The sequence below is a fragment of the Cryptosporangium phraense genome (genome assembly GCF_006912135.1).
In the GTDB taxonomy this organism is placed as follows: domain Bacteria; phylum Actinomycetota; class Actinomycetes; order Mycobacteriales; family Cryptosporangiaceae; genus Cryptosporangium; species Cryptosporangium phraense.
The window spans coordinates 1-57,671 of record NZ_VIRS01000024.1 but is presented as its reverse complement, the minus strand read 5'-3'; the positions used below and the strand labels follow the sequence as shown (position 1 = coordinate 57,671).

The 57,671-nt window shown below is 72.2% G+C and carries 49 protein-coding genes; 6 read left to right on the top strand and 43 right to left on the bottom strand.

Annotated features, from left to right (window positions below; translation table 11 throughout):
• Positions 1-18: 18 nt before the first annotated feature.
• The 10 genes from gmk to pyrR form a co-directional block, all read right to left on the bottom strand.
• On the bottom strand, positions 19-615 hold the full coding sequence (gmk, locus tag FL583_RS28650; protein WP_142707958.1) for a guanylate kinase: 597 nt from the start codon (positions 613-615) through the stop codon (positions 19-21).
• Positions 605-934 carry an integration host factor, actinobacterial type gene (gene mihF, locus FL583_RS28645; protein WP_073261690.1) on the bottom strand — a complete coding sequence of 110 codons (330 nt, stop codon included), beginning with the start codon at positions 932-934 and terminating at the stop codon, positions 605-607. Before mihF ends, gmk begins: the two co-directional genes overlap by 11 nt.
• Positions 935-1,243: 309 nt before the next feature.
• Positions 1,244-2,107: an orotidine-5'-phosphate decarboxylase gene (pyrF, locus tag FL583_RS28640; RefSeq protein ID WP_142707957.1), complete on the bottom strand. Its 864-nt coding sequence runs from the start codon at positions 2,105-2,107 to the stop codon at positions 1,244-1,246.
• Positions 2,097-3,320, bottom strand: a complete 1,224-nt coding sequence (locus tag FL583_RS28635) for a quinone-dependent dihydroorotate dehydrogenase (RefSeq protein WP_142707956.1) — start codon at positions 3,318-3,320, stop codon at positions 2,097-2,099. Before FL583_RS28635 ends, pyrF begins: the two co-directional genes overlap by 11 nt.
• The gene (gene carB / locus FL583_RS28630) at positions 3,317-6,637 is read right to left on the bottom strand and encodes a carbamoyl-phosphate synthase large subunit (RefSeq protein WP_142707955.1); all 3,321 of its coding nucleotides are present in this window, start codon (positions 6,635-6,637) and stop codon (positions 3,317-3,319) included. Before carB ends, FL583_RS28635 begins: the two co-directional genes overlap by 4 nt.
• Entirely contained in the window at positions 6,637-7,746 is a 1,110-nt protein-coding gene (gene carA / locus FL583_RS28625; RefSeq protein ID WP_142707954.1) for a glutamine-hydrolyzing carbamoyl-phosphate synthase small subunit, read from the bottom strand. Before carA ends, carB begins: the two co-directional genes overlap by 1 nt.
• A complete protein-coding gene (locus tag FL583_RS28620) occupies positions 7,743-8,273 on the bottom strand; it encodes a PH-like domain-containing protein (protein WP_142707953.1) in 531 nt (176 codons plus the stop codon). Before FL583_RS28620 ends, carA begins: the two co-directional genes overlap by 4 nt.
• On the bottom strand, positions 8,270-9,583 hold the full coding sequence (locus tag FL583_RS28615; protein ID WP_142707952.1) for a dihydroorotase: 1,314 nt from the start codon (positions 9,581-9,583) through the stop codon (positions 8,270-8,272). Before FL583_RS28615 ends, FL583_RS28620 begins: the two co-directional genes overlap by 4 nt.
• Positions 9,580-10,494 (bottom strand): aspartate carbamoyltransferase catalytic subunit, encoded by a 915-nt coding sequence (locus tag FL583_RS28610; protein WP_142707951.1) that lies wholly within the window; start codon positions 10,492-10,494, stop codon positions 9,580-9,582. The genes FL583_RS28615 and FL583_RS28610 overlap by 4 nt, the downstream gene beginning before the upstream one ends.
• Entirely contained in the window at positions 10,491-11,039 is a 549-nt protein-coding gene (pyrR, locus tag FL583_RS28605) for a bifunctional pyr operon transcriptional regulator/uracil phosphoribosyltransferase PyrR (RefSeq protein ID WP_142707950.1), read from the bottom strand. The genes FL583_RS28610 and pyrR overlap by 4 nt, the downstream gene beginning before the upstream one ends.
• A 502-nt stretch (positions 11,040-11,541) precedes the next feature.
• Here pyrR and bldD point away from each other — a divergent pair.
• The gene (gene bldD, locus FL583_RS28600; RefSeq protein ID WP_035850614.1) at positions 11,542-12,018 is read left to right on the top strand and encodes a transcriptional regulator BldD; all 477 of its coding nucleotides are present in this window, start codon (positions 11,542-11,544) and stop codon (positions 12,016-12,018) included.
• Between the two features lie 2,040 nt (positions 12,019-14,058).
• Here bldD and nusB read toward each other — a convergent pair.
• Entirely contained in the window at positions 14,059-14,496 is a 438-nt protein-coding gene (gene nusB / locus FL583_RS28590) for a transcription antitermination factor NusB (protein ID WP_142707948.1), read from the bottom strand.
• Complete coding sequence (gene efp / locus FL583_RS28585; protein WP_142707997.1) at positions 14,493-15,056, bottom strand: elongation factor P; 564 nt, start codon at positions 15,054-15,056, stop codon at positions 14,493-14,495. The genes nusB and efp overlap by 4 nt, the downstream gene beginning before the upstream one ends.
• 207 nt (positions 15,057-15,263) lie before the next feature.
• On the opposite strand from efp, the gene FL583_RS28580 reads away from it, so the two are divergent.
• Complete coding sequence (locus FL583_RS28580; protein ID WP_170323913.1) at positions 15,264-17,231, top strand: glycoside hydrolase family 9 protein; 1,968 nt, start codon at positions 15,264-15,266, stop codon at positions 17,229-17,231.
• 123 nt (positions 17,232-17,354) lie between these two features.
• Here FL583_RS28580 and aroQ read toward each other — a convergent pair whose 3' ends face one another.
• The 12 genes from aroQ to FL583_RS41955 all read right to left on the bottom strand — a co-directional run bounded on the left by aroQ (position 17,355) and on the right by FL583_RS41955 (position 29,372).
• Complete coding sequence (gene aroQ, locus FL583_RS28575; RefSeq protein ID WP_142707996.1) at positions 17,355-17,774, bottom strand: type II 3-dehydroquinate dehydratase; 420 nt, start codon at positions 17,772-17,774, stop codon at positions 17,355-17,357.
• Entirely contained in the window at positions 17,774-18,907 is a 1,134-nt protein-coding gene (gene aroB, locus FL583_RS28570; protein WP_142707946.1) for a 3-dehydroquinate synthase, read from the bottom strand. Before aroB ends, aroQ begins: the two co-directional genes overlap by 1 nt.
• A complete protein-coding gene (locus tag FL583_RS28565) occupies positions 18,904-19,419 on the bottom strand; it encodes a shikimate kinase (protein ID WP_142707945.1) in 516 nt (171 codons plus the stop codon). Before FL583_RS28565 ends, aroB begins: the two co-directional genes overlap by 4 nt.
• Positions 19,416-20,597, bottom strand: coding sequence for a chorismate synthase (aroC, locus tag FL583_RS28560; RefSeq protein WP_142707944.1), 1,182 nt, complete (start codon positions 20,595-20,597; stop codon positions 19,416-19,418). Before aroC ends, FL583_RS28565 begins: the two co-directional genes overlap by 4 nt.
• 25 nt (positions 20,598-20,622) lie before the next feature.
• Positions 20,623-21,396 carry a prepilin peptidase gene (locus FL583_RS42555; protein WP_142707943.1) on the bottom strand — a complete coding sequence of 258 codons (774 nt, stop codon included), beginning with the start codon at positions 21,394-21,396 and terminating at the stop codon, positions 20,623-20,625.
• 4 nt (positions 21,397-21,400) lie between these two features.
• Positions 21,401-22,258, bottom strand: a complete 858-nt coding sequence (locus FL583_RS28550; protein ID WP_240746834.1) for a shikimate dehydrogenase — start codon at positions 22,256-22,258, stop codon at positions 21,401-21,403.
• A 52-nt stretch (positions 22,259-22,310) separates the two neighbouring features.
• Positions 22,311-23,378 (bottom strand): endolytic transglycosylase MltG, encoded by a 1,068-nt coding sequence (gene mltG, locus FL583_RS28545; protein ID WP_170323912.1) that lies wholly within the window; start codon positions 23,376-23,378, stop codon positions 22,311-22,313.
• 107 nt (positions 23,379-23,485) lie between these two features.
• Entirely contained in the window at positions 23,486-23,956 is a 471-nt protein-coding gene (gene ruvX / locus FL583_RS28540) for a Holliday junction resolvase RuvX (RefSeq protein WP_205752536.1), read from the bottom strand.
• A gap of 69 nt (positions 23,957-24,025) precedes the next feature.
• Complete coding sequence (gene alaS, locus FL583_RS28535; protein WP_142707941.1) at positions 24,026-26,719, bottom strand: alanine--tRNA ligase; 2,694 nt, start codon at positions 26,717-26,719, stop codon at positions 24,026-24,028.
• Positions 26,720-27,029: 310 nt separating this feature from the next.
• Positions 27,030-27,290: a hypothetical protein gene (locus tag FL583_RS28530; protein WP_142707940.1), complete on the bottom strand. Its 261-nt coding sequence runs from the start codon at positions 27,288-27,290 to the stop codon at positions 27,030-27,032.
• Positions 27,290-27,715: a DUF948 domain-containing protein gene (locus FL583_RS28525; protein WP_142707939.1), complete on the bottom strand. Its 426-nt coding sequence runs from the start codon at positions 27,713-27,715 to the stop codon at positions 27,290-27,292. The genes FL583_RS28530 and FL583_RS28525 overlap by 1 nt, the downstream gene beginning before the upstream one ends.
• Before the next feature lie 64 nt (positions 27,716-27,779).
• Positions 27,780-29,372 carry a replication-associated recombination protein A gene (locus tag FL583_RS41955; RefSeq protein WP_420843213.1) on the bottom strand — a complete coding sequence of 531 codons (1,593 nt, stop codon included), beginning with the start codon at positions 29,370-29,372 and terminating at the stop codon, positions 27,780-27,782.
• A 122-nt stretch (positions 29,373-29,494) separates the two neighbouring features.
• Between FL583_RS41955 and FL583_RS28515 the strand changes: the two genes are divergently transcribed.
• The gene (locus tag FL583_RS28515) at positions 29,495-31,675 is read left to right on the top strand and encodes an MMPL family transporter (RefSeq protein ID WP_142707938.1); all 2,181 of its coding nucleotides are present in this window, start codon (positions 29,495-29,497) and stop codon (positions 31,673-31,675) included.
• On the opposite strand, the gene aspS is transcribed toward FL583_RS28515, so the two are convergent.
• The 3 genes from aspS to FL583_RS28500 are packed head-to-tail and all read right to left on the bottom strand — an operon-like array spanning position 31,633 to position 35,338.
• Positions 31,633-33,402, bottom strand: a complete 1,770-nt coding sequence (gene aspS / locus FL583_RS28510) for an aspartate--tRNA ligase (protein WP_142707937.1) — start codon at positions 33,400-33,402, stop codon at positions 31,633-31,635. The genes FL583_RS28515 and aspS overlap by 43 nt on opposite strands.
• Entirely contained in the window at positions 33,399-34,658 is a 1,260-nt protein-coding gene (gene hisS, locus FL583_RS28505) for a histidine--tRNA ligase (RefSeq protein ID WP_142707936.1), read from the bottom strand. Before hisS ends, aspS begins: the two co-directional genes overlap by 4 nt.
• Positions 34,655-35,338 carry an MBL fold metallo-hydrolase gene (locus FL583_RS28500; RefSeq protein WP_142707935.1) on the bottom strand — a complete coding sequence of 228 codons (684 nt, stop codon included), beginning with the start codon at positions 35,336-35,338 and terminating at the stop codon, positions 34,655-34,657. Before FL583_RS28500 ends, hisS begins: the two co-directional genes overlap by 4 nt.
• 278 nt (positions 35,339-35,616) lie before the next feature.
• Between FL583_RS28500 and FL583_RS28495 the strand changes: the two genes are divergently transcribed.
• The gene (locus FL583_RS28495; protein ID WP_142707992.1) at positions 35,617-36,381 is read left to right on the top strand and encodes a peptidylprolyl isomerase; all 765 of its coding nucleotides are present in this window, start codon (positions 35,617-35,619) and stop codon (positions 36,379-36,381) included.
• A gap of 2,285 nt (positions 36,382-38,666) precedes the next feature.
• Here FL583_RS28495 and FL583_RS40385 read toward each other — a convergent pair.
• The 16 genes from FL583_RS40385 to pgsA form a co-directional block, all read right to left on the bottom strand.
• Entirely contained in the window at positions 38,667-38,831 is a 165-nt protein-coding gene (locus FL583_RS40385; RefSeq protein WP_170323911.1) for a hypothetical protein, read from the bottom strand.
• Between the two features lie 15 nt (positions 38,832-38,846).
• On the bottom strand, positions 38,847-41,159 hold the full coding sequence (locus FL583_RS28485) for a RelA/SpoT family protein (RefSeq protein WP_420843212.1): 2,313 nt from the start codon (positions 41,157-41,159) through the stop codon (positions 38,847-38,849).
• Between the two features lie 233 nt (positions 41,160-41,392).
• Positions 41,393-41,962 carry an adenine phosphoribosyltransferase gene (locus tag FL583_RS28480; RefSeq protein WP_142707932.1) on the bottom strand — a complete coding sequence of 190 codons (570 nt, stop codon included), beginning with the start codon at positions 41,960-41,962 and terminating at the stop codon, positions 41,393-41,395.
• Positions 41,959-43,146: a protein translocase subunit SecF gene (secF, locus tag FL583_RS28475; RefSeq protein ID WP_142707931.1), complete on the bottom strand. Its 1,188-nt coding sequence runs from the start codon at positions 43,144-43,146 to the stop codon at positions 41,959-41,961. The genes FL583_RS28480 and secF overlap by 4 nt, the downstream gene beginning before the upstream one ends.
• 1 nt (position 43,147) lies before the next feature.
• The gene (gene secD, locus FL583_RS28470) at positions 43,148-45,115 is read right to left on the bottom strand and encodes a protein translocase subunit SecD (RefSeq protein WP_142707930.1); all 1,968 of its coding nucleotides are present in this window, start codon (positions 45,113-45,115) and stop codon (positions 43,148-43,150) included.
• Between the two features lie 214 nt (positions 45,116-45,329).
• Positions 45,330-45,854 (bottom strand): preprotein translocase subunit YajC, encoded by a 525-nt coding sequence (gene yajC, locus FL583_RS28465; protein WP_205752534.1) that lies wholly within the window; start codon positions 45,852-45,854, stop codon positions 45,330-45,332.
• A 126-nt stretch (positions 45,855-45,980) separates the two neighbouring features.
• Positions 45,981-47,033, bottom strand: coding sequence for a Holliday junction branch migration DNA helicase RuvB (gene ruvB / locus FL583_RS28460; RefSeq protein ID WP_142707928.1), 1,053 nt, complete (start codon positions 47,031-47,033; stop codon positions 45,981-45,983).
• Positions 47,030-47,635 carry a Holliday junction branch migration protein RuvA gene (gene ruvA / locus FL583_RS28455; protein ID WP_142707927.1) on the bottom strand — a complete coding sequence of 202 codons (606 nt, stop codon included), beginning with the start codon at positions 47,633-47,635 and terminating at the stop codon, positions 47,030-47,032. Before ruvA ends, ruvB begins: the two co-directional genes overlap by 4 nt.
• Positions 47,632-48,189, bottom strand: a complete 558-nt coding sequence (gene ruvC / locus FL583_RS28450; RefSeq protein ID WP_142707926.1) for a crossover junction endodeoxyribonuclease RuvC — start codon at positions 48,187-48,189, stop codon at positions 47,632-47,634. The genes ruvA and ruvC overlap by 4 nt, the downstream gene beginning before the upstream one ends.
• A gap of 53 nt (positions 48,190-48,242) precedes the next feature.
• Positions 48,243-48,992, bottom strand: a complete 750-nt coding sequence (locus tag FL583_RS28445) for a YebC/PmpR family DNA-binding transcriptional regulator (RefSeq protein ID WP_142707925.1) — start codon at positions 48,990-48,992, stop codon at positions 48,243-48,245.
• A complete protein-coding gene (gene pdxT / locus FL583_RS28440; RefSeq protein WP_142707924.1) occupies positions 48,989-49,597 on the bottom strand; it encodes a pyridoxal 5'-phosphate synthase glutaminase subunit PdxT in 609 nt (202 codons plus the stop codon). The genes FL583_RS28445 and pdxT overlap by 4 nt, the downstream gene beginning before the upstream one ends.
• Positions 49,591-50,493 (bottom strand): pyridoxal 5'-phosphate synthase lyase subunit PdxS, encoded by a 903-nt coding sequence (gene pdxS, locus FL583_RS28435; RefSeq protein WP_142707923.1) that lies wholly within the window; start codon positions 50,491-50,493, stop codon positions 49,591-49,593. Before pdxS ends, pdxT begins: the two co-directional genes overlap by 7 nt.
• Before the next feature lie 79 nt (positions 50,494-50,572).
• Positions 50,573-51,097, bottom strand: coding sequence for a hypothetical protein (locus tag FL583_RS28430; protein WP_142707922.1), 525 nt, complete (start codon positions 51,095-51,097; stop codon positions 50,573-50,575).
• Between the two features lie 71 nt (positions 51,098-51,168).
• Entirely contained in the window at positions 51,169-52,362 is a 1,194-nt protein-coding gene (locus FL583_RS28425; RefSeq protein ID WP_142707921.1) for a glycosyltransferase family 4 protein, read from the bottom strand.
• Positions 52,363-52,382: 20 nt separating this feature from the next.
• Positions 52,383-53,312 carry a phosphatidylinositol mannoside acyltransferase gene (locus FL583_RS28420; RefSeq protein WP_142707920.1) on the bottom strand — a complete coding sequence of 310 codons (930 nt, stop codon included), beginning with the start codon at positions 53,310-53,312 and terminating at the stop codon, positions 52,383-52,385.
• A complete protein-coding gene (gene pgsA, locus FL583_RS28415) occupies positions 53,309-53,977 on the bottom strand; it encodes a phosphatidylinositol phosphate synthase (RefSeq protein WP_142707919.1) in 669 nt (222 codons plus the stop codon). Before pgsA ends, FL583_RS28420 begins: the two co-directional genes overlap by 4 nt.
• A 260-nt stretch (positions 53,978-54,237) precedes the next feature.
• Between pgsA and FL583_RS28410 the strand changes: the two genes are divergently transcribed.
• Entirely contained in the window at positions 54,238-56,457 is a 2,220-nt protein-coding gene (locus FL583_RS28410) for an elongation factor G-like protein EF-G2 (RefSeq protein WP_142707918.1), read from the top strand.
• A 10-nt stretch (positions 56,458-56,467) separates the two neighbouring features.
• Complete coding sequence (locus FL583_RS28405) at positions 56,468-57,028, top strand: HIT family protein (protein WP_142707917.1); 561 nt, start codon at positions 56,468-56,470, stop codon at positions 57,026-57,028.
• Positions 57,029-57,671 lie beyond the last annotated feature (643 nt).

Genomic DNA, 57,671 nt, shown 5'->3' with positions numbered 1-57,671 from the left:
TCAGCACCCGACCGTCCCTCAGCGGACAGGCACGGTCAGCAACTCTACCAACTCGGTGGCAGCCTGGCTGACATTGTCGTTGACGATCGTGACGTCGAATTCCTTCTCGGCCGCGAGCTCGACGACCGCGGCCTCGAGCCGGCGCCGGATCGTCACCTCGTCCTCGGTGCCCCGCCCGACGAGCCGGCGGACCAGCTCGTCCCACGACGGGGGCGCCAAGAAGACGAATTGCGCGGTCGGCATCGCCTCCCGCACCTGCCGGGCACCCTGCAGCTCGATCTCGAGCAGGGCCGGGCGCCCCGAAGCCAGGCGCTCCTCGACCGCACGGCGAGGAGTGCCGTAGCCGTTGCCGGCGAACTCCGCATGTTCCAGGAGATCGCCGGCGGCCACCATCTGGTCGTACTCGTCCCGGCTGACGAAGTAGTACTGCTTGCCGTGCTCTTCGCCGGGCCGGGGCGGGCGGGTCGTCACCGACACCGACAGCCACACCGAGGGGTGGTGACGCCGGATCTCGGCCACGACGCTGCCCTTGCCTACTCCGGAGGGACCGGAGAGCACCGTCAGCCGCGCCGCATCAGCGGCGCGGGACGGGAGGCCGGGAATTTCAGCGTCCACCGGAGGTGGAGCCGAACTCCTGGAGCAGCGCGCGCTTCTGGTTGTCACCCAGGCCACGCACCCGCCGACTCTCGGCGATCTTGAACTTCTCCATGATCTGGACGGCACGGACCTTGCCGATGCCGGGGAGCGCCTCGAGGACGGCCGAGACCTTCATCTTGCCGATGACGTCGTCCTGTTCGGCCGAGTCGAGGACCTCCGACAGGGACAGGCCACCGTGCTTGAGCTTGTCCTTGACCGCGGCACGCTGCTTGCGCGCCTCGGCAGCCTTCTGCAGAGCAGCGGCACGCTGCTCGGGGCTCAACGACGGAAGAGCCACAGGTCACCTCGGGTGTTCGTTGGGGAAGCGGACGATTCCAGCGCGTGAACCTAGCGAGGAAGTGCGACAGGAAGCAATGCGGCCCGGTGTTGGCCCCCGCCCAATCGTGGCATGAAACCGCAGAAAGCTGCGATTTGCAGTCTTATGCCCGAATTTGCCGGACGCCACCGGAACATCACAGTGATCGATGACACACTCCACACTGACAGCAACGAGGGTTCGCCGCGAGGGGTTCATGCAGGTCGGAGAGTACCCATCGTGGCGTAGGCAACACCTACGCCAGTTTCGGCTACCGCAACCGGCCCTTCCTTAGGCAAGCACAGCCGCAAAATCGTCCGCCGCCCGGGCCGCCACTGAGCGCAACGACGCGCGATCCGGACCCGCCCGCAACACCTCCCGGGAGACCGACGGGAGCACCGCCCGGCGGGCGTCCCCGAACACCGCCCGGAGGTCGTCCGCGGTCGCCCCCTGCGCGCCCAGACCCGGCGCGAGGAACGGTCCGTTCACCCGGCTCAGGTCGTGCCCGGTCTCCCCCACGGTCGCCCCGACGACGACACCGACCGGTCCGTAGGGGAGGTAGCCCGCGTCCGCGGACGCGACCGCGTCCAGTACGGTCTGCGCGACGGTCCGTCCGTCGGCGGCGACCGCGTGCTGCACCTGAGGTCCTTCGGGGTTGGACGTCAGGCCGAGCACGAAGACGCCGTTGCCGTGGGCGATCGCGGCGGAGAGCAGCGGCGCCAGCGACCCGAACCCGAGATACGGGCTCGCGGTCATCGCGTCACCGCACAACGGGGACGCCGGGTCCAGGTACGCGGCGGCGTAGGCGTCCATCGTGCTGCCGATGTCGCCCCGCTTGACGTCGTTGAGCACCAGCGCGCCGGCCGCCCGGGCGTCGAGGATCACCCGCTCGAGCACGGCGATCCCGCGCGACCCGTACCGCTCGAAGAACGCCGACTGCGGCTTGAGCACCGCGACCTGCCCGGCCAACGCGTCCACGACCGTGCGCGCGAACCGCTCGACCCCGGCAACGTCCCTGGTCAGCCCCCAGGCGTCGAGCAGTCCGGGGTGCGGATCGATGCCCACGCAGAGTGGTCCCCGCTCGGCGACGGCCTTGGCCAGGCGGGCCCCGAAGTGATCGCGGTCGGCCGCGACCTGCGACGTGTTAACGCTCACTCGGACCCTCCCCTGCTACAGGCCCGCTGAGCGTCGCCGGACCGCCTGTGGTGACTCGACCCTCCAACGCCCCCTGCGGAGCGCTCTGCGGGGCTCTCAGAGGGTCGGAAATGGCCTCGGCGGAGCTGAGGCGCCCGACGCCACGCTGAGTGACGGATTTGTTGATCGCCCGGACCAGCCCGGGCCCGCGGTAGACGAGCCCGGTGTAGAGCTGGATCAGCGCCGCCCCGCGGTCGAACATCGCGGTCGCGTCGGCGGGCGTCAGGATGCCGCCGACGCCGATCACCGGCAGCCGCCCGGCGGTCTCCTGCACCACGAACCGGACCAGGTCCCGGGCCCGCGCGGCCAGCGGAGCGCCGGAGAGCCCGCCCGCCTCCGTCGTGGTGACCCCGGCGCGGCCGAGCGTCGTGTTGGACACGATGACGCCGGCGACGCCGTGCGCCGCACAGACCTCGAGCACCTCGCCGACGGCCGCGTCGGTCAGGTCCGGCGCGATCTTGACGACGAGCGGCACCGCGCGCCCGGCCGGACGACGCGGCCCAGGGGTGTCCCGGAGCGCGGCGGCTTCCGCGGCCAGTGCGCCCACCAGCGAATCGAGCGCCGACCGGTCCTGCAGCGCCCGCAGGCCCGGCGTGTTCGGCGAGCTCACGTTCACCGCCACGTAGTCGGCGTAGCGGTGGACGGCGCGCAGCGACCGCAGGTAGTCCTCGACGGCCGCGTCCAGCGGGGTGACCTTGGACTTGCCCAGGCTCACCCCGACCGGGACCGGCAGCGGCGGGCGGCCACCCACCGACAGGTCGGCCAGCCGGGCGGCCAGCGCGGCCGCGCCCCGGTTGTTGAACCCCATCCGGTTGACGATCGCCTCGCTCTCGGGCAACCGGAACAGCCGGGGCCGCGGGTTGCCCGGCTGCCCGTGCGCGGTCACGGTGCCGACCTCGACGAACCCGAACCCGAGCCCGGCCCAGGCCGGCAGCGCGACCCCGTTCTTGTCCATGCCCGCGGCCAGCCCGACCGGCCCCGGGAACGGCACCCCGAACAGCGTCCGGGCCAGGCCCGGCGCGTCGCCCAGGGCCCAGCGGCGGGAAGCGGCCACGGCCATCGGGAAACGGCCGAACCGCGCCAGCGCGTCCAGTGTCCGCTCGTGCGCCGTCTCGGCGTCGCCACCGCCGAGACGGAAGAGCGCCCGGTCTCGCAGGACCCCGTAGGCGCTCACGGACGCAGCGCCTTGTGCAGCTCCTGCAGCGGGCGGACGAACAGCTCGCCACGCAGCTGCGCCTCGATGCCGAGCACCGCCGCCGCGGCCGCCTGCACGGTCGTGATGCACGGGACGTCGGCGCTCACCGCGGCCGACCGGATCTCGTACCCGTCGACGCGCGGCCCGGAGTTCCCGTACGGCGTGTTGACGACGAGTTGAACCTCGCCGGCCCGAATCAACGTGACCACGTCGTGATCGTCGTCGCCGCCGGCCGGCTCGAAGTGCTTGCGCACCACGCGAGCCGGGATGCCGTGCCGCCACAGCACCTCGGCGGTGCCGTGCGTGGCGATCACCTCGAAGCCCAGGTCGGTCAGGCGCTTGACCGGGAAGACGATCGAGCGCTTGTCCTTGTTCGCGACCGAGACGAACACCCGGCCCTCGGTCGGCAGCGACCCGTAGGCCCCGGCCTGGCTCTTCGCGAACGCGGCGCCGAACGCGGTGTCGATGCCCATGACCTCGCCGGTCGACTTCATCTCCGGGCCGAGCAGGCTGTCGATGCCGGCCCCGGTGGTCGTCCGGAACCGCTTGAACGGCAGCACGGCCTCCTTGACCGCGATCGGCGTCTGCTCCAGGGCCAGCGACCCGCCGTCGCCGGTCGCCGGCAGCAGCCCCTCCTCGCGCAGATCGGCGATCGTCGCGCCGAGCATGATCCGGGCCGCGGCCTTGGCCAGCGGCACCGCCGTCGCCTTGGAGACGAACGGGACCGTCCGCGACGCCCGCGGGTTGGCCTCGAGGACGTAGAGCGTGTCGTCCTTGAGCGCGTACTGCACGTTGAGCAGCCCGCGAACGCCCACCCCGGCGGCGATGGCCGCCGTCGACCGGCGCACGTTCGCGATGTCCGACGACCCGAGCGTGATCGGCGGCAGCGCGCAGGCCGAGTCGCCGGAGTGGATCCCGGCCTCCTCGATGTGCTCCATCACGCCACCGAGGTAGATCTCCCCCGTGCCGTCGGCGAGCGCGTCCACGTCGATCTCGATCGCGTCGTCGAGGAAGCTGTCGACCAGCACCGGATGCTCGGGGCTGACCTCGGTCGCCCGGGCGATGTAGGACTCCAGCGTGGCGTCGTCGTAGACGATCTCCATGCCCCGTCCGCCGAGGACGTAGGACGGCCGGACCAGCACCGGGTAGCCGAGCGTCTCGGCGATCGCGTGCGCCTCGGGGTAGGACGTGGCCAGGCCGTGCTTGGGCGACGGCAGCTTCGCTGCCTCCAGCACCCGGCCGAACGCGCCCCGCTCCTCGGCCAGGTGGATGCTCTCCGGCGGCGTCCCGACGATCGGGACGCCGGCCGCGGCCAGCCGCCGGGCCAGCCCGAGCGGCGTCTGCCCGCCGAGCTGCACGATGACGCCGACGACGCCGGGCCCGCCGGCCGCCTTGCCCGACGAGTCCTCGGCGTGCCAGACCTCGAGCACGTCCTCGAACGTGAGCGGCTCGAAGTAGAGCCGGTCGGACGTGTCGTAGTCGGTGGACACCGTCTCCGGGTTGCAGTTGACCATCACGGTCTCGTAGCCGGCGTCCCGCAGGGACATCGCGGCGTGGACGCAGGAGTAGTCGAACTCGATGCCCTGGCCGATCCGGTTCGGGCCGGAGCCCAGGATCATCACCTTGGCCCCGGTGCTCGGCGCGACCTCGGTCTCGGCCTCCGGGTCGGTCTCGTAGGCGCTGTAGTGGTACGGCGTGCTCGCGGCGAACTCGGCCGCGCAGGTGTCGACGGTCTTGTAGACCGGACGCACCCCCAGCCGCTGCCGCAGGGTCCGGACGCCGTCCTCGCCGGCGAACTCCGGCCGCAGCGACGCGACCTGGCGGTCGGAGAGCCCGGCCCGCTTGGCCCGGCGCAGCAGTTCGACGTCGAGGACCGGCGCGTCGACGAGCTCGGCCCGCAGCTCGACCAGCGACGCGATCTGGTCGACGAACCAGGGGTCGTAGCCGGAGACCGCGGCGACCTCCTCGACGGAGTGCCCGAGCCGGAGTGCCCGCTCGGCGTCGTACAGCCGGCCGTCGTGCGGGATCTTCAGCGCGTCCAGCGGGTCGTTCTCCGGATCCGGCGTCGTCCAGAAGCCGGCCGCGCCGGTCTCGGCCGAGCGCAGCGCCTTGTTCAGCGCCTCCGGGAACGACCGGCCCAGCGCCATCGCCTCGCCGACCGACTTCATCGTCGTGGTCAGCTCCGGGTCGGCGCCGGGGAACTTCTCGAACGCGAACCGCGGCACCTTCACGACGACGTAGTCCAGGCTCGGCTCGAAGCTGGCCGGCGTCTGCTCGGTGATGTCGTTGCGGATCTCGTCGAGCGTGTAGCCGACCGCGAGCTTGGCCGCGATCTTGGCGATCGGGAAGCCGGTCGCCTTGGAGGCCAGCGCCGACGAGCGGGACACCCGCGGGTTCATCTCGATGACGACCAGCCGGCCGGTCTCCGGGTTGATCGCGAACTGGATGTTGCACCCGCCGGTGTCGACGCCGACCGCGCGCAGCACGTCGATGCCGACGTCACGCAGCCGCTGGTACTCGCGGTCGGTGAGCGTCATGGCCGGGGCGACGGTCACCGAGTCGCCGGTGTGCACGCCCATCGCGTCGACGTTCTCGATCGAGCAGACGACCACGACGTTGTCGTTGCGGTCGCGCATGAGCTCGAGCTCGTACTCCTTCCAGCCGAGCACGCTCTCCTCGATCAGCACCTCGTGGACCGGGCTCGCGGCCAGTCCGCCGCCCGCGATGCGCTCCAGGTCGGCGTCCGTATGGGCCATACCGGAGCCCAGGCCGCCCATCGTGAACGACGGACGGATCACCACCGGGAGGCCGAGTTCGGCGACGGTGGACCGGACCTCCTCCATCGAGTGACACACCGCGGAGCGGGGGGTCTCGGCGCCGACCGAGGCGCAGATGTCCTTGAAGCGCTGCCGGTCCTCGCCGCGCTGGATCGCGTCGATGTCGGCGCCGATCAGCTCGACGTTGTACTTCTCCAGGATCCCCTTCTCGTGCAGCGCGACCGCGGTGTTGAGCGCGGTCTGGCCGCCGAGGGTGGCCAGCAGGGCGTCGGGGCGCTCGCGGGCGATGATCTGCTCGACGTACTCCACGGTGATCGGCTCGATGTAGGTCGAGTCGGCGAACTCCGGGTCGGTCATGATCGTCGCCGGGTTGGAGTTGACCAGGCTGACCCGCAGGCCCTCCTCGCGGAGCACGCGGCAGGCCTGGGTGCCGGAGTAGTCGAACTCGGCGGCCTGCCCGATCAGGATCGGCCCGGAGCCGATCACCAGCACGTGCCGGATGTCGTCGCGCTTCGGCATCAGTTCTTGCCCTTCATGAGGTCGACGAAGCGGTCGAACAGGTAGTCCGCGTCGTGCGGGCCGGCCGCGGCTTCCGGGTGGTACTGGACGCTGAACGCCGGGGTGTCGAGGCAGGTCAGGCCCTCCACCACGTCGTCGTTGAGGCAGACGTGGCTGACCTCGGCGCGGCCGAATTCGGTGTCGGCGGCTTTCCCTCGGGGCGCGTCGACCGCGAAGCCGTGGTTGTGGGCGGTGATCTCGACCTTGCCGGTGTTTTTGTCGATGACCGGCTGGTTGATTCCGCGGTGACCGTAGACCAGCTTGTAGGTGCCGAAGCCGAGCGCACGGCCGAGGACCTGGTTGCCGAAGCAGATGCCGAACGTGGGCAGCTGGGCCCCCAGCGCGGCCCGGGCCAGGGCCACCGGGCCGTCGGCGGTGGCCGGGTCGCCCGGGCCGTTGGAGAAGAAGACCCCGTCGAGCTGCCGTTTCAGCAGCTCCTCGGGTGGCGTCGTGGCCGGGAGGACGTGCACCTCGATGCCCCGGGCGGCCATCCGGCGCGGGGTGTTGCGCTTGATGCCGAGGTCGACCGCGGCGATCTTGAACCGGGTCGGGCCCTCGGCGTTCACCACGTACGGCTCGGGGGTGGTGACGTCGCCGACGAGGTCGGCTCCGGTCATGCTCGGGCTGGTTCGTACTTTGGCCAGCACGTCCGCGGCGTCTTCCCCGGTGCTGGAGACCGCGGCGCGCATCGCGCCCCGCTCGCGCAGGTGCCGGGTGAGGGCCCGGGTGTCGACGCCGGCGATCCCGACGACGCCTTCGGCCTTCAGCCGGTCGTCGAGCGAGCCGGTCGCGCGCCAGTTGGACGAGATCCGGGCCGGGTCGCGGACGACGTAGCCGGCGACCCAGATTTTCGCCGACTCGTCGTCCTCGCCGTTCACGCCGGTGTTGCCGATGTGCGGCGCGGTCATCGTGACGATCTGCCGGTGGTACGAGGGGTCGGTGAGAGTCTCCTGGTAGCCGGTCATGCCGGTGGTGAAGACGGCTTCGCCGAACGTCTCGCCGATCGCGCCGAAGGCCTCGCCCCGGAACGTGCGGCCGTCTTCCAGAACCAGTAGGGCAGGGGTCTTCATGAGGCGTTCTCCAGGAGGACTTTCTCGATCTCACGCAGGTGGGTGGCGTTGTCGAGGCGGTGGTCGGCGCGGAAGCCGGTGTCGAGCGCGTAGCCGTTCTGCTCCCAGGTGACGACCAGCAGACCGGCGCCGCCGACGACCTTGTTGGCCAGGCCGGCGTCGAGGCGGGCTCCGGTGATCGATTCGGCCGGGATGAAGATCGGTTCGGCGCCGTCGCGTTCGATCAGCACGCCTTCGGGGCCGGTGTGCAGGGTGGCGGCGGCGCGGTTGGCCAGGTCACCGGCGTAGACGCGGGCCTGCCACTCGCCGGCCTGGGTGGTGCCGACGTAGAGACCGCTGCTTTCTGGGATGCCATCGGTGACCGTGCCGGTCGGGAGCGGCAGCAGGTCGGCGTGGGCCGCGACCCGTCGCTTCCAGGCCCGGCGGGCGGCCAGCACGATCAGGCCGAAGACCACCAGCACGGCCGCGGTGAACAGGATCCGGGCGGTCCAGTGGTCGGGCCCGCGCTCGTAGGCGGCCGCGATCATGCCTGGGCCTTGCCGTCGAGGACCGTCGGACGCCCGCGCAGGAACGTGGCCACGATCGTGCCCGGCAGTTCGAGCCCGGCGTACGGGGTGTTGCGGCTGATGCTGGCCAGGCCGTCCGGGGTGACCGTCCAGCGCGCGGACGGGTCGACGAGCGTCAGGTTGGCCGGCTCGCCGACGGCGAGCGGGCGGCCGTGGGCGCCGGCCCCGCTCGTTGCCCGGCCGTTGCCGGTGAGGCCGGTGAGGCCGGCGATGCGGGCCGGGGCGTGGCTCATCCGGTCGGCGACGCCCTGCCAATCGAGCAGCCCGGTCTCGACCATCGTCCGGATCACGATCGGGAGCGCGGTCTCCAGCCCGAGCATGCCGGGCCGGGCCGCCGCCCACTCGCATTCCTTGTCTTCGCGGGCGTGCGGGGCGTGGTCGGTGGCGACCGCGTCGATCGTGCCGTCGGCCAGGGCCTCGCGCAGCGCGGTGACGTCCTCGGCCGTGCGCAGCGGCGGGTTGACCTTGTAGACCGGGTCGTAGGTCGCGGCCAGCTCGTCGGTGAGCAGCAGGTGGTGCGGGGTGACCTCGGCGGTCACCCGGATCCCGCGGCCCTTGGCCCAGCGCAGCACCTCGACCGAGCCCGCGGTCGAGACGTGGCAGACGTGCAGCCGCGACCCGACGTGGGCGGCGAGCAGCGCGTCCCGGGCGATGATCGCCTCCTCGGCGACCGCGGGCCAACCGGCCAGCCCGAGCTGGGCGGACTGCTCGCCCTCGTTCATCTGCGCGCCGACCGTGAGCTTGGGATCCTCGGCGTGCTGGGCGATGACCCCGTCGAACGCCTTGACGTACTCCAGCGCCCGGCGCATCACCGCGGCGTCGTGCACGCAGTGGCCGTCGTCGGAGAACACCCGGACCCGGGCGGCCGACTCGGCCATCGCGCCCAGCTCGGCCAGCCGCTCGCCGTTCAGGCCCAGGGTGACGGCGCCGATCGGCTGGACGTCGACCAGGCCGACCTCGCGGCCCAGCCGCCAGACCTGCTCGACGATCCCGGCCGCGTCGGCGACCGGGTCGGTGTTGGCCATCGCGCAGACCGCGGTGTAGCCGCCGAGCGCGGCCGCGCGGCTGCCGGTCTCGATCGTCTCGGCGTCCTCCCGGCCGGGCTGACGCAGGTGGGTGTGCAGGTCGACGAGGCCGGGGAGGAGTCGCAGGCCTTCAGCGTCGATGACCTCTGCGTTTTCGGTTTTCTCGACGATCAGGCCGTTCTCGACCGCCAGGTCCTTTGCGGTGCCGTCGGGGAACGTCGCGCCGCGGATCAGGTAATTGCTCATGAGGCCCCTCCGAGGAGCAGGTAGAGGACGGCCATCCGGACGTGCACGCCGTTGGTGACCTGTTCGACGATCGTGGAGCGGCTGCTGTCGGCCACTTCGGGCGTGATCTCCATGCCTCGGTTCATCGGGCCCGGGTGCATCACGATCGCCTGCTCGGGCAGCGCGGCCAGGCGTTTCAGGTCGAGCCCGTAGCGGCGGGCGTACTCGCGCTCGGTCGGGAAGTAGGACGTGTTCATGCGCTCCCGCTGCACGCGGAGCGCCATCACGACGTCGAGCTTCGGCAGGACGGCGTCCAGGTCGTAGGAGACGTCGGCCGGCCAGGACCCGACGCCGACCGGCACCAGCGTCGGCGGGGCGACCAGCGTGACCTCGGCGCCGAGCGTCGCCAGCAGCAGCACGTTCGACCGGGCGACCCGGCTGTGCAGCACGTCGCCGACGATCCCGACCCGCAGCCCTTCGAGCCGGCCGAGCCGGCTGCGCATCGTGTACGCGTCGAGCAGCGCCTGGGTGGGGTGCTCGTGGGTGCCGTCGCCCGCGTTGACCACGGCCCCGTCGACCCACTTGGCCAGCGTGTTCGGGGCGCCGCTGGCCGGGTGGCGGATCACGACGGCGTCCGCGCCCATGGCCTGCAGCGTCAGCGCGGTGTCCTTGAGCGATTCGCCCTTGCTGACGCTGGAGCCCTTGGCCGAGAAGTTGATGACGTCGGCCGAGAGGCGCTTGGCCGCGGCCTCGAACGAGATCCGGGTGCGGGTCGAGTCCTCGTAGAAGAGGTTCACGACCGTGCGGCCGCGCAGCGTCGGGAACTTCTTGACGCTCCGGCCCGAGGCGGCCGCGAGCTCCTGCGCCGTATCGAGGATGAGGGTGGCGGTCTCGGCGTCCAGATCACCGGCGGAGAGGAGGTGCGTGATCATCCGGCGATCACCACCGCGTCCCGACCGTCGGTCTCCTGCAGGTGGACCCGCACGTTCTCGCTGCGCGAGGTAGGCAGGTTCTTGCCGACGTAGTCGGCCCGGATCGGTAGTTCCCGGTGCCCCCGGTCGACGAGAACGGCCAGTTGGACGCTTCGCGGGCGGCCGAGGTCGGACAGGGCGTCGAGCGCGGCGCGGATCGTGCGGCCGCTGAACAGGACGTCGTCGACCAGGATCACCCGGCGGCCGTCGATGCCCTCGCTGGGGAGGTCGGTGCGTTCGAGGGCCCGCGGGCCGCGGAGTTTCAGGTCGTCGCGGTAGAGGGTGACGTCGAGGGCGCCGACCGGGAGGGTCACGCCGGTGAACGTCTCGATGCGGCCGGCCAGCCGCCGGGCGAGCGGGGCGCCGCGGGTCGGGATCCCCATCAATACCGTGTCGGCTCCGCCGTCGGTCTTCTCGAGGATCTGGTGGGCGATCCGGTCGATCGTGCGGCCCACCGCGGTTTCGTCGAGGATCTCGCGGTCTTGCTGGTCGGGCAGTCTCTCCATGGCAGGCGTCACCGCCGGCCACCTCCTTCCCCGCCTCACCGGACGGGTCGTTAAAGGATTGGCACTGTCGTGGTAACGCTATCAGCGCTCTGACGGTCTGCGACGGCTCACCGTTCTCGTCTCGTGAATCACAGGCGACGCAGGTCACAACAGCTGTTACGAGACTGAGCGGGTTGTGCGGGAGCGAGAATCTGTGCCGTTTCGTACCGACCAGGGCCCGACTTCCGGTACCGATGTGAACCGTGTGACGACAGGATGATGAACTGTGACGGTCACACCCTGCAGCGACATCGGGCAAAGGTGCTTACCGCGTGGAATCGACCGAGGCGTTCAACGTCACAACGCCGGGCGGCTACGGTTTCGTCATTCCTCTTGACCGGATTGCCCTTTCGGCTCTACGGTCACTCTCCGTAGCGACCGGGCGCGGAGACGTGGCTCGGCTGTCGCTGCCCGTCCGCCCGCATGCTTTCCCCGGGCATGCGCAATACCCCTCGGAGAACGAATGTCCGATTACGCCAAGGCCCTCGGTGCCCGGCTGCGAGCCATCCGGCAGCAGCAGGGTCTCTCGCTACAGGGGGTGGAGGAGAAGTCCGGTGGCCGCTGGAAGGCGGTCGTGGTCGGTTCGTACGAGCGCGGCGACCGGGCCGTCACCGTCGCCCGCCTGAACGAGCTCGCCGAGTTCTACCGGGTCCCGATCGCGGAGCTCCTCCCCGGCGACGGCCCCGGCCGTCACGAGGGCGCGAGCAAGGTCGTCATCGACCTCGAGCGTCTCGAGCAGCTGCCCGGTGACGAGCTCGGTGCCGTGCAGCGGTTCGCCCGGAGCATCCAGCAGCAGCGCGGCGACTACAACGGCCGGGTGCTCTCGATCCGCGCCGACGACCTGCGCACGCTCGCGATCGTGTTCGACCTGTCCCCGGCCGGCCTGATCGAGAAGCTCACCGAGTGGAACGTGCTGGTCGCGACGCCGATTCGCCCGTAGTGCCCCGGGTTCCAGCCGGGGGTGTCGGCTGGAACGTGATGAAGCCCCTCGCGCACGTCACGCGGGGGGCTTCGTCGTTTCCCGGGCCGCGGGGGATGTCTGTCCGCGCGGGCGCGCGGGAGCGCGGGCACGCGGGCACGCGGGCACGCGGGCACGCGGGCACGCGGGCACGCGGGCACGCGGGCACGCGGACGCGCAGGCACGCGGGCACGCGGGCTCGCAGGCACGCAGGCTCGCAGGCACGCGGGCACGCGGGCGCGCAGATTGACGAGTTTCCGGGCCTTCCGGAGGCCGGAGAACCCCGATACGTCGTGAATCTGCGTGTGTGAGCAGAGGGGGGCGCGCCGGTGCCGGCCGGAGTGGCGGGAATGAGCCGGGCTGAGTGCGTGATGCGTGAGCCCTCGCTGGGCAGGGCCGAACCGCTGACGACGCACATAGATCGCCGAGACCACTCGCATCGATGGTCACTACGGCCATGGACCACCACATCGCGAGCCGCCACCACGCGTACCGCTCGCCGTTCGCCGCACCGCAGGCCGCCGCACCGCAGGCCGCCGCACCGCCGCACCGCGGGCCGCCGAACCGCCGCACCGCGGGCCGCTGCACCTCTGATCGCCGCACCGCCGCACCGCGGGCCGCCGCACCTCTGATCGCCACCTCTGATCGCCGCACCGCCGCACCGCGGGCCGCCGTATCGCCGGCCGCCGTATCGTGGGTGACCTGCCGCTAAGCGCCTCGCGGTTGGTCAGTGGCCGCCGACCGTTGACCCCTCGGTCTCCACTCTCTGGGCTTGTTATTGCAGTTGGCGGGCGCCGTGAGACTTCGGATCAGTGGCTCCGCCCTGAGCCGGCGCGCACTCTCCAGGTCGACCGGAGCGCGCTGCGGCGCGGACGGCAGCGCTCGTCATCGCGACCGATGTCGGTGGCCTGTACCGGCAGCAGGTCGGACTCCTCACCCGCGCTGGGCGCTTCGGCGTGGGCGACGTACTCGTGACGACGCCCGACTCGAGCGGCAGACGCCCGCGGAACTGGCTGCGGGTTCGTTGTTCCGGGCGGACCGCGGTACGGCCCTGGCTGCACGATCTGCCGGGCGGGCGGGCGAGCCGACGTGATCCGGAGCGGGCCTGCGGAGGTGCGTCGGTCAACGCATGGCTGGTCCGCGCGGGGGCCTCTCGTTCGTTCCTGGTTGCTGCCGCATGAGGGCAGGAGGTGGGTGGGTGACCGCGCGCAGCGAGGCGGAGGACCTATCGCGGCAGCGCACTCGACCCCAGCGCGACCCGACCCGACCCGACCCGGCGCGGCCCGGCGCGAAGCGGCCCGGCGCGAAGCGGCCCGGCGCGAAGCGGCCCGGCGCGAAGCGGCCCGACCCGGCGCGGAGCGACCCGACCCGACCCGACCCGGCGCGACCCGGCGCGAAGCGGCCCGACCCGGCGCGGAGCGACCCGACCCGACCCGGCCCGGCCCGGCGCGGAGCGGCGCTACGCGACCCGGCGCGACGCGACCCAGCGCGGAGCGGCGATACGCGACCCGGCGCGAAGCGACGCGACCCGACGCGACCCGACGCGGCGCGGCGCGGCGCGGCGCGACCGACGCGACTCGACCCGACACGGCCCGACCCGGCCCGATCCGGCGCGGCGCTGCGCGGCGACCCGGCGCGGAGAGGCGCGACCCTGCGCGCGAAACGACCCGATCCGACGCGCGAAACGACCTGGCCCGATGCGCGAAACGACCCCGGCCCGACGCGACCCGGCCCGACACGGCGCGACGCGATCCGACGCGGCGCGGCGCGATCCGACGCGGCGCGGCGCGATCCGACCCAGCGTGGCGCTACCCGACCCGACCCGACCCAGCGCGACCCGGCTCGACGCGGTGCGTATCGGCGCGATCGGGCGCGTGAACCCCTGAGCCATGCACACCCCCAGCAACCGGAGGGTGGGTCAGCGACCACGCACGAACCGGCGGGACGTCACCCCCGCAACAGCAACGCGCGCCAGTCGCGGAAGCGACCGGCGCGCGCCCGGCAGGCGTAAACCACAAACCCCTAGAGCTCAGCCTTCACCAACTGCAGACGCCCCAGCAGACCGTTCACGAACCGCGGCGACTCATCCGTAGAGAGCTCCCGAGCCAGATCCACCGCCTCGTCGATCGCGACCGCATCCGGAATGTCATCCCGGAACAGCAGCTCGTACACCCCCAACCGGAGCAGGTTCCGGTCGACCGCGGGCATGCGGTCCAGGGTCCAACCCTCGGCATACGTCGAGATCAGCTCGTCCAGGCGCGGACGCTTCTCGGTGACGCCCTCGACCAGCGTGATCGCGTAGTCGGGCACCGGGGGGTCGGACTGCGCGAGGCGGTCGCGGGCGGTCGCCAGCGGCTCGGTGCCGCGGACGTCGGCCTCGAACAGGATGTCGAGGGCGCGTTTCCGCGCCTTGCGGCGCGCCGAACGGCGATCGGGATCGTTGGGACGGGGACTGCTCACCCCGTGACCCGGCCGATGTACCGCCCGTCGCGGGTGTCGACCTTCAGCTTGTCGCCGGTGTTGACGAACAGCGGGACCTGGATCGTCGCGCCGGTCTCGAGCTCGGCCGGCTTGGTGCCGCCGGTGGAGCGGTCGCCCTGGAGGCCCGGGTCGGTGTGCTGGACGACGAGCTCGACCGAGGCGGGCAGCTCGACGTAGAGCGGCGTGCCGTCGTGGAGCGCGATCGTGACCTCGGCGTTCTCGAGCAGGTAGTCGGCGTTGCCGGCCACCGTCGCGGCCGGGACCGTGATCTGGTCGTAGGTCTCCGAGTCCATGAACACGAAGTCGCCCGCGTCCTTGTACAGGTACGACATCGCCCGCTTGTCGACGTTGGCGGTCTCGACCTTCACGCCGGCGTTGAACGTCTTGTCGACGACCTTGCCGGTCAGGACGTTCTTCAGCGTCGTCCGCACGAACGCGCCGCCCTTGCCGGGCTTGACGTGCTGGAACTCGACGACGTTCCAGAGCTGACCGTCCAGGTTCAGCGTGATGCCGTTCTTCAGGTCGTTCGTGGTGGCCATGCGGAAGCTCTTCGTCTCCTGGTCGGCCGGCCCGGTGCGCGTGGTGCACGTGAGGCCGGTGCGCAAGTCGTAGGGATCTCCTGAGAGGCTGGGCGGCGGGATACCACCCGCTTGGCAGGTCCCCCGATACTACCCGTAGGGCTAGCCGGCCCACTCGTCCACATGTCCGTCGCACCGTGGTCGGCGGAAACAACAGGAAGGGATCTCGTGCGCTACCGCCGCCCCGCGGCCCTCCCCCGGCTCCTGACCACGGTCATCGCAACGATCACCGCGCTGGCACTCCTCGCGGGCTGTACCGGTGACAAGGGCGACGACAAGTCCGAGCGGAACGCCCCCTCGGGAACCTGGACGCCCGTCGGGCCGACCGACGCGGTCGTCCGCGTCGACCAGGTCGGCTACGGCACCGGCGAGACGAAGGTCGCGGTCCTGCTCTCTCCGCGCAAGGCCGACCGGGCCGCGTTCACGGTCGAGCGGCAGGACGGCTCGATCGCGCTGAAGGGCTCCGTCGGGGCCGACCGCGGAAGTTGGAGCGACCGCTACCCGGCCAGCTACCCGATCGACATCTCGGGATTACGGACCGCGGGGGCCTACCGGATCCGGGTGACCGGCGGCGCGACCGCCGTCTCGCCGGTGTTCCTGGTGGGCGCGAGCAAGGAGCTGTTCGGCGAGGTCGCGGCCGACACGGTCAAGTTCTTCGGGCTCCAGCGCGACGGGTCCGACGTGATCTCCGAACCGATCCCGCGGGAGCCGTCGCACCTCAACGACGCGCACGCGACCGTCTACGCCGCTCCCGACTTCTCCGACGGCGACGACCTCGCGTCCGGATTGACCGAATCCTCCGACGGTCCGTCGGACCTCGACGTCTCCGGTGGGTGGTTCGACGCCGGGGACTACCTCAAGTTCACCCACACGACCGCGTACGCGGTCAGCCTGATGCTGCTCGCGCAGCGCGGTGGTGACGCGAGCATCGGCAACGGAAAGGCCATCGAGGGCCTGTCCGACGAGGCCGAGCACGGCGTCGCCTGGCTCGACAAGATGTGGGACGAGACCACACAGTCGCTGTACCTGCAGGTCGGGCTGGGGAGCGGGGGCGTCGACAACATCGTCGGCGACCACGACACCTGGCGCCTGCCGCAGGAGGACGACACCGCGACCGGCGACTCCAAGCGCTACCTGCGCGACCGGCCGGTGTTCCGGGCCAACTCGCCGGGCGGCGAGCTCAGCCCGAACCTGGCCGGTCGGGTGGCGGCCGCGTTCGCGCTGGCCGCGCAGGTCGAGGCGGGCGACCAGCCGACCAAGGCCCGCGCGCACCTGGACGCCGCCGCGACGATCCTCGACCTCGCGAACACCGACGACTACGGCACGCTGATGACGACCTATCCGCGCGGCTACTACGCGGAGAGCTCGTGGAGCGACGACATGGCGCTCGGCGCGACCGAGCTGGCCCGGGCAGGGTGGGTCCTCGGCGACACCCGCTCGACCGCGTGGCTGAGCCAAGCGGCGCACTGGGCGTCGCTGTCGGTCGCCACCGGCAACCGCCAGCCGCTCAACCTCTACGACGTCGGGCCGCTGGCCGACGGCGAGCTGTGGGGCCTGCTGGACGAGACCGGGAAGACCGGGCTCGAGGTCGAGAAGGCCGCGCTGGTCGCCGACCTGAAGGCCCGGCTCGACGCCGGGGTCTCGGCCGCGTCGCAGAGCCCGATCGGCGCGGCGGTGCCGCTCACCCAGGCCGACTTCACGTCGAAGACGTTCGGCTGGAGCGCGGTCGCGGCGCTGTACCACCGGGCGGCCGGCGACGACACCTACGACGCGTTCGGCACCGCCCAGCGGAACGTCGCTCTGGGCACCAACGGGTGGGGGTTGTCGCTGGTCGTGGGCGTCGGGAGCACCTACCCGAAGTGCATCCACCACCAGATCGCCAACCTGGCCGGATCGCTGGACGGGAAGGGCAGGATCGCGCTCGGGGCGGTCGTCAACGGGCCGAACGCCAGGCAGGCGTTCACGTCGCTGACCCCGTCGACGAGCGCCGTGCAGTGCTCCGGCGTCGACGTCAGCCGGTTCGACCGGACCGACGCCCGGTTCGTCGATCAGCCCCAGGCCTACTCGAGCGTGGAGCCCGCGATCGACTTCACCGCGACCGCGCTTCTCGCCGTTACCCTGCAGGCCCGTCTTTAGATCTACGCCTGCCTGGCGAGGGCCGGTCGCTTCCGCGACCGGCCTTCGTGGTTGCGGCCGTGACGTCCCGCTCGTTCTCGGGTGGTTGCTCGCCCACCCTCGCTCGCTGGGGGTGTGCCGGGTTCACGAGGTGGCGAGGTGGCGAAGGGCGAGCGCGTAGCCGTTGAGGCCGAGGCCGATGATCGCGCCGGTGGCGACCGCCGAGATCACACTGGTGTGCCGGAATTGCTCGCGCTTGTGCACATTAGTGATGTGCACCTCGATCAGCGGGGCGGTGAGCATCGCGCAGGCGTCGCGGACCGCGATGTTGTAGTGCGTCCAGGCGCCGGGGTTGAGGACGACCGGGGCGCGCTCGTCGGCCGCCCGGTGCAACCAGCCGAGCATCTCGTGCTCGGCGTCGGTCTGGCGGACCTCGACGTCGACTCCGAGCTCCTTGCCGGTCGTTTCGCAGAGCCGGACCAGGTCGGCGTACGAGTCCGAGCCGTAGATCTCCGGTTCCCGGGTACCGAGGCGGCCGATGTTCGGGCCGTTGAGCACGTAGATCACAGCTGCACCGCCTTGGCCGGGGAGCTCTCGGTGCCCACCGCCGAGTAGGCGGCGACCAGCAGGCCCGGGTCGGGGTCCTCCAGGATCGTCGGCTTCCCGAGACCGTCGAGGACGATGAACCGCAGGCGGTTGCCCCGGCTCTTCTTGTCGACGCGCATCGAGTCGAGGAGCTTGGGCCAGGCCGCGGCCTGGTAGGTGAGCGGGAGCCCGAGCAGCTTCAGCACGTCGGCGTGGCGGTCAGCGGTGGCGTCGTCGAGGCGCCCGGCCAGGCGGCCGAGCTCGGCCGCGAACACCAGGCCGACGCTGACCGCCGCACCGTGCCGCCAGCGGTAGCGCTCGTTCTTCTCGATCGCGTGGCCGAGCGTGTGGCCGTAGTTGAGGATCTCGCGGAGCCCGGATTCTTTGAGGTCCTGCGAGACCACGTCGGCCTTCACCCGGATCGATCGTTCGACGAGCTCCTGGAGGGCCGGGCTCGTGGGATCGGTTGCTCGCTCCGGGTCGGCCTCGATGAGCTCCAGGATGCGCGGGTCGGCGATGAAGCCGGTCTTGACGACCTCGGCCATGCCGGCCACCAGCTCGTGCTTCGGGAGCGTCTCCAGCGTCGCCAGATCGACGAGGACGCCGGCCGGCGGGTGGAACGCGCCGACCAGGTTCTTCCCGGCCGCGGTGTTGATGCCGGTCTTGCCGCCGACCGCGGCGTCGACCATGCCGAGCAGCGTCGTCGGGACCTGCACCACGCGGACGCCACGCAGCCAGCACGCGGCGACGAACCCGGCGAGGTCGGTGACCGCGCCGCCGCCGAGGCCGACGATCGCGTCGGTGCGGGTGAAGCCGGCCTGGCCGAGGACGTCCCAGCAGAAGCCGGCGACCTCGAGGGTCTTGCCGTCCTCGGCGTCCGGGATCTCCAGCGAGTGGGCCTCGAAACCCTGGGCGCGCAGGTCGTCGCGGACGGCCTCGCCGGTGGTGCGGAGGGCGCCCGGGTGGATGATCGCGACCCGCTGGGCCCCGCCCAGCAACGGTGGAAGCTCCCCGAGCAGGCCGCGGCCGACGAGCACGTCGTAGGACGAGTCCCCGGTCACCGCGATCCGAGTGACCCCGTCGGCCGGGCCGGCCGGGTCGGTGGAGCTCATGCCGGGACCTCGTCGAGCTGGGCGACGACCTCAGCGAGGATGTCGTCGGGGGTGCGGCCGTCGGTGGTGACGGTGACCGTGGCGACCTCGGCGTAGATCGGGGCGCGTTCGGCCAGCATGGTGCGCAGGGCCGCGCGCGGGTTGAGCGCCAGCAGCGGGCGGGCGGTGTTGAGGCCGACGCGGTCGGCGGCGTCGGACAGGCCGACGTCGAGGAAGACGACGCGGTGGCCGGTGAGGGCCTTCCGGGTGGCCTCGGCGAGGACGGCGCCGCCGCCCAGCGCCAGTACCCCGTCGTGGGTCTCCAACGCGGTCCGCACGGCCGCCACTTCCAGGGCGCGGAACGCCGGTTCGCCGTCGTCGACGAAGATGTCGCTGATCGGCTTGCCCGCCGCGGCCTCGATGTCGTGGTCGACGTCGCGGAAGTTCGTGCCCAGGCGCTCGGCGAGAAGCTGACCGATCGTGGTCTTCCCGGCCCCCGGAGGGCCGACCAGCACCGCTACCGGGCGCGTCACTCGATCACCAGGTTCGCCGTGTAGCCGGCGAGGTTGCGCCGGACCTCGTCCACCGAGTCGCCGCCGAACTTCTCCAGCGCCGCGGTCGCCAGCGTCAGCGCGACCATCGCCTCGGCCACGATCGCCGCCGCCGGCACCGCGCAGACGTCGCTGCGCTGGGCGATCGCCTTGGCGGCCTCGCCGGTCGTCACGTCGACGGTCTGCAGCGCGCGGGAGATCGTCGCGATCGGCTTCATCGCACCCCGGATGCGCAGGACCTCACCGGTGGTCATGCCGCCCTCGATGCCACCGGCGTGGCCGGAGAGCCGCCGGACGCCGTCGGGGGTGTTGACGATCTCGTCGTGCGCCTTCGAGCCGCGGGACCGGGCCTGGGTGAACGCGTCCCCGATCTCGACGCCCTTGAACGCCTGAATGCTGATCAGCGCGGCGGCCAGCCGGGAGTCGAGCTTGCGGTCCCACTGGACGTGGCTTCCGAGGCCGGGCGGCAGCCCGTAGGCCAGCACCTCGACGATGCCACCGAGCGTGTCGGCGTCGGCCTTGGCCGCGTCCACCTCGGCGACCATCCGGGCCGAGGCGTCGGCGTCGGCGCAGCGCAGCGGGTCGGCGTCGATGCGCTCGCGGTCCGCCGGCGTCGGGAGGTCGGCGCCGTCCTTGACCGCGACCGACCCGAGCTCGACGACGTGCGACACGATCTCGACGCCGAGCGCCTGGCGCAGCAGCGACTGGGCGACGGTGCCGAGCGCGACGCGGGCCGCGGTCTCCCGGGCGCTGGCCCGCTCGAGGATCGGGCGGGCGTCGGAGAAGCCGTACTTCTGCATGCCGGCGAGGTCGGCGTGGCCGGGGCGCGGCCGGGTGAGCGGGGCGTTGCGGGCCAGCGTGGCCAGGACCTCGGGATCGACCGGGTCCGCGGACATGACCTCTTCCCACTTCGGCCACTCGGTGTTGCCGACCCGGATCGCGACCGGGCTGCCGAGCGTCAGGCCGTGGCGGACGCCGCCGAGGATCTCCACCTCGTCCTGCTCGAACTTCATCCGGGCGCCCCGGCCGTAGCCCAGGCGGCGGCGGGCGAGCTGTTCGGAGATCTCGGACGTGGTCACCGCGATACCGGCGGGAAGTCCTTCCAGCATCGCGACGAGGGCGGGCCCGTGGGACTCACCGGCGGTCATCCAGCGCAACATGCTCTCCAGTCTTTCATGGCCCGGGCTAGCGAAAGACGACCGCGGTGAGCGCTCCGGCGAGGAGGAACGGGCCGAAAGCCAGGCGATCGGTGCGAGACAGGCGGCGAGTGACGAGAAGTGCGGCCGCGCCGAGACCGCCGTAGGCGAATCCGTAGACCAGGCCGGCCAGGACCTCGGGCCAGCCGAACCAGCCCAGGGCGGCGCCGAGGAGGCCGGTGAGCTTGACGTCGCCGTAGCCGAAGCCGGCCGGGGCGGCGATCGCCAGCACGTAGAGGACCGCGAACGCGACCGCGCCGCCCTCGATCGCCCGGACCCAGTGGGTGGGGCCGCCGAGGCTCAGCAGGAGCGCCAGGATCGGGTAGGCGGGGAGCACGATCGCGTCGGGTAACCGGTGGGAGCGCACGTCGACCGGGGCCAGCACGAACCCGGCCCCGGCGAGGAACACCAGCCCGAGGAGCGCCGCCCCACCCCCCGACGCCCACCCCACGACCCCACCGACGGCCGCCGCCGCCAAACCGACCGCTGCCGGTGCGAGCCGCACCGCCCAAGCGCGCCCGACCGCGGCCGGTGCGAGCCGCCCCGCCGAGGCGCTCCCGACCACGGACCTCGCCGCCCCGGGCCTCGGGGCCGGGGGCGCATCGGGCCGGACCATCGACGCGGCCGCCGCGCGGGCCAGGGCGGGCTCCCCCGCCACCGGGCCGGTGGCCACGAGCGCCACCCGCTCGACGTACTCGGCCAGCCACCCCCGCCCCGCGAACCCCGCCAACCCGACGATCAGACCCGCGACCAGCGCCTCCACGCGCTCACCGGGCCAGTGCCAGCGCGGCTCGCATCGCGTCGATCGGGGGCTCCTGGCCGGTCATCAGCCGCACCTGGTGCCCGGCCTGGTGCAGCAGCAGATCGAGCCCCGACACCACCCGGCACCCGGCCGCCACCGCCGCGGTCGCCAGCGCGGTGGGCCATGGGTCGTACACCACGTCGAACACCACCGCCGACGGACGCAGCGCCGCGTGCGCCAGCGGGTCGGCCGCGCCCTTCGGCAGCGTCGAGATCACCAGGTCGGCGTCGGCCAGCCGGGCCGGAGCCTCGTCCAGCGACCGCACGTCGAGCGTCACCCCCAACCGCTCCGCGGTCGTCCGCAGTTCCCCGGCCCGCGCCGGGTTCCGCACGAGAGCCGTCACCGGCCCGCCCACGGCCGGCCTCGTCAGCCCGGCCGGCCCAGCCGGCCCGGCGAGCGCGGCCAGTGCGGCTTGCGCCGTTCCCCCGGCCCCCAGGATCAACGGCGCTGCCGGCGCCACCAGACCGGCTTCGCGCAACGCATCCGCCATCCCCGGAGCGTCGGTGTTCTCGGCCCGGCGCCCCTCCGGCCCCAGCACCAGCGTGTTCGCCGCCCCGATGGCCGCCGCCGCCGGGCTCACCGACGTCGCCACCGACAGCGCCACCCGCTTCAACGGCATCGTCAGCGACAGCCCGGCCCACTCCGGCCCCAGCCCGTCGACGAACCCGGCCAGCCCGTCCTCGACGCACTCGACCCGCGAGTACGTCCACCCGGCCAGCCCCAGCGACGCGTAGGCCGCCGAATGCAACACCGGCGACAACGAATGTGCGATCGGCGAACCCAGCACCGCCGCCCGCCTCACGGCGACATCGACAACAGACACGCCGCTCACCCTAAGCGAGCGGACCCCGCCCCCGCCGGAGCCGTCCACAGGCTCAGCAGCGGCCGACCGCCCGGCACTTGATGATGTTCTGCTGGTGCACGTTGTAGTCGTCGGTGAAGGCCGAGTGCCGGTCTTCGGTCACGACCACGAAGTACGTCCAGTTGCCCGGCGTCGGGTTCGCGGCCGCCTTCAGCGCCGCGTCGCCCGGGTTGCCGATCGGCGTCGGCGGCAGGCCCTGATGCCGGTCGACGTCGGTGCTGTAGTTGTTGTCGGGGTCCTTCAGCTCGGCGTCGGTGACGATGTTCTTCCGGCCCTTGCCGGTCTGGATCAGCCAGTACTGCGTCGTCGAGTCGAACTGCAGGTACGAGAGCGCGCCGGTCGAGTTGAGCCGGTTGTAGATGACCCGGGAGATCTTCCCGAAGTCGTCGTTGATGCCCTCCTGCTCGATCAGCGACGCGATGATCATCAGATCCCACTCGCTGACGCCCAGCTCCTGCGCCTTCCCGGCCAGGTCGTCCTTGGTCGCGGCCTGGACCGACAGCGCGACCATCTGCTTGAGCACGCCCTCCGCGGTCGACTTGTCGTCGAACTCGTACCTCGACGGGTAGAGGAAGCCCTCGAGCACGCGCTTGCTCGGGCTCGGCCCGCCCCACTCCGGGACGCCGAGCGCGGCCGGGTCCTTCGCGGCCGCCTGGAAGTCCGCGAGCGGAATGCCGGACTTCTTGGCCAGCAGCGGCAGGATCTCCTTGACCGTGAGGCCCTCGGGGATGATCACGAACGGCCCGCTGACCCGGTTCGCCCGGTCGAGCAGCATGACGAGCGCGTCCGACGCCTTCATGCGCTTCTTGAGCCGGTACGTCCCCGGCTGCAGACCGGTCGTCGAGTCCGGGTTGTCGGCAGCCGCGTTGACGAACGCCTTGGCGCTGGCGATGACCTGCTTCGAGTACAGCGTGTTGCCGATGGCGGTGACGGTCTGGTCGTCCTCGATCGTCACGTCCACCGAGCCGGATCCCGGCCCGTCGTAGTCGTCGGCGGTGAAGAAGTCCTTGACCTTCGTGACGCCGTACCAACCACCGAACGCGAGACCGCCGAGCACCGCCACGACGACCAGCAGAGCCACTAACGTCCTACCGCTGCTGCGATCGCCCTTTTTCCGGCGATGCCGACCGGCGGCGCCGGGGCCGTAGCCACCCGACTCCTCCGTGAACGGCACGAGATCGAGGTCGTTCACGGGTGATCCGCACTCCGCTCCGCGTCCAACCAGGCCTGAAGGATGAGCACCGCGGCGGCCTGGTCCACCACAGCGCGGTGTTTCTTCCCGCGTACGCCCCTCTGAGAGAGAGTACGTCCCGCGATGACCGTCGTCAGCCGTTCATCGGACAACTCGACCGGTACCGGGTGGGGAAGAACACTGAGCCGCTCGGCCAGCGAGCCGGCATACGCACGCGCGGCGACCGCCGCCGCACCCTCCGCTCCCGACAGCGAGCGGGGCAGACCGACGACCACGACGATCGCCTCGTACTCGGACACCAGCTCCACGAGTCGGTCGAGATCGGTCTCGTGACGTACGTCACGCCGGACCGTCTCCAGCGGCGTCGCCAGCATCCCCGAGGGGTCGCTGACCGCGACGCCGACTCGCACGGATCCGACGTCGACGCCGAGCCGAACCCCTCGTTTCACCGTAGGAAGCGCTTCCACAGAAGTGATTGTGCCGTAAACACCAGACGGTCCCGGTCTGCGTAGCAAACCGGGACCGAAAAGCTGACCTCAGACCGCACTCGCGACCAGGTCGGTGATCGACGCCAGCACGGTCGGAGCCGCGTCGGCCGGCACGCCACCGCCCTGGGCCAGGTCGTCGCTGCCGCCACCGCGGCCCGACAACGCACCCTTCACCAGCATGGACGCCGAGATCCCGCGGTCGCGCGCGGCCTTGTTCACCGCGACGACCAGCGACGCCTTGCCGTTCGCCCGGGCGGCCACGGCCACCACGCCGGCGCGGTCGGCGGCCAGGCGGCCCCGGATCTCCTGGGCCAGCGACCGCACGTCGTTGCCCGCGGTGCCCTCCGGCGCCTCGATCGCGGCGACCGCGACCCCGCTCACGTCCACGGCCCGGGACGCGATGTCTCCGGCCCCGCTCAGCACCGCGGCCGCCCGCAGCTTCTCCAGCTCGCGCTCGGCGTCACGCAGCTGGGCCACGACCGCCGACACCCGGTCGGGCAGCTCGTCCGGCTTGGCCTTGAACTGCTCGGCCAGCTTCGACACGAGCAGGTGCTCGCGGGCCAGGAACCGGAACGCGTCCAGCCCGACCAGCGCCTCGACCCGGCGCACCCCGGACCCGATCGACGCCTCGGACAGCAGCTTCACCACGCCCAGCTGCCCCGACCGCGCCGCGTGCGTGCCGCCGCACAGCTCCCGGGCGTACTCGCCGACCTCGACGACCCGGACCTCGTCGCCGTACTTCTCGCCGAACAGCGCCATCGCGCCGATCCGTCGGGCCTCGTCCTGCGAGGTGATGAACGCCCGCACCTCGAGGTCGTCGAGCAGGACCGCGTTGACCTCGTCCTCGACGTCGGACAGGACCGACTGCGGGACCGCGCCGGGCGTGTTGAAGTCGAACCGCAACCGACCGGGGGCGTTGAGCGAACCGGCCTGGGTGGCCGACTGGCCGAGCGCACCGCGGATCGCGGTGTGGATCAGGTGCGTCGCGGTGTGCGCGCGGGAGATCGCCCGGCGCCGGTCGACGTCGATCGTGGCCAGCACCGGGTCGTCGACCTTGATCTCGCCGTCGACGACCTGGCCGCGGTGGACGATCAGACCGGGCAGCGGCTGCTGGACGTCGTAGACCTCGAACCGGCCGGCCGGGGTCACCAGCACGCCCTGGTCGGGCTGCTGGCCGCCGCCCTCGGCGTAGAACGGGGTCGAGTCGAGGACGACCTCGACCTCTTCGCCCTGCCCGGCACCGGACCGGATCTGCCCGTCGCGACCGATGATGCCGCCGACCCGCGCCTCGCGCTCCACCTCGAGGTAGCCGGTGAAGTTCGTCGGACCGGTCCGGTCGAGCACCGAGCGCAGCACCGACGTGTCGGCGTGCCCGGTCTTCCGGGCCTGCGCGTCGGCCTTGGCCCGGGCGCGCTGCTCGGACATCAGCCGCCGGAAGCCCTCTTCGTCGACGCTCAGGCCCTGCTCGGCCGCCATCTCCAGCGTCAGGTCGATCGGGAAGCCGTACGTGTCGTGCAGCTGGAACGCCGACGCGCCGGAGAGCACCGAGCCACCGGACGACTTCGTCGACGCGACCGCGGTGTCCAGATGGGTCGTCCCCGAGCGGAGCGTCGCGCGGAACGCGTCCTCCTCCGCGTAGGCGTAGCCCGCGATCCGCGCGTAGTCCGACGCGATCTCCGGATAGGACCCGGCCATCGCGTCGCGCGCCACCGGGAAGAGCTCCGGGAACGACGGGTCCTCGAACCCGAGCAGACGCATCGACCGCACCGCCCGACGGAGGATCCGGCGCAGCACGTAGCCGCGCCCCTCGTTGCCGGGCGTCACGCCGTCGCCGATCAGCATCAGCGCGGTGCGCACGTGGTCGGCCACGACCCGCAGGCGGACGTCGTCGGGGTTCGGGTGCCCGTCGTGCTGCTGGTGCGCCGGGTAGGTCTTGCCGGACAGCGCGGCCGCGCGGTCCAGGATAGGACGGACCTCGTCCACCTCGTAGAAGTTGTCCACACCCTGCAGCAGGAACGCGACCCGCTCCATGCCCATGCCGGTGTCGATGTTCTGCGCGGGCAGGTCGCCGAGGATCTCGTAGTCGGTCTTGCCCGAGCCGGGACCCCGCTCGTACTGCATGAAGACGAGGTTCCAGAACTCCAAGTAGCGGTCGCCGTCCGGCTCCACCCCGGGGGTGTTCACGTACTCGGGGCCGTACTCCGGGCCGCGGTCGATCAGGATCTCCGAGCACGGGCCGCACGGGCCGGGCACGCCCATCGACCAGAAGTTCGGGCCCTTACCGAGCCGGATGATCCGCGACTCCGGCACCCCGATGTCGGAGTTCCACAGCCGGTACGCCTCGTCGTCCTCTTCGTAGACCGAGACCCAGAGCTTCGACTCGTCGAAGCCGTACCCGCCGTCGGCGATCGAGTTGGTGACCAGCTCCCACGCGTAGCGGATCGCGCCGGACTTGAAGTAGTCCCCGAACGAGAAGTTGCCGTTCATCTGGAAGAACGACCCGTGCCGGGTCGTCTTGCCGACCTCGTCGATGTCGAGGGTCCGGACGCACTTCTGGACGCTGGTCGCGCGCGGATAGGGCGGCGTCACCTGGCCGAGGAAGTACGGCTTGAACGGCACCATGCCTGCGTTGACGAACAGCAGGTTGGGGTCGTCGGCGATCAGCCCCGCGCTGGGGACCACGGTGTGCCCGCGGTTCGCGAAGTGATCGAGGAAGCGTTGCCGGATCTCAGAGGTCTTCATCGCCAGGTGTCCGTCGGTTCGAATAGGGCTGTCTTCGACACTATCTCTCGCGCTCACCGGGCTGCGCTGCCCAGTTTTCTCCCGCGCCCGGGCCGTGCCCGCCCCGACGCCCCGCCGAGCGAAGCCTCACCCGAGTCGGGCACGACCCGAGCCCTGAGCCAGGCACAACCCAAGCCTCATGCACAACCTGAGCCAGGCACAACCTCAGCCGCACCCGCTCCCACCTCCGCGCCCCGCCCGGCCCCCGGCCCCCCGCCCCGGCCCCCCGGCCCCGGCGCCCGGCGCCCGCCGGCGTCCGCACAGGACGGAGCTACGGTGCTCGGTGCTGACCGCCCTCGTACTCGCCCGCCTGCTGCTGCTCCAACGCCCGGGTCAGCGCGACCTCCTGCTCGGCCATCGCGACCCGCGCGTCCTCCACGAACGCCCGGACCGAGTCGAGCAGCCCGACGGCCGAACCGCGGGCCGAGCCGGCCAGACCGCGCGGGCTGTACGCCTCCGCGGTCTTGGTGATCTTCCGGACGACGAGAATCCCGACCGCCGCCCCGACGCCGATCCAGAACAGACGCCGCATCAGGCGCCCTTCCGCCGCTTCTTGAGCTCGTCACGGACCTCGCGCTCGACCTCGGTCGCGCGCCGGGCCCGGATCGCCGACCGGATGCCGTAGCTGAACGCCGCGGCCTTCACCAGCGGACCGGACACCGTCGCGCCGAACAGCGTCGTCACCTGGGCGATGCTGCCGGTCACCGCGGACACGTGGTCGGTCAGCGTGTCGACCTTGTCGAGCTGCTGGTTCACCCCGCCCAGCGTCTGGTTGACCCCGTCGACCGTGACGTGGGCGCTGGCCAGGATCGGCACCGCCTGCTCGGTGATGTCGGTGATGGCCTTGGTGGCCGCGTCGACCGTGCGGCCGAGCTTGATCAACGGTACGGCGAGCGCACCGACCAGAAGCACGAACGCGACGGCGGCGATGATGGCCGCGATTCCGCCGAGAGACACCGGCGAGTCTCCTTGGTTGAGTGGGCTAGGCGTCGACCCTACCGCCTGCGGTGATCACCGCGTGTCAGCCCCTACCCCGGATCGCCGCGCGCAATCTCTCGAGGCGTTCGGCCACCGCGCGTTCGGCCCCGCGGCGGGTCGGATGGTAGTAGTCGCGGCCGACGAGTTCGTCCGGCGCGTACTGCTGGGCCACCACACCGGCCGGGTCGTCGTGCGGGTACCGGTAGCCGGCCCCGTGACCGAGCGTCTTCGCGCCCGGGTAGTGCGCGTCCCGCAGCGCGGTCGGCACTCCCCCGGTCTTCCCGGCCGTGATGTCGCCCAGGGCCGCGCCGATCGCGGTCGTCACCGCGTTGGACTTCGGCGCGGTCGCCAGGTGCACGACCGCGTGGGCCAGCGTCAGCTGCCCTTCGGGCAGGCCGATCAGCTGGATCGTCTGCGCGGCCGCGACCGCGGTCAGCAGCGCGGTCGGGTCGGCCATCCCGACGTCTTCGCTGGCGAAGATCACCAGCCGGCGCGCGATGAACCGCGGGTCTTCGCCCGCGGTGAGCATCCGCGCCAGCCAGTGCAGCGCCGCGTCGACGTCGGACCCGCGCATGCTTTTGATGAACGCGCTGGTGACGTCGTAGTGCGCGTCTCCGTCGCGGTCGTAGCGGACCGCGGCCGTATCGACCGCCGCCTCAGCCGTCTGCAGGTCGATCAGTACCGCGCGTTCTTTTTTCGACGCCGAGCGGCTGTCGCCAGCGGTGAGTGCAGGACCCGCTGCTGCCTCCTGCGGCCCGGCGTCCGCCCCGCCCGGAGCCGCCGCCGCCTCGGGCCCGGCCGAGGCGGGCACGCCGGAGGCGGCCACGCCGGAAGCGGCCACGCCGGAAGCGGCCACGCCGGAAGCGGGCACACCGGAAGCGGGCACATCTGAGGCGGGCGCGTCGGAGGCGGGCGCATCTGAGGCGGGCGCGGTGTCGCGGGCGGCGGCGGCCAGGGCCGCGTCGGCGGCGGCCTCGAGCGCGGTCAGGGAGCGCCGGGCGTCGCCGGCGGCCAGGCGGACGAGGTGCTCCTCCGCCTCGGGGGCGAGCCGGACCCGGCCGCGCAGGCCGCGGTCGTCGGCGACCGCGCGCCGCAGCAGCGCCCGGATGTCTTCCCCGTCGAGCGGCTGGAGCGTGAGCAGCAGAGATCGCGAGAGCAGCGGCGACACCACCGAGAACGACGGGTTCTCGGTGGTCGCGGCCACCAGCGTCACCGTGCGGTCTTCCACCGCGGCCAGCAGCGAATCCTGCTGCGTCTTCGAGAACCGGTGCACCTCGTCGACGAACAGCACCGTGTACACGCCGCGACGCCGCTCGAGCTTCGCCTGCTCGATCACCGCACGCACGTCCTTCACCCCGGCCGACAACGCCGAGAGCGCGACGAACCGCCGCGACGTGGCCCGCGAGACCAGGTGCGCGATCGTCGTCTTACCGGCCCCCGGCGGCCCCCACAGAATCACCGACAGCGGCGCGTCGCCCTCGACCAGCCGGCGCAGCGGCGACCCGGGCCCCAGCAGATGCCGCTGCCCGACGAGCTCGTCCAGCGTTCGCGGCCGCATCCGCACCGCCAGCGGCGCGTACGGATCGACCCGCTCCTCGCGCGCCGGAGCCACCGGCTCGTCGATCTCGTCGAACAAACTTTCCACGCCCCGACCCTACTGAGCCCCACCGACAACCGGACCGGACGTCGAATGTGGCGTACCGTCTGCCTCACCAGTGAACACTGGCAACGTCGCCTCAGTCCGCCGGAGAACGGAACGTGTTCGCACGCCTGGGCCGGTTCTGCTACCGGCGTCGCCGAACGGTGGTCGTGCTCTGGCTGCTGGTCTTCGTCGCCGGGATCGCCTGCACCGGGCGCGTCACCGATCGGCTCGGCGGCGGGCAGCAGGCGTCCGAATCGATGGAGTCGGTCCGGGCCGCGACCCTGCTCGCGGAGATGTCCGAATACGGCGGCCGCGTCTCGGCGGTCGTCGACGGCGGTCGCGGCCCGGCCGGGCTCGAGCCGGCCGTCACCGCCGCGCAGGACGACCTCGTCCAGATCGACGGCGTCGGCCGGGTGCTCGACCCGTACGCAGCGCAACTCCCGGACGCGGCGCGAGCGCCCCTCGTCTCCACCGACGGGAACGCGCTGCTGGTCGTCGTCGATCTGAGAAGGGATCTGCCGATCGACCGGCAGCACGCCGTCGAACAAGCGGTCTCGGACCGCCTGCACCGCATCGCGGACGAGGTCCCCGGCGCGCGGGTGACCGTCGGCGGACCGGCTCTGCTGCAGCGGCAGATCAACGAGCAGACGCGGGCCGACACCGAGAAAGGCGAGGTCATCGCGCTGCCGATCACGCTGATCGCGATGGTCGTGATCTTCGGCGGGGCGGTCGCGGCCGGGATCCCGATCGTCGGCGCGCTGGCCTCGATCGCCTGCGGCCTGCTCGTGATGCTCGGCCTGCTCCGGCTGATGGACCTCGACCCGAACGTGCTCTCGGTCAGCACGGTGCTGGCCCTCGGGCTCTCGATCGACTACGCGCTGCTGATGGTCAACCGCTTCCGCGAGGAGCGGTACGCCACGCGGACGATCCCCGACGCGGTGGAGCGGACGGTCGCGGTCGCCGGCCGGACGATCACGTTCTCGGCGCTGACGGTCGCGCTGTCGCTGGCCGGGCTGTTCGTCTTCCCCAGCCCGATCTTCCGCGGGATCGGATCGGCCGGCGTCGGCGTCGTGCTGTTCGCGCTGCTGGCGGGCGTCACGCTGGTTCCGGCGCTGCTCGGGCTCAGCGCCCGGCGGGTCGGGGTCGGGCGGCACCGCCCGGAGCGGCCGAGCGACGACGGGACGTTCGCCCGGCTGGCGCGCCTGACCCGGCGGCGGCCGCTGCTCGCGACGCTGCTGCTGGTCGTGCTGCTGGCCGCGGCCGGGATCCCGTTCGCGTCGGTGCGGTTCGTGAACAGCAGCGCGGCCGTGCTGCCGTCGGGGTTCGAGGCCCGGCAGTTCGCCGAGGTGACCGCCGAGCGCTTCCCCGGTCAGGGCGCGCCGCCGATCACGGTCGTGGCCAACACGAGCCAGTTCGAGCTGGCGGTCTGGGCGGCGTCGCTGAAGGACGATCCGCGGGTCGCCCGGATCGGCGTACCGGTGCAGGTCACCGAGGGCCTGTCGAGCATCGACCTGTCGCCGCGACCGAGCGACCACGACCGGATCGGCCGCGAGTTGGTCGGGTCGATCCGCGCCGACCGGCCGCCGTTCCAGATCTGGGTCACCGGCGACACGGCGGTGCTCGTCGATTTCCTGGCCGAGGTGCGCCAGTACGCGCCGTGGGCGCTGACGCTGATGGTCGTGGCGACGTTCGTGCTGCTGTTCGCGATGACCGGCTCGATCCTGGTGCCGGTCAAGGCGCTGGTGATGAACGTGCTGTCGCTGGGGGCCTCGTTCGGCGCGCTGAAGCTGATCTTCCAGGACGGCCACCTGCACGAGTACCTGGGCTTCACCCCGACCGGTGGCCTCGAGCCGTTCGTCCCGGTGCTGGTGTTCTGCTTCGCGTTCGGGCTCTCGATGGACTACGAGGTGTTCCTGCTGTCCCGGATCAAGGAGCTGCGCGACGCCGGGCTGCCGACCGACCGGGCCGTCGAGATCGGCCTGCAGCGCTCCGGGAAGATCATCACGTCGGCGGCGCTGCTGATGATCATCGTGTTCGCCGGGTTCGCGGCCGGGCGGATGCTCGCGATCAAGGAGCTGGGCGTCGCGATGGCGATCGCGGTCGCCGTCGACGCCACGCTGGTGCGGTGCCTGCTCGTGCCGGCGGCGATGGCGCTGCTCGGCGAGGCGAACTGGTGGGCGCCGGCACCGCTGCGCCGTCTGCACGAGCGGTACGGGCTGCGGGAGGCGCCGCCGGTCGGCGGCGCCTCCGAGCCTCACTCCTTCGGCTTGGCGTCCACGCCCGCTTCCTTGCGCTGACGCGCGGAGATCGGCGCCGGCGCTCCGGTCAGCGGGTCCTGGCCGGAACCCATCTTCGGGAACGCGATGACGTCACGGATCGACTCGACGCCGGCCAGCAGCGCGCAGAGGCGGTCCCAGCCGAGCGCGATGCCGCCGTGCGGCGGGGCGCCGTACTTGAACGCCTCGAGCAGGAAGCCGAACTTGCTCTGCTGGTCCTCCTCGGACAGCCCGAGAACCTGGAAGACGCGCTCCTGCACCGACCGGTCGTGGATACGGATCGAGCCGCCGCCGATCTCGTTGCCGTTGAGCACGATGTCGTAGGCCCAGGCCAGGGCCTCGCCCGGCGACTGCTCGAAGCGGTCGATCCAGTCGGCGTTCGGGCTGGTGAACGGGTGGTGCACGGCCGTCCAGGCGCCCGAGGCCCCCTCGACGCCGATCTCGCCGCCGCCGACCGGCTCGAACATCGGCGCGTCGACGACCCACAGGAACTCCCAGCGGGACTCGTCGATCAGGCCGCCGCGGCGGCCGATCTCGAGCCGGGCCGCGCCGAGGAGTTCGAGCGTGGAGTGGCGCTCGCCGGCGCCGAAGAACACCGCGTCGCCGGGCTTGGCGCCGACCGCGTCGGCCAGCCCTTGGAGGTGCTCCTCGGACAGGTTCTTGGCCACCGGGCCCTTGGCTTCGCCGGTGTCGGCGTCGAACAGCACGTACGCGAGGCCCCGGGCGCCCCGGGCCTTGGCCCACTCCTGCCAGCCGTCGAGCTCCTTGCGGGTCTGCGCGGCGCCGCCGGGCATGACGACCGCGCCGACGTGAGCGGCCTGGAAGACCCGGAACGTCGTCCCTTCGAAGTAGGACGTGAGATCGACGAGTTCGTTGCCGAACCGCACGTCGGGCTTGTCGGAGCCGTAGCGGGTCATCGCCTCGGCGTAGGTGAGGCGCGGCAGCGGGAGCGGGATCTCGTACCCGGCCACCTCGCGCCAGATCGCCGACACCACGGCCTCGCCGACCGCGATGACGTCGTCCTGGGTCACGAACGACATCTCGATGTCGAGCTGGGTGAACTCCGGCTGCCGGTCGGCGCGGAAGTCCTCGTCCCGGTAGCAGCGGGCGATCTGGTAGTACCGCTCCATCCCGGCCACCATCAGCAGCTGCTTGAACAGCTGCGGCGACTGGGGCAACGCGTACCAGGAGCCCGGCTGCAGGCGCGCGGGCACCAGGAAGTCGCGGGCGCCCTCGGGCGTCGAGCGGGTGAGCGTCGGCGTCTCGATCTCGACGAACTCCTGCTCGCCGAGCACCCGGCGGGCGATCGCGCTGACCTGGCTGCGCAGCCGGAGCGCGGCGGCCTGATGGGCCCGGCGCAGGTCGAGGTAGCGGTACTTGAGCCGGGCCTCCTCGCCGACCTCGCCGGCGGCCTGCCCGTCGATCGGGAACGGCAGCGGGGCGGCCTCCGAGAGGACGGTCAGGTTCTGCGCGACGACCTCGACCGCTCCGGTGGGGAGTTCGGGGTTCTCGTTGCCCTCCGGGCGAAGGCGGACCTCACCGTCGATCTTGATGCAGTACTCGGCCCGGAGGGCGTGGCCCTCCTCCTCGCGGAGGACGACCTGCACGTAGCCGGACGCGTCCCGGAGGTCGACGAAGATGACGCCGCCGTGGTCGCGCCGGCGGGCCACCCAGCCGGCGAGGGTGACGGTCTGCCCCGCGTGCTCGGCACGCAGGGTGCCGGCCTGGTGGGTGCGGTAGGCGGTCACGAGAGGAGCTCCTTGACGGTACGGGTGAGGTCGGTCAGCGGGACGGCCCGCTGGTCGGACGTGGTCAGGTCTTTGAGCTGGGCGGTGCCGTCGGCCAGGTCGCGGTCGCCGATGACGACGGCGTACCTGGCTCCCGAGCGGTCGGCGGCCTTCATCGCGCCCTTGAGGCCCTTGCCGCCGTAGCTCAGGTCGGCCGGGATCTGCGCGGCCCGCAGGTCGGTGACGATCTGCAGGCCCCGGCGGCGGGCTTCGTCGCCGAGCGGCACCACGAACGCCTGGACCCTGGCCGGCGGGTCGCCGATCAGGCCTTCGGCGCGCAGCGCGAGCAGCGTCCGGTCGACGCCGACCGCGTAGCCGATGCCGGAGACGTCCGGGCCGCCGAGCTCCTTCGAGAGCCCGTCGTAGCGGCCGCCGCCGCCGATCGCCGACTGCGCGCCGAGCCCGTTGTGGACGAGCTCGAACGTCGTCTTCGTGTAGTAGTCGAGGCCGCGGACGAGCCGCGGGGCCTCCACCCACTGCACACCGAGGTCGCGGAGGTGTTCGCGGACCTCGTCGTAGTGCTTCCGGCAGTCGTCGCACAGGTGGTCGACCATCAGCGGCGCGTCGGTGAGCTGCTTCGCCACCTCGGGACGCTTGTCGTCGAGCACGCGGAGCGGGTTGATCGCGGCCCGGCGGCGGGTCTCCTCGTCGAGGTCGAGGCCGGCCAGGAAGCTCTGGAGCTTCTCCCGGTACTGGGGCCGGCAGTTCGCGTCGCCCAGGGACGTCAGCTGGAGTTCGAAGTTTTCCAGCTTGATCGCGCGAAAGCCGGCGACGGCGAGCTGGACGACCTCGGCGTCCAGAGCCGGGTCGTCGACCCCGAGGGCCTCCATGTCGACCTGGGTGAAGTGCCGGTACCGACCGGCCTGCGGCCGCTCGTACCGGAAGTTCGACCCGACCGCGTAGAGCTTCACCGGCAGCTGCCCGGCGTACAGCTTGTGTTCGATGAACGCGCGCATCACGCCCGCGGTCAGCTCCGGGCGCAGCGTCAGCGACCGTCCGCCGCGGTCGTCGAACGTGTACATCTCCTTGCTGACGACGTCCGTCGACTCGCCGACGCCCCGGGCGAACAGCGCGGTGTCCTCGAAGACCGGCGTCTCGATGTAGCCGTAGCCGGCCGCCCGGAGCGGGGCGGTCAGCGCGTCGCGGACCGCGAGGAACGTCGCCGACTCGGGCGGGAGCGTGTCGAACGTCCCCTTCGGAGCGGTAAAGGTGGTCACAGGCCGGTCCTCGGAAGGTCTTCAGCGACTTGCAGCAGGTAGGGGTTCGTGGCGCGCTCGCGCGCGATCGTGGTGTCGGGCCCGTGGCCGGGTTTGACGACCGTGGCGTCGTCCATCGGCAGGACCACTTTCTTCAGGGACGTGAGCATGTCCTGGGCGCTGCCGCCGGGCAGGTCGACCCGGCCGATGGAGCCGGCGAACAGCAGGTCGCCGGAGAACAGCACGGGGGCGTCGGGGGTCTCGACGCCGAAGACCAGCGAGCCGGGGGTGTGGCCGGGGGCGAGCGTGGTTCTCAGGGTTACTCCGGCAAGTTCGAGCGTTTCGCCGTCTTTCAGCGCTTTGACATCGCTGGGCTCGGTGTACTCGAGGCCGAACATCGGGGTGCCCTTGGGGGCGCCGATGTAGGACCACGGGTCGGCGAGCTGGTCGGCGTCGGCCGGGTGGATGTACGCGGGGATGTCCTTGGCCCCGCACACCGGAGCGACCGAGAACGTGTGGTCGATGTGACCGTGGGTGAGGATCACGGCGGCCGGATGCAGCCGGTGCTTCGCCAGGAGGTCGTCGAGTTGGTCGACCACACCGATCCCCGGGTCGATGATCACGCACTGCTCGCCGGCCGCGGGGGCGACGACCCAGCAGTTCGTGCCGAGCGCGGGGGCCGGGAATCCGGCGATGAGCACGGGTGTCCTCTCTCTTCACGGAACGTTTTCCCCAGCCTACCGATAGGGCTGTCTCGACTCCGACCGCGTTTCCGTGGTGGCGGCGAGGTTCGGGCTGACCCGCTCTCGATAACGGAACGGCACGGGTGTAGAGGGTGTCGGCCTCTCTCCCAGGCAGGCGCCGTACACTCGGCCGCACTTGACGGAAGCCCCGATCGACGTATGCCCTGACAGGAGAGCACGTAGTGCCGACGAAGGATCGCCAGCGGCAGCTGGCCCGCGCGAAGCTCGAACGGCAGATGGCCCGGCGGGCCGCACAGGCGAAGCGCCGGCGACAGACCCAGGCCGCCGTGGGTGCGGGCATCGCGCTGCTCCTCGTCGTGGTCGGCGTGGGCTTCCTCGTCGCCAACCTGGGCGGCGACGACAAGAAGGACACCAAGACCACCGAGGCCGCGTCCGGCCCCAAGTGCACGTACCAGAAGGCCGACGCGAGCACCGGCAAGGTGAAGGACGTCGGCCTGCCGCCGACGTCGAACATCCCCGACACCGGTACCCGCACGGTGACGATGACGACGAACATCGGCCAGATCGACTTCACGCTCGACCAGGCCGCCGCGCCGTGCACGAGCAACAGCCTCACTTACCTGGCCGGCAAGAAGTTCTACGACAAGACGTCGTGCCACCGGCTGGTCACGACGGGAATCTTCGTGCTGCAGTGCGGCGACCCGTTCGGCGATGGCACCGGCGGCCCGGCGTACCGGTTCGGCACCGAGAACCTGCCGACGAACCAGCACCCGCCGTACCCGGCCGGCACGATCGCGATGGCGAAGAGCTCCGAGGCGATCTCGGTCGGCTCGCAGTTCTTCATCGTCTACAAGGACATCGAAGAGGGGTCGCTGCCCGCGGAGTACACGGTCGTGGGCAAGGTGACGAAGGGGCTGGATCTGATCACCGCCGCCGCCGCGAAGGGCGTGACGCCGGCGGATCCGAGCAACCCGAGCGACGGGAAGCCCAAGCAGGCCGTGAACATCACGACGCTGACGGTGTCGCCGGCGGCGAGCTAGTTCATTCGACGCGGAGGCCCGCCCCCTGGGATGGGGGTGGGCTTCTTGCGTTTCGTGGGGCGGATTTGTCGGGGCCCGGGCGCCGGGGCCGGGCGCCGGGGGCCGGGCGCCGGGAGCCAGGCGGCGGGCGGAGGCGCCGGTGCATGGGCGGGCGCCGCCGCATGGGCGGGCGCCGCCGCTCGGCGGTCGGCGGACGCTCGACGGGCGCCACGACCGACCGCCGGCGACGCAAACCTGAGGCCACCGGCCCGGCGCCCAGCCACCCCGCGGCCGCCAAGCCGCCGGACGGTGGGCACTGGACCGCCGGGTGGTAGGCACCGGACCGCCGGGTGGTAGGCACCGGACCGCCGGGTGGTAGGCACCGAGCCCCCGGACACCGGACACCGGGCGACGGGCCGCGGGCCACTGCGCGGCGGCCGGAGGCGCCAGTCCGGGGCTGCGAGCCGCCGCTCGGCGGCCGGCGGACGCTCGACGGAGCCACCACCGACCGCCCGGCGACGCAAACCTGAGCCCACGACCCGGCGCCCAGCCGCCCCACGGCCACCAGGCCGCCGAGCAGTGGACACCGGACCGCCGGGCAGTGGGCAGCGGGCAGCGGGCAGCGGGCAGCGGACCAGCGGACCAGCGGGCGACGGGCCGCGGGCCACTGGGCGGCGGTGCGCGGGCGACGGCCCCTGCCGACGGGGCGCGTGGCTTCGGGGTGCCGCGACGCGTGGCGCCGGGGTGCCCGGCACTGGGCACCGGACCGCGGGCGTTGGCCGCCTGACCGCGGCGTACCAGGCGCCGAGCCACAGCGCACCGGGCACCGGGCCTCGAGCCACAGGACGGTGGGCACCTGACCGCAGGGCAGCGCGAGACGGGCCGCGGCCCACTGGGCGCCGACAAACGGGCGCCGGACCCCTGCCGACAGGGCGCCGGGGCGCGTGGCACCGGGGTGGCGTAGGAGTGCTGAGCACCGGGCACAGGACCGCAGGGCAGTGGGCTCCGGGCCGCGCTGCGCCAGGCGCCAGGCGCCAGGCACCACGACGGTGGGCACCTGACCGCAGGGCAGCGCGAGACGGGGCCGCGGCCCACTGGGCGCCAACGCGCGGGCGCCGGGCACCTGCCGACAGGGCGCGGGGCGCCGGGGTGCTGGGCATCGGGCATCGGGCCACAGCGCACTGAGCACCGGGCGGCAGGACGGTGGCACCTGGCCGCAGGGCAGCACGAGACGTGCCGCGGAGCACTGGGCGGCGGCGCGCGGGCGACGGGCACCTGCCGGGGTGCGCGTGGCTTCGGACCCCTGCTCCCGGCCCCCGGGGCGCCGGAGCGCCGGGGTGCGGGACGCAGGGCCACGGAGGCGCAGTCCCGGAGTGGCTGGGATGCGGGGCGCCGGACCGAAGGGCCGCGGGGGTGCGGGGCGCGCAGGACCGCAGGACCGCAGGACCGCAGGACCGCAGGACCACGGGGACGCAGGGCCGCCGGGGCGCACAGCGCCAGGGTGCGGGGGCTCAGGACAGCGGGAGGCGCTCAGCGCGAGGGTGCGGGGGCTCAGGACAGCGGGCACGCGCGGTGCCGGAGAGCTGGGGTGCGGGGTGTCGGGATGCGGGGGTGTGAGGGCGCGGCCAGCAGCCTCGGCGAGCAACTACCCGGCGCACGGTGGTGTAGCGCGCACGGTGGTGTGGCGAGCGGCGGTACGACGGCGCCCCAGCACGACGAACGAAGGCACGCTGAGCGGCGGCTCAACAGACCGGTGACACAGCGGGCACGGCGGCGCGGCGAGCAACGGCAGGACGGGCGCTGCTGGGGCGGACGCGATGGACGGCGGGTACGGGGCCACGCGGCCACGCGGCCCGGCGGCCCGGCGGCCCGGCGGCCCGGCGGGCCAGCGCGACGATGCAGCGAGCCCAGCGGCCAACCGCGCGGCGCACCGCAGGCGCGACGGCCCAGCAGGCCCGGGCCGCCAGCCGCCCGGCACGCGCGACGGCTAAGCGGCCCGGCACGCGGCGCCTGGCAGGCACGACGATCCAGCGAGCTCAGCGACCAACCACGCTGTGCCCGGCAGGCACGACTGCCCAGCGATCAGCCGCGCAGCGCCCGGCAGGCGCAACAGTCCAGCGAGCCCAGCAGCCAACCACGAGGTCGAGCGGGCCTGGCGGCGCCAACGCGGTTCGCGCGATGAGCCGCAGCCCCATTGATTGCTAAGCACTTCACTAATTCCGCTAAGCGCTTAGCAAACCACGGAATCCCCCGATATCCACGAACTGACCAGGTCAGGGGCGATCCGGCCGGCCGGCCGGGCCGGGTCAGCCCTGTTGGGCTACGTCCCCCGGCGGCTCGGGCGCCCTCTCGGTCGCCTCCTGCAGCGACCCCGTCTCCCGGAAAGTATCGAGCCCCACGATCTTCGCCCGCACCTTCCCCGGCTCCGACGCCCCCGCCGGCCGGTCCGGCAACCTTCGCTCGACACCCATGCCCCAGCCTCCCTCTCAGCCCGACGTCACCCGGTACGCGTCGTACACACCCTCGACCCGGCGTACCACCCGCAGCAGGTGGCCCAGGTGCTTCGGGTCGGCCATCTCGAACGTGAACTTCGAGACCGCCACCCGGTCCCTGGTGGTGCTCACCGTGGCCGACAGGATGTTGACCTTCTCGTCCGACAGCACCTTCGTGACGTCGGAGAGCAGACGGTGCCGGTCCAGCGCCTCGACCTGGATCGCGACCAGGAACGTCGAGCCCGCGGTCGGGGCCCACGACACCTCGACCAGTCGCTCGGCCTGCCGCTCCCGAAGGTCGGACGCGTTCGTGCAGTCCTCGCGGTGGACGCTGATCATGCCGCTGCGCGTGATGAACCCCAAGATCGAATCTCCCGGCACCGGCGTGCAGCACTTCGCCAGCTTCACCCAGACGTCGTCGCCGGCGTTCGAGACGATGACGCCGGGGTCGCCGGGGCCGGCCGGGCGCGAGCGGTGCCGGGCCGGGCGCGCGGTCTCGGCGAGGTCTTCGGTCGCGCCCTCGGCGCCACCGAGCGAGGCCACCACCCGCTGGACGACGGCCTGCGCCGAGACCTGGTTCTCCCCCACCGCGGCGTAGAGCGCGCTGATGTCGGAGAGGTGCAGGTCACGGGCGATCGTCAGCAGCGCGTCGCCGCCCAGCAGACGCTGCAGCGGCAGGCCCTGCTTGCGCATGACCCGCTGAAGCGCGTCCTTGCCGGACTCGATCGCGTCCTCGCGGCGCTCCTTGGCGAAGTACTGGCGGATCTTCGTGCGGGCCCGCGGCGACTTCACGAACGAGAGCCAGTCCTGGCTCGGGCCCGCGTTCTCGGACTTCGACGTGAAGATGTCGACCGTGTCGCCGTTGTTGAGCGTGCTCTCCAGCGGCACCAGCTTGCCGTTGACCCGGGCGCCGATGCAGCGGTGCCCGACCTCGGTGTGCACGGCGTACGCGAAGTCGACCGGCGTCGAGTCCTTGGGCAGCGCGACCACGTCGCCCTTGGGCGTGAAGACGTAGACCTCCTGGCCGCCCAGGTCGAACCGGAGCGCCTCGAGGAACTCGCCCGGGTCGCTGGCCTCGCGCTGCCAGTCGAGCAGCTGACGCAGCCAGGCCATGTCGTCGACCGTGGCCGGCGGGCCGGCCACGTCGGCGCCCTTGGTCTCCTTGTACTTCCAGTGCGCGGCGATGCCGTACTCGGCCGTGCGGTGCATGGCCAGCGTGCGGATCTGCAGCTCGATCGGCTTGCCCTCGGGCCCGATCACCGTCGTGTGCAGCGACTGGTACATGTTGAACTTCGGCATCGCGATGTAGTCCTTGAAGCGACCGGGAACCGGCTGCCAGGACGCGTGGATGACGCCGAGCGCGGCGTAACAGTCGCGCACCGAGTCGACGAGCACGCGCACGCCGACCAGGTCGTAGATGTCGGCGAAGTCGCGGCCCCGCACGATCATCTTCTGGTAGATCGAGTAGTAGTGCTTCGGCCGGCCGACGACCGTGGCCCGGATCTTCGCGTTCTTCAGGTCGTTCTGGACCTGGTTGGTGACCTCGGCCAGGCCCCGGTCACGCGCCGGCGAGTGCTCCTGGACCAGCCGCGCGATCTCCTCGTACCGCTTCGGGTACAGGGTCATGAACGCGAGGTCTTCCAGCTCCCACTTGACCGTGTTCATGCCCAGCCGGTGGGCCAGCGGGGCCAGCACGTCGAGCGTCTCGCGGGCCTTCTTCTCCTGCTTGGGACGCGGAAGGAAGCGCAGCGTGCGCATGTTGTGCAGCCGGTCGGCGAGCTTGATGACCAGCACGCGCGGGTCGCGGGCCATCGCGACGACCATCTTGCGGATCGTCTCGGCCTCGGCCGCGTCGCCGAACTGCACCTTGTCGAGCTTCGTCACGCCGTCGACCAGGTGGGCGACCTCGCCGCCGAAATCGGCGTGCAGCTGCTCGAGCGTGTAGCCGGTGTCTTCCACCGTGTCGTGCAGCAGCGCGGCCACCAGCGTGGTGGTGTCCATGCCCAGCTCGGCCAGGATCGTCGCGACCGCGAGCGGGTGGGTGATGTACGGGTCGCCGGACTTGCGCAGCTGCCCGCGGTGGAACTGCTCGGCGACGTCGTACGCCTTTTGCAACAGGCGGACGTCGGCCTTCGGGTGCGCGCCGCGGTGGGTGGCGACCAACGGCTCGAGGACGACGTTGACCGAGCCCTGCCAGGCCGGGGCACCGAACCGGGCCAGCGCGGCCCGGACCCGGCGGCCGGTGGGCGCACCGATACCGGCCGGCTCGCCCGAACCGTTGCCCGCGGACGTGTCGGCGTGCGGCAGCGCACCATCAGCCCCGACCGGCTCTAGATCACCGGCCGGGCTGGGGTTCTGTTGCCCACCGGCGACCGTCGGCGCGACGTCTGACACAGGCCGCTCCCTCTGCTGGACCGCATGAAGCTTCTCTCCATGCTACGCGGGACCGCCTCGCCGACCGCGCGGCCTTCCACAGGTGCACAGGCCAGCGACTGCTACCCGTCTGGTCACAACAGCCGAGCCCAACGGATGATGCCCGGCTACACGGTCAGCAGCGCGTGTACTTCCCGCGAGGCCAGCCGCGCCCGCCCGTCCAGGAACGCCAGCTCCATCAGCACCGAGAACCCCACGACCTGCCCGCCGGCCCGTTCGACCAGCGACAGAGCAGCCGCCGCCGTCCCTCCGGTCGCCAGCACGTCGTCCAGCAGCAGCACCCGCGCGCCGGGCTCGAACGCGTCCGCGTGCACCTCGAGCACGGCCTCGCCGTACTCCAGCGCGTACGACTCCGAGATCGTCGGGCGTGGCAGCTTGCCGGCCTTGCGGATCGGTACCAGCCCGGCCCCGCTCGCGTACGCGACCGCGGCCGCGAGCACGAACCCGCGGGCCTCGATGCCGGCGACGACGTCGAACGCGCCTCCGTACTCGGTCGCGATCGCGTCGATGACCTGCGCGAACGCCGGCCCATCGGCGAACAGCGGGGTCAGGTCCTTGAACCCGACCCCCGGCTTGGGGAAGTCGGGCACGTCGACCACGTGCGCGGCGACGAGGTCCGCGACCGCGTCCGGCGTCACCGGACCCGACCCGATCCGGCCGGTCGGCGAAACGCTCATCGCTTCTTGCGGCTTCCGCCCGGACGACCGGGACGGTTGCCGGTCCGCCGGCGCGCCTGCTGCGGCCGGTTCGCCGCCGGACGGCTGGGCCGGGACGTCGACGAACCCGCCCCCGCGGTGGCCGGCTCCCGGTCCGTCTGCGACTCCTCGTCGTCCGCCTCGGGCTCCTCGTCCACGACCTCTTCGACGGAGGACGCCGGAACGTCGACCGCCTTGGACGCCGCGGCCCGACGGGCCGCCACGCGGTCGCGCAACGCGCGGTAGCGGGGCTCCCGCTCCTTCATGTCGACGAGCCAGGGCGTGGCCAGGAACAGCGACGAGTAGGCCCCGGCCGCCAGACCCACGAACAGCACCAGCGCGAGGTCCTTCAGCGTGCCGACCCCGAGCAACCCGGCGCCGACGAACAGCAGGCCACCGACCGGCAGCAGCGAGATCAGCGAGGTGTTGATCGAGCGCATCAGCGTCTCGTTCACCGCGTTGTTCGCGGCCTCGGCGTAGTCGATCCGCGAGCCGCCCAGGATGCCCCGGGTGTCTTCGGAGACCTTGTCGAACACGACGACCGTGTCGTACAGCGAGAAACCGAGGATCGTGAGCAGACCGACGATCGTCGACGGCGTGACCTCGAACCCGACGATCGAGTACACCCCGGCTGTCAGCAACAGGTCGTGCAACAGCGCGAGCAGCGCGGCGATCGCCATCCGGGCCTCGAACCGGATCGCCAGATACGCGGCGACCAGCACCAGGAACACCAGCAGGGCGATCAGCGCCTTGTCGGTGACCTGCCCGCCCCAGGACGAGCTCACCTGGTTGTCGGTGATCTCGTTCTGCGCGATGTCGTACCGCTCGGACAGCGCCGACTTCACCGCCGACGTCTGCGTGACGCTCAGCGACTCGGTCTTCAGGACGTACTTGACGTCACCGCCGCGCCCGGCCTCCTGCGCGGTCTGCACCTCGACGCCGGCGCCGTCGACGGTCTCGGAGACCTGCTCGAGCGTGACGTTCGTCGGCGGCTTGAACACGAACGACGTGCCACCGGAGAACTCGATGCCCCAGTTGAAGCCGCGGAACACGATCGCGCCGATACAGATCAGCCCGATGACCACGGACGCGATGTACCACCGCTTCCGCGAGCCGATGAAGTCGAAGTTCGTCTCGCCCCGATAGAGGCGACCGGCCAGTCCCATCTCAGGACTCCTTCGGGCTGACACGACGGGCGGTCGCGGGCCGTCCGGCGGCCCCGCCGACCGGAGGGGCCTTACGCAGCGTACCCAGGCCCGAGAAGCGAGGCGAGGTGAAGCGGCGCGAGCGGGCCAGAACGGCGACCAGCGGGTGGGTGAAGAGGAAGACGATGATGACGTCGACCAGCGTGGACAGGCCCAGCGTGAACGCGAAGCCCTTCACCGCGCCGACCGCCAGGATGTAGAGCACGGCGGCGGCCAGGAACGAGACCGCGTCGGCCGAGAGGATCGTGCGCCGGGCCCGGGCCCAGGCCCGCGGCACCGCCGAGCGGACACTCCGGCCTTCGCGCACCTCGTCCTTCAGACGTTCGAAGAACACGACGAACGAGTCCGCGGTGATACCGACCGCGACGATGAAGCCGGCGACGCCGGCGAGCGTGAGCGTCAGCCCGATCTGCCGTCCGAGCAGGATGATCGACGCGTAGATGATCGCGCCGGACACGACCAGGCTGGCGATCGTGACCAGGCCGAGCGCCCGGTAGTAGATCAGCGAGTAGACGATGACCAGCGCCAGCCCGATACCGCCGGCCAGCAGACCGGCCTCGAGCTGCTCGATGCCGAGCGTCGGCGAGATCGACTCCGCGGTCTCGACCGTGAACGAGAGCGGCAGCGCGCCGAACTTCAGCTTCGCCGCCAGGTCTTGCGCCTCGACCTTGGTGAACTGACCGCTGATCTGGGTGTCACCGGTGATGACCTCGTTGGTCGTCGGCGCGGAGATCACGTCGTTGTCGAGGACGACCGCGACCTGCTTCTGCAGCGTGGCCTTGGTCAGGTTGGTCCACTTGTCCTGACCCTTGTTCGTGAACTTCAGGTTGACGACCCAGCCGCCCTGCTGCGCGTTGAACGTGAAGCTCGCGGTGTCGATGTCGGTACCGACGACCCCGGCCTTCTCCAGCTTGTACTTGGTCGTGTCCTGACAGGCCACGACCTGCTGGCCGACCGCGTCGACCGAACCGGCCGGCCGGTTGTTCAGCATCTTGCAGGTGATCCACGGGACCTTGAACTGCCAGTCGATCGGCAGCGCGGCGACCTCGGCCTCGGTCAGCTTCTTGGCCCCGGGCTCGAAGATCGCGGCCAGCTGCGGGTTCGTCGCCGCCCCGGCGAAGTCTTCCGCCGAGCCCTGGGCCACGTAGGTCGCGGCTTCCTTGGGGAACTTCGCGAGCGCGGACTTCTGCAGCGCCGCCTGGCTCGCCGACGTCGGGGTCGCCGCCGGGGTCGGGCTCGCGGACGCGCTCGCGCTGGTCGACGGCGTGGCCCCGGCCGATTGGCTGGCCTTCGCCGACGGCGACGCGGAGGTCCCCGGGGTCGGACTGTCGTCCACCGCCGGCGCGGCGGCCGGAGCCACCTCCGGCGCGCTGCCGCCACCCCCGCCGCCCGAGGCGGACGGGCTGGCCTGCACCTTGGCCGACGACGACGGCGACGGGGACGCCGATCCGGACGTCGACGGGCTGGGCGACACCGAGCCCGACGCGGACGGGGTGGGCGAGGCGGCCGCGGCCGTCGCCTTGATCGCGTCGATGTCCTGGGCCGACTCGAGCACCGCACGGAACCGCAGCTGGGCCGGCTCGCCGACCTGCTTGATCGCGTCGTTGTTCTGGCCGGGCGCGTTGATGACGATGTTGGAATCGCCCTCGGTGACCACTTCGGCCTCGGCGACACCGGTGCCGTTGACGCGGTTCTCGATGATCTGGCGCGCCTGTTCGAGCTGCTCGGCGTCGGGAGCCTTGCCGCCGGCCTGGGCCGCGTGCAGCGTCACGGTCGTGCCGCCCTGCAGGTCGAGGCCGAGCCGTGGGGTGAGCTTGTCCTTCAGCGACCCGCTGCCGGCGAAGAACACGAGCGCGTAGAGCGCGATCACGATGACCGCGAGAGAGGCGAGGTATCGCCCGGCACGCAGCTGTCCGCGAGGTGGTGCCACGGCTGAAAGGTCTCCTTCAGTGCTGGGGCGGCGGTTCTGCGGCCCCGTGAGTTCGCGCTACCCGCGCCCGGTGCTGTCCACAGCGAGACTGCTGTCCACAGCGAGGCGGCGACGGTACGTCCGATTGGTGACGCTATCCGGTCGGACCCTCGCGTGCAGGCCCCTTACCGGTTGCACAGGTGGCGCGGCGCGCGGCCGCGCCACCTCCGGCGGTTCAGCGGCGCTCGGTGCCCTTGCTCGGCTCCGCGTCGGTGGTCGCGGGACGCGGGTCGGCGGTCGGGTCCGGCACGATGTCGGACGACGCCGGCGCGGCCGGGGTCGCCGGAGCCGGGGTCACCGGAGCGGCCGGGGCCTCGGGCTCCTCGACCAGCACCGCGTCGGTGACCGGCACGTCGTCCTCGTCCACCGCGTCCTCGTTGGCCGCCATGCCCGCCTTGACGGCTTCCTCGTCGGACAGCACCTTGGCGATCGCGGCCCGCGCGTAACGGTTCGTGACGCCCGGCGAGACCTCGAGCAGTACCGAGTCACCCTCGGTCGACACGACCGTGCCGTAGAGGCCGCCCAGGGTCATGACCGGCGCGCCCTCTTCGACCTGGTTCTGCATGCTGGTCATCTGCTTGCGGCGCTGCGACTGCGGCCGGATGACCAGGAAGTACATCAGCGCGAACACGCCGACCAGCAGCAGCAGAGGCAGGATGCTCCCACCGCCCGAGCTCTGTTGCGCGGCTTCTAGCTCCACGGAGGGCCCTCTCATGCATTCGTCATCGGGGTATTGCGGGGGTGCGACTGCGGAAGTCTAGTAGCAGCTGCTCGAGCCGCTGCCACGCGGTCACAACGATCGGGCTCGCGGCAACGTTCCGTGACGTCACGACCCGGATCGGAACGTCCCGCCAAAGAGGTCGGGCGCCGGTGCGGGGGTGCCCGGGGGCGGAGTCTTCCCCAGGTGGGCCCAGGCCGCCGGGGTGGCCACGCGTCCGCGGGGGGTCCGGGCCAGGAACCCGGCCCGCACCAGGAACGGCTCGGCGACCTCCTCGACCGTCCCCGGTTCCTCGCCGACCGCGACCGCGAGCGTCGACAGCCCGACCGGTCCCCCGCCGAACGATCCGACCAGCGCGTCGAGCACCGCGCGGTCCAGGCGGTCGAGCCCGACCTGGTCCACCTCGTACACCGCGAGCGCGGCCCGGGCGACCGCCTCGGTCACCTCGCCGTCGGCCCGGACCTCGGCGTAGTCACGCACCCGCCGGAGCAGACGGTTCGCGATGCGCGGGGTGCCCCGGGACCGGCTCGCGATCTCCGCCGCCCCCGCCGGGTCGATCCGGACGCCCAGGATGGACGCCGATCGCGCCAGCACTTCTTCGAGATCGGACGCGTCGTAGAAGTCGAGGTGCGCGACGAAACCGAACCGGTCGCGCAGCGGGCCGGTCAGCAGGCCCGACCGGGTCGTGGCCCCGACCAGCGTGAACGGCTCGACGTCGAGCGGGATCGCGGTCGCGCCGGGGCCCTTGCCGACGACGACGTCGACCCGGAAGTCCTCCATCGCCGAGTACAGCAGCTCCTCGGCCGGGCGGGCGATGCGGTGGATCTCGTCGATGAACAGGACGTCGCCGTGGGCGAGCGTGGTCAGCACCGCGGCCAGGTCGCCGGAACGTTCGATCGCCGGGCCGCTGGTGACCCGGATCGCGCTGCCCAGCTCGGCCGCGACGATCATCGCCAGGCTGGTCTTGCCGAGGCCGGGCGGACCGGAGAGCAGGATGTGGTCCGGAGGGCGGTTACGGCGCTGGGCGCTGTGCAGCAGCACCTCGAGCTGTTCGCGGACCCGGTGCTGGCCGATGAAGTCGTCGAGCTGCTTGGGGCGCAGGCTGCTCTCGACGTCCCGTTCCTCGGGGGCGGCCCAGGCGGAGACGACGTCGTCGGTCATCGGTTCTTCCCGAGCACCTGGATGGCCCGGCGCAGCGCGACCGCGACCTCGATCGGCCGGCCCTCGGAGTCGGCGGCGACGAGCGCGACCGCGTCCTCGGCCTCCTTGGCCGACCAGCCCAGGCCGGTGAGGCCGTCGCGGACGGCCGGCTGCCAGCCCGCGGTGCCCGGGGCGACCAGGTCGGGCGTGGCCACCGGGTCGATCGAGCCGATCCGGTCGCGCAGCTCCAGGACCAGCCGTTCCGCCCCCTTCTTGCCGATGCCGGGGACGCGGGTCAGCGCGGTGTGGTCGGCGGCCGCGATGGCCAGCCGGACGGCGTCCGGAGAGTGCACGGCGAGCACCGCCAGAGCCAGGCGCGGCCCGACGCCGCTCGCGGTCTGGAGCAGCTCGAAGAGCGTCCGCTCGTCGTCGGAGGCGAAGCCGTAGAGGGTCAGCGAGTCCTCGCGGACGACCAGGCTGGTCGCGAGCCGGGTCGGCGAGCCGACCCGCAGGCCGGCCAGCGTGGCCGGGGTGCAGTGCACCGCGATCCCGACGCCCCCGACCTCGACCACCGCCCCGTCGGGACCGACCGCGGCGACCTCGCCACGGACCGAGGCGATCATTCGCCCACCGCCCGGTCGCGGGGCGCGAGCACACGCGCGGCGGCCGACGAGCGGGCCAGCGCTTGCTGCAGCCTCGCTTGCGCCGGGGCGCGCCAGAGGTGGCAGATCGCGAGGGCGAGCGCGTCGGCCGCGTCGGCCGGTCTCGGGGTCTCGGCGAGGCCGAGGATGCGGGTCACCATCAGGCCGACCTGGGCCTTGTCGGCGGTACCGGAGCCGGAGACGGCCGCCTTCACCTCGGACGGCGTGTGCAGCGCGACCGGCAGCCCGGCCCGCGTCGCCGCGACGATCGCCATCGCCGCGGCCTGCGCGGTGCCCATCACGGTCCGGACGTTGTGCTGGCTGAACACCCGCTCGACCGCGACCGCCTCGGGCCGGTGCTCCTCGATCGCCAGCGCCAGGCCGTCCGCGATCGCGACCAGCCGGGACCCGAGCTCGGCGTCGGCCGGCGTGCGGATCACGTCCACGTGGACGAGACGGCACCGCCGGCCGGGCGCGCCCTCGACCACGCCGACCCCGCACCGGGTAAGACCCGGATCGACCCCGAGCACGCGCAAACCGGTCCACCTCCGTACAGCTGTTCGGTACGGAAGGGATCAAACCACAAACGTCAGCCGACCTCGGCCATGACCTCGTCGGAGACGTCGAAGTTCGCGTAGACGTTCTGCACGTCGTCGCTGTCTTCCAGCGCGTCGATCAGCTTGAAGACCTTGCGCGCGCCCTCGGCGTCGAGCGGGATCTGCATGCTGGGCACGAAGCTGGACTCGGCCGAGTCGTAGTCGATGCCGGCGTCCTGCAGCGCGGTACGCACCGCGACGAGGTCGGTCGGCTCGCTGACGACCTCGAACTCCTCGCCGAGGTCGTTGACCTCCTCGGCACCGGCCTCGAGCACCGCGAGCAGCACGTCGTCCTCGGACAGCTCGCCCTTGGGGACGATCACGACGCCCTTGCGGTGGAACAGGTATGCGACGCTGCCCGGGTCGGCCATCGCGCCCCCGTTGCGGGTCATCGCGATCCGGACCTCGGACGCCGCCCGGTTGCGGTTGTCGGTGAGGCACTCGATCAGCACCGCGACGCCGTTGGGGCCGTACCCCTCGTACGTGATGTTCTGGTAGTCGGCGCCGCCGCCCTCGGCCCCGGAGCCGCGCTTGACCGCGCGGTCGATGTTGTCGTTCGGGACCGAGCTCTTCTTCGCCTTCTGGATGGCGTCGTACAGCGTCGGGTTACCGGCCGGGTCGCCGCCGCCGGTGCGGGCCGCGACCTCGACGTTCTTGATCAGCTTGGCGAACATCTTGCCGCGCTTGGCGTCGATGACGGCCTTTTTGTGCTTCGTGGTAGCCCATTTGGAGTGGCCGCTCACCGTTTTGCCTCCTCTTTCGTCTTCGCGTCCGACACCATCCGCACGAACAGGTCGTGTACGCGGAGGTCACCCGTCAACTCCGGGTGGAAGGACGTCGCCAGCAGATTCCCCTGACGAACCGCGACCACCCTACCGTCCGCGGCCCCGCCGGTGACCCGGGCGAGCACCTCGACGTCCGGACCGACCTTTTCCACCCACGGCGCGCGGATGAAGACCGCGTGAACCGAACCACCCTGGAAGTCCAGATCCGTCTCGAACGAATCCACCTGGCGGCCGAACGCGTTGCGGCGCACGACCATGTCGATGCCGCCGAAGCTCTCCTGATCGGCCCGGCCGTCGAGCACGGTGCCGGCCAGCATGATCATGCCCGCGCAGGATCCGTACACGGGCAGGCCGCTCCGGATCCGCGCACGGACCGGTTCGAGCAGGCCGAACACCTTGGCCAGGTTGCTCATCGTGGTCGACTCGCCGCCCGGCACCACCAGGCCGTCGACGGCCTCGAGCTCCTCCGGCCGGCGGACCGGCACGGCGGAGGCGCCGACCTCGTCCAGCGCGCGCAGATGTTCCCGAACATCGCCCTGCAGGGCGAGGACCCCGATCACCACCCGCGGGACGCGTACTTCTGGTCGACCGGCAGCGTGTCGACGTTGAGCCCGACCATCGCCTCGCCGAGCCCGCGGGAGACCTTGGCGATCACGTCGGGGTCGTCGTGGAACGTGGTGGCCTTGACGATCGCCTCGGCCCGCTTGGCCGGGTCGCCGGACTTGAAGATGCCGGAGCCGACGAACACGCCCTCGGCGCCCAGCTGCATCATCATCGCCGCGTCGGCCGGGGTGGCGATGCCGCCGGCGGTGAACAGCACGACCGGCAGCTTGCCGAGCCCGGCGACCTCCTTGACCAGCTCGTACGGAGCCTGGAGGTTCTTCGCCGCGACGAACAGCTCGGTCTCGTCGAGCGTGGCCAGCCGGCGGATCTCCGACCGGATCGAACGCATGTGCCGGGTGGCCTCGACGACGTTGCCGGTGCCGGCCTCGCCCTTGGAGCGGATCATCGCCGCGCCCTCGGCGATGCGGCGCAGGGCCTCGCCGAGGTTGGTCGCGCCGCAGACGAACGGCACGGTGAACGCCCACTTGTCGATGTGGTGGGCCTCGTCGGCCGGGGTGAGCACCTCGGACTCGTCGACGTAGTCGACGCCGAGCGCCTGCAGCACCTGGGCCTCGACGAAGTGCCCGATCCGGGCCTTGGCCATCACCGGGATCGACACCGCGTTCACGATGCCCTCGACCATGTCCGGGTCGCTCATCCGGGCGACCCCGCCCTGGGCCCGGATGTCGGCCGGAACCCGCTCGAGCGCCATCACCGCCACCGCGCCGGAGTCTTCGGCGATCTTCGCCTGCTCGGGCGTGACGACGTCCATGATCACGCCGCCCTTGAGCATTTCGGCCATGCCGCGCTTGACCCGGGCAGTACCAACGGTGGAGGTGTTCTCGACGGCGGACACGGTGCGACGCCTTTCAAAGAGACTGGGGAATCGGCCCCATCCTACCGCCGGTGAAGACCTGGTCGGCGAGGGGAAATCGTTACGCGAGCGGCTCGCGGTCGGGCAGCGCCGCCGTCGCCCGGGCGGTGCGGGCCGCCTGCTGGTGGGCCACCGCGTCGAGATCGACCTCGTCGATGTCGAAGTACAGCGGAAGGGCGCCGGAGCCGAGCCGGAACGCCCGCGGGATCCGGGCCGTGCGCAGCGACCGGGTGTCGCGGACCGCGTCGTTGTAGACCTGGCGGGCGACGACCAGCCGGCGGTTCTCGGCCGGCAGGTCGGGGGCGGCCAGCGCGTCCGGACCCAGGTGGCGCAGCTCGCGGACGAGATCGTTCTCGGCGCCCTGGCGGGCGTCGGAGTCGGCGCGGCCGCTGCTCAGCGCGATCGTCGCGACCTCGCGGGCGGCCGGGAGCTCGGCGGCGGCCTTGGCCCGCCGGCCCAGCTGTTCCTCGAGTGCGTCGAGCGCGGCGGCGGTGCGGGCGGTCAAGCGGGTGATGCGCCGGGCCAGCCACCAGACATAGACGAGGACGAGCACCAGCGCCACCGCGGCGACAAGGGGCCAATCCACGAGCTGACTGTAGCCGAGCTGTGCATCCGTGGTGTTACACGGTGAGGGAGACGACAGCGAACAGTAAGCAACTAACGCAGACGTTCACGCAGATACTGCGGCAAGCGGTGGGTGGAGACCTCGTCCGCGTCCGTGACCATCGGTTCGCTCGGATAGGCGGCGATCGCGCTCTGGTAGACGTCGACCACGCGGGCGGCGACCACCGGCCAGTCGAACGCGGCCACGGTGGCCTGGCCGGTCGCGGCCAGCGCCCGGCGCTGGGCCGGGTCGTCGAGCAGCCGCTCCAGGCACGCGGCCAGCGCGGCCGGCTGCCCGGTCGGGAACAGCGCGCCCGCGCGCCCGTCGTCGAGCACCCGGCGGAACGCGTCGAGGTCGCTGGCGGCGATCGTGGCCCCGGCCGCCATCGCCTCGGTGAGGATGATCCCGAACGACTCGCCGCCGGTGTTCGGGGCCACGTAGACGTCGACGCTGCGCAGCATCCGGGCCTTATCGGTCTCCGAGACCGTGCCGAGCAGCGTCACCCGGGGACGCAGCGCGCGCGGGATCGCGTCCAGGGCCTCGTCGGCGTCGCCCGGGCCGGCCACCAGCAGCCGCAGGCCCGGCCGTTTCGGCGCGAGCGTCGCGAACGCGTCGGCGAGGACGGCGAAGCCCTTGCGCGGCTCGCCGAACCGGCCGAGGAAGCCCAGCGTCCCGCCCTCCCCCGGCCACCCGGGCAGCGGCACCGCGCCGGCGAACTTGCCGACCGCCACGCCGTTGGGGATCTCGACCGCTCCCCCGTCGAGGTGCTCGACCTGGACCCGGCGGGCCAGCGCCGAGACCGCGATCCGGGCGGTGATCTTCTCCAGCACCGGCTGCAGCGCGCTGTGCACCGCGGCCAGCGTGCGCGACCGCTGGGTCGCGGTGTGGAACGTGGCGACGATCGGGCCGGTCGCGACGACGCAGGCCAGCAGCGAGAGCGAGGGCGCGATCGGCTCGTGCACGTGCAGGACGTCGAACCGGCCGTCGCGCAGCCAGCGCCGGACCCGGGCCAGCGCGAGCGGCCCGAACGCCAGCCGGGCCACGGATCCGTTGAACGGCACCGGGACCGCGCGTCCGGCCGGCACCACGAAGTCGGGCAGCCCCGGTCCGTTCTCCGGCTCGAGCGCCGGCGCCAGCACCGACACCTCGTGGCCGAGGCCGATCAGCGCCTCGGCCAGGTCGCGGACGTGCGCCTGCACGCCGCCGGGCACGTCGAACGAGTAGGGGCAGACGATTCCGACCTTCATGGCAGCCCGCTCCCGGTCAGTCAGTCCGCCACCGCGGCGGCGCGGCGGCGCCGGGGCGGCAGGTCGGCCAGCCAGAGGGGTTGGAGCATGTGCCAGTCGACCGGGTGTTCGGCGATGCCTTCCGCGAGCGCGTCGGCCACCTGCTGAGTCACCGCGGCCACCCGGGTTGCGTCCCGATGGTGTTCGTCGGCCGGGTCGGCGTCGACCGGGATCGGGATCAGGCGGGCCCGGGTGACCGGGCCGTCGTTCCAGAGGGCGAGCCCGAACAGCGGGGCACCCGTGCGCAGGGCCAGCACCGCCGGACCGGCCGGCATCTTCGTGCGTTCGCCGAAGAAGTCGACCTCGACCCCGCGGGCCGACAGGTCGCGCTCGGCCAGCAGCACCACCACCCGGCCGTCGCGGATCCGCTCGGTGAGGACGTCGAGCGGCGGCCGGTTGCCGCCGGTGAGCGGCAGGATCTCCATGCCGAGCGCGCGCCGGAAGGCCAGGAACCGCTGGTAGAGGTCCTCGGGCTTGAGCCGCTCGGCGACGGTCGTGACCGGGATGCCGTGCACGGTGGCCCAGGCCCCGGCGAGGTCCCAGTTCGCGGCGTGCGGCAGCGCGACGACGACGCCGTTGCCCTCGGCCACCGCGTCGTCGAGCAGGACCGCGTTCTCCAGCACGAACCGGCGCTGGAGCTCGTCGGTCGACCACTCGGGCAGCCGGAACGCCTCGTACCAGTAGCGGGCGTAGGACCGCAGGCCGCGTTTGGTGAGGTCGGCGATCTCGGCGTCGGAGGCTCCCGGGACGACCCGTCGCAGGTTCGCGGCCAGCCGGCGGGGACCGGCCCCGCCTCGGCCGGCGAACCAGCCGGCCCCGCCCTCGAACAGCGCCCGCACCGGCTTCTCGGGCAGGACCCGGACCAGCTTCCACCCGGCCGCGTACGCGGCCCCCGTGACGCGCTCGTTCACGCGTTCTCCCCGCCCGCCGGGGGCGGCACCGGACCGGTGTCCAGCGGCACGGCCGGACGCACCCGGTCGTCCTTGGTCTGGTCCCAGACCGCCTTGACGCGCTGCCCGACGGTGACCGCGGCCAGCACGGTGAGCAGCCAGAGGATCCACTCGATGCCGCCGGGCACCCCGAGTACCTCGAGCACTCCGCCGACCCCGACCAGCACCAGCCGCTCGGTGCGCTCGGCGATGCCGACGTTCGCGGTCAGTCCGAGGCCCTCGGCCCGCGCCTTCGCGTACGAGACGAGGACGCCGGTGATCAGGCAGAGCAGCGCGGCGATGCCGGCCGAGTCGCGGTCTTCCCGGAACAGCCAGTACGCGGCGGCGGCGAAGATCGAGGCGTCGGCGAGCCGGTCGCAGGTCGAGTCGAGGAACGCGCCCCAGCGGCTGGACCAGCCGCGGGCCCTGGCCATCGCACCGTCGAGCATGTCGGTGAGCGCGAAGAACGTGATCGCGATGCCACCGGCGAGCACGTGCCCGGGTACGACCAGGAAGATCGACGACAGCACGACGCCGGTTGTCCCGATGAGCGTCATCGCGTCCGGAGTCAGACCGGTGCGCACCAGCGCGGCACCGATCGGGCCGGTCACCGCCTGGATGCGGGCGCGCGACAGGACGTTGGACATGGAGATCCTTCTCGCTGGGGCTCGGGGGTCAGCCCACGATATCCGTAGCTCGACCGGGGCCTCCGGGGCGCCGAGGGAAGGGCAGCCTTACCCCGCCCGCGTCCGCGCCGCGCGACAGAATCGATCCGGCGCCCCCGGCAGGGTTGCCCCACCTGGGGGCGGCGGTGTGGGATCGATCACATCGACTTCCTCCGGCGGCGCGGCCGGACGCGCGCTCTGGCCGCCCTCCGGGCGTCCCGGCGAGCGCGAGGAGGCACCCGATGGCGCAAAAAGTGGCAAACAGCCCCGACCGGGCTAATACCACCGGCCCGGTCGTGGACGATCCGGAGTTGATCCGCAACGTCGTCCTCGTCGGTCACTCCGGCGCGGGCAAGACGACGCTGGTCGAGGCGCTGCTGGTGGCCACCGGCACGATCTCCCGGGCCGGGTCGGTCGTCGACGGCACCACGGTATGCGACAGCGACCCGGCCGCGGTCCGCCAGCAGCGCTCGGTGACGCTGCAGCTCGCGCCGCTGCTGTACCGCGGGGTGAAGATCAACCTGCTCGACACTCCGGGCTACGCCGACTTCGTCGGCGAGCTGCGGGCCGGCCTGCGCGCCGCCGACGCGGCCCTGTTCGTGATCTCCGCGGTCGACGGGGTGGACGCCAGCACGATCGCGCTGTGGGAGGAGTGCGCCCGGGTGGGGATGCCCCGCGCGGTGGTCGTCACGAGGCTCGACCATCCGCGCGCGGACTTCGACGAAGCGGTGGCGATCTGCCAGCGGGTGTTCGGTGACGGCGTGCTGCCGCTGTACCTGCCGGTGCACGAGGTCGACGAGAACGCGCCGCCGGCCGACGGCAAGCAGTCGCTCGCGGACTTCCTCGGCGGGATCAGCGGCGCGACCGAGCAGACCCGGACCGTCGGGCTGATCGGGCTGGTCACCCAGCAGATCTACGACTACAGCGAGGGCGGCCGCGAGCCGGTGCTGCGCCCGGCCGACCCCGAGCACCTGGAGCTGATCGAGGAGGCCCGGAACTCGCTGATCGAGGGGATCATCGCCGAGAGCGAGGACGAGACCCTGATGGACCGGTACCTCTCGGGCGAGGAGATCGACCCGCAGGTGCTGATCTCGGACCTGGAGACCGCGGTGTCCCAGGGCACGTTCTACCCGGTGCTGCCGGCCGACCCGAGCACCGGCGTCGGCCTGGCCGAGCTGTTGGACGGCATCGTCCGGGCCTGCCCGCCGCCGTCCGAGCGCCCGGCTCCGGCGGTCACCACGCTGTCGGGCGACCCGGTCGACCTGTTGACCGCGGACCCGGACGGCCCGTTGGTGGCCGAGGTCGTCAAGACGACCGTCGACCCCTACGTCGGACGGGTCTCGCTGGTCCGGGTCTTCTCCGGGACGCTGCGCGCGGAGGACGTCGTGCACGTGTCCGGGCACGGCGTCCGGCCGGCGACCGAGCCCGATCACGACGCCGACGAGCGCGCCGCCCACCTGTACTCGCCGCTGGGGACGTCGCTGCGCGAGGTGCCGTACGCGGTCGCCGGTGACCTGTGCGCGCTGACCAAGGTCGGCAGCGCCGAGACCGGCGACACGATCTCGTCGCGCGAGGAGCCGCTGCTGGTCGCGCCGTGGGACCTGCCCGAGCCGCTGCTCCCGGTCGCGGTCGTCGCCCGCACCCGCAGCGACGAGGACGCGCTGGCCAAGAACCTGTCCCGGCTGGTGGCCGGGGACGCGACCCTGCGGATGGAACGCAACCCGGAGACCGGCCAGCTGGTGCTCTGGACGATGGGCGAGGCCCACGCCGACGTCGTCCTCGACCGGTTGCGGGCCGGCGGCGTCGACCTGGACACCGAGCCGGTTCGGGTACCGCTGCGCGAGACGTTCGCCGGGCCGGCGAAGGGTCACGGGAGGCACGTGAAGCAGTCCGGCGGGCACGGCCAGTACGCGATCTGCGACATCGAGATCGAGCCGTTGCCGACCGGCGGCGGGTTCGAGTTCGTCGACCGGGTGGTCGGCGGGGCGGTGCCGCACCAGTACATCCCGTCGGTGCAGAAGGGCGTCCGGCAGCAGATGGAGCGCGGGCTGGTCGCCGGCTTCCCGGTCGTCGACGTCCGGGTGACGCTGGTCGACGGCAAGGCGCACAGCGTCGACTCGTCGGATGCGGCGTTCCAGCTGGCCGGGGCGCTGGCGCTGCGGGAGGCCGCGTCCACGGGCACGATCAGCCTGCTCGAACCCGTCGACGAGGTCGACATCACGGTGCCGGACTCGTTCGTCGGCCCGGTGATGAGCGACCTGTCCGGGCGCCGGGGGCGGGTGCTGGGCACCGAGCCGACGGGCGAGGACCGCACGGTGGTGCACGCCGAGGTTCCGGCGGTCGAGCTGACCCGGTACTCCCCCGAGCTCCGCTCCCTGACGTCCGGCACCGCGACCTTCACGCGGACATTCGCCCGGTACGAGCCGATGCCGCCCACCCTGGCTGCGAAGGCGCTCTCCTAGGATCGTCGGCATGACGGGTCCGGAGATCGAACGGCAGCGGGGGGCCGGCGACCCCGATCACTTCCAGCGACTGTGGACGCCGCACCGGATGGCGTACATCAAGGGCGAGAAGCCGGCCGACGACTCCGACGCGTGTCCGTTCGACGTCATGCCCTCGTTGCCGGACGAGCAGGGGTTGATCCTGGCCCGGGGTACGCACGTGTACGCGCTGCTGAACCTGTACCCGTACAACTCCGGGCACCTGATGGTCGTCCCGTACCGGCACGTGCCCGACTACACGGATCTGTCCGGGGAAGAGGTCGCCGAACTGGGCGCGTTCACCCAGGACGCGATGCGCGCGGTGCGGAAGGCGTCGGGGGCGCATGGGTTCAACATCGGGATGAACCAGGGGTCGGTCGCCGGGGCCGGCATCGCCGCCCACCTGCATCAACACGTGGTGCCGAGGTGGGGCGGAGATACCAACTTCATGCCGGTGGTGGGCCAGACCAAGGTCCTCCCCGAGCTACTGGGCGAGACCCGAGCCCTCTTGGCCGCCGCCTGGAAAGAAGTAGCCGAAGCCCCCCGCCCCTAGCCCATCCCTCCCCCGCGCCCAACGCCCCGACGCCCCAGCCCCGCGGCCCGCCCCGCCCGGCCCCCGCACTGGCCCCCGCGCGCCACACGCCCGCACCCTCTCTTCGGGCTTGTTATTGCAACCCCGCGTGGATTGACGGATTTCCGGGGTCTCCCGGGGCCGGAGAACCCCGGGAAGTCGTCAAACCGCGGGATAGCCCACCCCGGCCGCGGGCGGAACCCTGCACACCTCCAGCCCGCGGGGCGCCCCGCGCCCGGCGGGCTCGTCCGCTCGCGCGGCAGCGCCCCTGCACCCCACTCTTTCGGGCTCGTATTGCAACCCCCGCGCGGGTTGACGACCTTTCGGGGCTTCACGGGGCCGGAGAACCCCGGGAAGTCGTCAAACCGCGGGATAGCCCACCCCGGCCGCGGGCGGAACGCTGCACACCCCCAGCCACCGGAGGGTGGGCGGGCGACCATCTACGGGGCGGCGGGACGACCCGCGGCTCGGCCCGGGAGCGCCGGTCGCGGAAGGGGCCGGCGCCCGCCAGGCAGGCGTAACTAAAGCGCTTCGAAGCGGCAGCGCCCCTGCCCGTCCGCGCACCCCTTTCGGGGTTGTTATTGCAGCCCTCTCGCGGATCGACGACTTTCCGGGCTCTCCCGGG

Bases quoted from the DNA above. Each gene is read 5' to 3' on its own strand.
- carB (WP_142707955.1), bottom strand. From the start codon at position 6,637: ATGCCGAAGCGCGACGACATCCGGCACGTGCTGGTGATCGGCTCCGGG.
- carA (WP_142707954.1), bottom strand. From the start codon at position 7,746: ATGAAGACCCCTGCCCTACTGGTTCTGGAAGACGGCCGCACGTTCCGG.
- FL583_RS28620 (WP_142707953.1), bottom strand. From the start codon at position 8,273: ATGATCGCGGCCGCCTACGAGCGCGGGCCCGACCACTGGACCGCCCGG.
- FL583_RS28615 (WP_142707952.1), bottom strand. From the start codon at position 9,583: ATGAGCAATTACCTGATCCGCGGCGCGACGTTCCCCGACGGCACCGCA.
- FL583_RS28610 (WP_142707951.1), bottom strand. From the start codon at position 10,494: ATGATCACGCACCTCCTCTCCGCCGGTGATCTGGACGCCGAGACCGCC.
- pyrR (WP_142707950.1), bottom strand. From the start codon at position 11,039: ATGGAGAGACTGCCCGACCAGCAAGACCGCGAGATCCTCGACGAAACC.
- bldD (WP_035850614.1), top strand. From the start codon at position 11,542: ATGTCCGATTACGCCAAGGCCCTCGGTGCCCGGCTGCGAGCCATCCGG.
- efp (WP_142707997.1), bottom strand. From the start codon at position 15,056: ATGGCCACCACGAACGACCTGAAGAACGGCATCACGCTGAACCTGGAC.
- aroB (WP_142707946.1), bottom strand. From the start codon at position 18,907: ATGAGCTCCACCGACCCGGCCGGCCCGGCCGACGGGGTCACTCGGATC.
- aroC (WP_142707944.1), bottom strand. From the start codon at position 20,597: ATGTTGCGCTGGATGACCGCCGGTGAGTCCCACGGGCCCGCCCTCGTC.
- alaS (WP_142707941.1), bottom strand. From the start codon at position 26,719: ATGAAGACCTCTGAGATCCGGCAACGCTTCCTCGATCACTTCGCGAAC.
- FL583_RS28530 (WP_142707940.1), bottom strand. From the start codon at position 27,290: ATGCGGCGTCTGTTCTGGATCGGCGTCGGGGCGGCGGTCGGGATTCTC.
- FL583_RS28495 (WP_142707992.1), top strand. From the start codon at position 35,617: ATGGCCCGGCGGGCCGCACAGGCGAAGCGCCGGCGACAGACCCAGGCC.
- FL583_RS40385 (WP_170323911.1), bottom strand. From the start codon at position 38,831: ATGGGTGTCGAGCGAAGGTTGCCGGACCGGCCGGCGGGGGCGTCGGAG.
- FL583_RS28480 (WP_142707932.1), bottom strand. From the start codon at position 41,962: ATGAGCGTTTCGCCGACCGGCCGGATCGGGTCGGGTCCGGTGACGCCG.
- secF (WP_142707931.1), bottom strand. From the start codon at position 43,146: ATGGGACTGGCCGGTCGCCTCTATCGGGGCGAGACGAACTTCGACTTC.
- ruvB (WP_142707928.1), bottom strand. From the start codon at position 47,033: ATGACCGACGACGTCGTCTCCGCCTGGGCCGCCCCCGAGGAACGGGAC.
- ruvA (WP_142707927.1), bottom strand. From the start codon at position 47,635: ATGATCGCCTCGGTCCGTGGCGAGGTCGCCGCGGTCGGTCCCGACGGG.
- FL583_RS28425 (WP_142707921.1), bottom strand. From the start codon at position 52,362: ATGAAGGTCGGAATCGTCTGCCCCTACTCGTTCGACGTGCCCGGCGGC.
- pgsA (WP_142707919.1), bottom strand. From the start codon at position 53,977: ATGTCCAACGTCCTGTCGCGCGCCCGCATCCAGGCGGTGACCGGCCCG.
- FL583_RS28410 (WP_142707918.1), top strand. From the start codon at position 54,238: ATGGCGCAAAAAGTGGCAAACAGCCCCGACCGGGCTAATACCACCGGC.
- FL583_RS28405 (WP_142707917.1), top strand. From the start codon at position 56,468: ATGACGGGTCCGGAGATCGAACGGCAGCGGGGGGCCGGCGACCCCGAT.